Source organism: Bacillus sp. PAMC28748, from assembly GCF_014250415.1.
In the GTDB taxonomy this organism is placed as follows: Bacteria; Bacillota; Bacilli; order Bacillales; family Bacillaceae; genus Bacillus; species Bacillus licheniformis.
The window spans coordinates 57,672-114,512 of the sequence record NZ_CP060192.1 but is presented as its reverse complement, the minus strand read 5'-3'; the positions used below and the strand labels follow the sequence as shown (position 1 = coordinate 114,512).

Sequence of the window (56,841 nt, the reverse complement as noted above, 5' to 3'; positions counted from 1 at the left end):
ATGCCCTCCCCGGCTTTGACGATTTTGACGTCGCTGTTTTTAAGTGTGCTTACAGCTTTGTCTGCGAATCCTTCAACACCGACTCCAGAGTATATAAAGGCATCCGAGTCGGAAATTTCCGCCATCGTTTTTGAGCTTGGCTCGTAAGTGTGCGCTTCAACGTTTGGCGGGTAAACACTTTTAACGTTCACATATTCTCCGCCGATCTTTTTGGTGAAGTCTTCAAGCGGATAAATGGTTGTATAGATGTCCAGCGTGTCTTTATTTTCTTTTTGTTCACTGGAAGCTCCATTGCTTGAGCAACCCGCTGTTAATCCGGCAGCAAGAATGAATGCAGATGCTATTCCGAATGTTTTTTTCATGGTATTTCTCCTCTCAATGTAAAACTGAAATGGTTCCGATTTAATGGTCCTGTATCATTGTATCGTAATAATTACGATTTGAAAAGAGGAAATGATAGTTAAATATACTCAGGCAGTGAATCAAGTAAGGCCGACCAGTCTGAATTCATTTCTTTATCTGTAAGAAGGGTCTGATCCAGGGAGCGGATAATGTCTTCCTGATTCATGTCAATGCCGATAAAAACGATTTCCGTTTTCCGGTCTCCGTATGTTTCATCCCAGTCCGCTTTCAAATTAGGGTCCTCTTCAAACGCGAGCTTTTGTTCTTCCTCGGTAGACGCTGCAATCCAGGGGCCCGCGCTTTGGATCATCAGGGAAGAGCCTGCCTGGGACAGAAGGCCTGCTGTGTCATTTCGAGAAGCAAGCCAGAAGAAGCCTTTTGCTCTGATAATTTGCGGCGGCCAGTTTTCAAGCCAGCGCTTCAGTCTTTCAGGATGGAAAGGCCTTTGCTTTTGATAGACGAAAGAAGAGATTCCGAATTCCTCTGTTTCAGGTGTGTGCTCTTCATTCAGCTCTTTGATCCATCCCGCTGATTGACTTGCTTTTTCAAAATCGAACGATTTCGTATTCATGATGGCCGAAAGCGGCACTTTTGCGAATGCCGCAGAAATGATTCCGCAGTCCGGATTCAGTTTTCTCAGGGACCAGAACAGCTTTTCCTGCTCTTCTTCATTGAGTAAATCAGTTTTATTCAAAATGAGGACATCGGCAAATTCAATTTGCTCAATTAAAAGGTCGGCCACTTCCCGGCTGTCCGTTTCATCTGCCGCCTGCTTCCGTTCCAATAGGCTCTCGCCCGAAGCGAAGTCCTCAAAAAAACGGCTGCCGTCGACGACGGTGACCATTGTATCAAGCCTGCAATATTTGCCTAAATCAATATTCAGCTCCTCATCTTTGTACGTAAAGGTTTGGGCGACGGGAATCGGCTCGCTGATACCGGAAGATTCAATGAGAATATAATCGATTCCGCCGTTCTCCGCCAGCTTTTTGACTTCGATGAGCAGATCGTCTCTCAGCGTACAGCAAATGCAGCCGTTCTGCATTTCGACAAGCTTTTCATCCGTGCGGATGAGGTCACCTTTTTTCACGAGGGAGCCGTCGATATTAATCTCGCTCATATCATTGACGATCACGGCGATTTTCAAGCCGTGCGCTTCATGCAGGACATGCTGCAGCAGCGTCGTTTTCCCGGACCCAAGATAACCGCTTAAAACAGTGACCGGAATCAGGTTTTCCTTCATGTTTTTCACCTTCCTTAAAACGTAATTGTTTCGATTTGCACAAAGGAAATCTTACTGGACTTGTGAAAAAAATACAAGAAATATGTTATATTTAGATATAAAAAGCGTTTAGAAAGGAAATGAGCCATGAAACTTTTGGATAATATTCTACAGTTCAATCAACAGTTTGTTGAACGGCAGGACTATCAAAAATATCAAACAAGCAAGTTTCCCGATAAAAGAATGGTGATTCTGTCTTGCATGGACACAAGGCTTGTCGAGCTGCTTCCTCATGCCATGAATATGCGGAACGGAGACGTGAAGATCGTTAAGAGCGCGGGCGCACTCGTGGCTCATCCTTTCGGAAGTATTATGCGGAGCATTCTCGTTGCGGTATACGAACTGAACGCTGATGAAGTATGCGTGATCGGCCATTATGACTGCGGCATGAGCAAGCTGAGCTGTGACAGCTTTTTGGACAAAGTCGTCAAGCGCGGCATTCCAAAAGAACGGATTGAAACGCTTGAGTACTCCGGCGTCGATTTTGAACAATGGCTGAAAAGCTTTGATTCTGTAGAGGACAGCGTCAGGGACAGTGTAAGCGTTATTCGGAACCATCCGCTGATGCCGGAGGAAGTACCTGTTCACGGACTTGTCATTGATCCGGAAACAGGCAGACTGGATCTCATTGTCAACGGATATCCGGAAGAGCGCTAATCCTTTTGCTTTTTTTCCGGAACGGGATCTATTCCGCCGGGATGAAACGGATGGCATTTTAGAATCCGCTTGATGGTGAGCCATCCGCCTTTAAATGCGCCGTGCTTTTCGATCGCTTCAAGACCGTAATTGGAGCATGTCGGATAAAAACGGCAGGTCGGCGGAAGAGCCGGTGATATCCATTTTTGATAAAAGCGGATGAGCAGCAGGAATACGGTTTTCATGTTTTTCGCACCTTTTTTGTTTTGATCTTATTATAATATAAGCAAAAAACGCATAAAAAGGAAAAGCATTCACCTGAAAACTTATCGGTAAAGTATGATATAATACAAAAAGACCGATTAGAGGGGAGAGAGGAACCATGCCTTCAGTTGAAAGTTTTGAGCTTGACCATAATGCGGTAAAAGCGCCTTATGTCAGACACTGCGGCGTCCACAAAGTGGGAACGGACGGCGTCGTCAACAAGTTTGACATCCGTTTTTGCCAGCCGAATAAACAGGCAATGAAACCTGATACGATTCATACTTTGGAGCACCTTCTTGCATTTACAATCCGCACATATGCGGAAAAATATGACCACTTTGATATTATCGACATTTCGCCGATGGGCTGCCAAACGGGCTATTACCTGGTGGTAAGCGGTGAGCCGAAAGTGGAAGAAATCGTTGATTTGCTTGAGGATACGTTCAAAGAAGCCGTTGAAGTGACTGAAATTCCTGCGGCTAACGAAAAACAGTGCGGCCAGGCAAAGCTTCACGATCTTGAAGGCGCAAAGCGCATGATGCGTTTTTGGCTTTCGCAAAATAAAGAAGACCTGCTCAAGGTGTTTGGGTAAAATGATTGAAAAAAACCGGCTCATAAGAGAGCCGGTTTTCATTTTTTGTTCACAAAGAAAATAATGCCATTTATCCCTGAACTTTGCTACACTTTATATTGTAATACATATCATAGAAGAAGGGTGATAGGATGCGTTTTGGAAAATGGTTCATTCTCTTATGTTTAGCGGTCGGTCTTTCCGCCTGCAGCCAGGGGGACAAGCAGGCGGCATCGGATGAGGAGCCCAAAGTGCTGACGGCAAAACTGGCGGCGCCTGAATCGGCGGCCAAAAATGAAAAGGCTGTCATAAAAGCGACCGTCCTCTACGGGGAAGAGCCGGTTGCAGATGCCGATGAGGTGGAGTTTGAATGCTGGAAGGCCGGGAGCAAGGAAGATAGCGAGCTAATCAAAGCGAAGAATGAGGGAAAAGGCGTATACAGCATGGAAAAAGCGTTTCCTGAAGACGGCCACTACAAAGTCCAAGTCCATGTCACGGCGAAAAAACAGCATACAATGCCTGTTGCAGACATTAAAGTAGGGAAAGCGACGGATGAGACCGATGAAGATGAAAAAGAAGAAGCCCACCATCATTGATGGGGCTGTTCTTCTTCCCGCGACGGGAGGGGATCGACTTCATGCTTGAAGTCATAAGCTTTTGATGTTGTGACAAGCGATATGGATAGAACGGCGCCGGTGATCAGAATTCCTACAATAATCCAAAAGAGGATCATCACTTACCTCCGAATAGCTTTTTCCAACAGTTTACCATATCAGGCAAAGAAAATCATGATAAAGAGTAAAAGAAATGTTTCCTGCACAAGCTAAACGGGTAAATCAAAAGTAAACGAAAAGGAGGACGATCTAATGTCTGAAAAATTGAAAGCAACCGTCAACAAACAAGTCGCGAACTGGACCGTTCTATATGTGAAGCTACATAATTATCATTGGTATGTGAAAGGGAAAGATTTCTTTACGCTGCATGAAAAATTCGAAGAGCTTTACACAGAAGCGGCAGAGCATATCGATGATTTGGCTGAACGCCTATTGGCCATACAGGGCTCTCCGGTCGGAACGATGAAGGAATGCCTGGAAATGTCCGCGATTAAAGAAGCGGACGGAAGCGAGTCTGCTGAACAAATGGTGCAAAATATTTATAATGACTTTTTAACGGTGGCTGAGGAGCTGAAAAGCGGAATGGAGCTTGCCGATGAAGTCAACGATGAAACGACGGGAGACATGCTGCTCGCGATTCATCAATCGATCGAAAAACACAACTGGATGCTGAAAGCCTACTTAGGGTAAGGAAAAGCTCGGGCAATGCCTGAGCTTTTTTGTGTTTTCGTTCTTTTTAAAGCCTTTTTTAGAAATTGTCAAACAATTCATCCAAGCCTTTCAAAGTCTTTTTTCATAGGATAAGCTATGAAAAGTCTTTTTTGAAAGGATGTTGAAGCATATGTTTAAGGACTTAAGCATCTTTTCGCTCTTTACAATTGGTTTATCGGCCATCGGATTTTTGTTTGGCCGAATCGAATATTTATTTATGATCTTAATTACGCTGATGGGCATTGAATTTGTCAGCAAAAGCTTGAACGAATGTGTGGAAGATCGATTTACAATTAAGAGGCTGTTTACAAGGCTGGCGAAAAAATTGGTTACGCTCTTTCTGATATCCGTTGCCCACCTTTTTGATCAAATGCTGCAAACAGGCAGTTCGATCCGCGATTTTTCTATTATGTTTTATATTTTATATGAAGCGTTTCAAATCGTGAGCACGGCTCATTCGTTAGGAATCCCCGTGCCGCAGATGTTATTGGACATTTTAAATACCATAAAGGAAAAACTCCGGGGAAAGCCGTAACATTTTAAAACAACTGGTCATACTAACACGAAAAAGGATGATTGGCTTTGGAAAAAAAGACATACTATGTTTCGGTGCAAGATGGAATGATTTCGCAGAGCTCTGACGCTTCCCCGTGGGAATTTCAAATTTCGGCGACAGATGATGACATCATCATTTTAAGGGAATATTTTGATCAGCTGTATTCAGAAGACTGGGTCAACTTTTTCAGAGCTCACGTGCCTGCGGTCGAATATCACAATGACAGTGCAAATGATAAAATGGACGAACTGCGCAAAGACATTTACTCGATGCTTTACCGTCTGGGCAATGAAGAAACCAAGTCATTTATCAGTGAAAACGGCCTTGCCGAACTCAATTCAGCAGATTAAAAAATGCCGCTTTTGAAAAGCGCCCGCAGGCGCGGAGTCATCCAGCCTTGCCGCCTTCTCACTCAGGAATGGACAATGAAGTTCTTTAGGGAACGATAAAATTACTGAACTGAACTGGACAAAAACTCTACCGAAAGAACCAATATATGATATGATGAGTGGAAGAAGCAAGGAAACGGATAAGAGGGATTAGGATGTACGAATTTAAAGATTTTTACCGTAATACGGTTCAGCTTTCTTTTGAGAAGGAACCTTTTTCAAAAGAACCAAAGCATGTATGGGTGATCTGCCGTTACGAGGATCAATGGCTGCTGACAAATCATAAGGACAGGGGCCGTGAATTCCCCGGCGGCAAAGTCGAACCGAGCGAAAACGCTGAGGAAGCGGCTTTGCGGGAAGTGAAGGAAGAAACGGGCGCTGTCGTAAGAAAGCTGACCTATCTCGGACAATATAAAGTTCTTGGCAGGGAGAAAGTGATCGTCAAAAATATTTATTTTGCCGATATCGAAAAGATAGAAAAACAGCAGACGTACTATGAGACGAATGGTCCTGTTTTGCTGAAGAGCCTCCCGAAGGATATCGCAAAAAACAAAAATTACAGTTTTATTATGAAAGATTCCGTCCTGACGATCAGTCTTGAAAAGCTGAAAAAGGCCGGCATCATCAAATAAAAAGCCCTGCATTTGCAGGGTTTTTTCATGTTATACTCTGCCTTTCATCCACTTTCTTTCCAACAGCTCGACACCTTGATACATCAATGTTGCGAAGACGGCGATGATCAGGAGGCTCAGCATGACGAGGTTGAAATTAAAGACTTGAAAGCCGTAGATGATCATATAGCCGAGGCCTTGAGCCGATACTAAAAATTCTCCTACGATGACACCGACCCAGCTCAAGCCGACATTGACCTTCAGTGTAGATATGATCGTCGGAATGGAAGCGGGCAAAATGACTTCTTTGAAAATCTCGCGTTTCGTAGCGCCGAATGTTTTCATCACTTTTAAATAGTTTTCATCAATTTCTTGAAAGGACGTATAGACGACGATAGTCGTAATGATAACGCTGATGATGGCGCCCATTGCAATAATGCTCGTCAAGCTGGGGCCGATCGCAACGATGAGAATGGGACCCAGCGCCACTTTCGGCATCGCATTTAAGACGACAAGATACGGATCTAATATTTTGGAGAGCCTCGGGAACCACCATAAGAGGGCGGCTAGAAAAGTTCCAAGCAATGTTCCGGCCAGAAAGCCGAGGATGGTTTCAAATACGGTTACACCGATATGTCCCGGCAATGATCCGTCTCCCATTTTTTCGAGGAAAAGCGCCCAGACGGCTGAAGGAGAGCTGAAGATCAGCGGATCGATCCATGCCAGACGGCTTGCGGTTTCCCACAGCGAAAAGAAAACGATGAAAATCACAATTTGAAAAAAGCGGACCCGCCTTTTTTCGGCCTGCTGCTCCTTTAAAAAAGCCTCATGAAGGAAGTCAACTTTTGGTTTCGGATGTTTGTTGTTCAAGGTCATTGAGCTCCTTCCATATGTTCTGAAAGAGGGGCTGAAATTCCGGTTCCTGCCTCGCTTCAAACGGTGTCAGCTTCCTGATCGGTTCAGGAACGGCAAATGTTTTATGGATAGTGCCCGGCTGCTTTGAAAATAGCAGAATCCGGTCGCTCATCGCTATCGCTTCACCGATATCATGGGTCACGAGCACCGCTGTTTTTTGATACGTCTTTAACGTGTTGAACACTAAATCTTCGAGGTTCAATTTTGTCTGATAGTCAAGGGCTGAAAAAGGTTCATCAAGCAGAAGGATATCGGGGTCGACAGCGAGAGTGCGGGCAAGCGCCGCCCTTTGCCTCATGCCGCCCGAGAGCTCTTTTGGATACTTTTTTTCAACCTCGTAAAGCCCGAATTTTTTCAGCAGGCCGAGAGCGGTTTCCTTCGTTTCCGGGCCTAGTTTTTTGGAAATGTGCAAACCGATTAAGACGTTTTCCTCAATGGTTTTCCAGGGAAATAAATAATCCTGCTGGAGCATATAACCGATGTGCCGATCCTTTCCATCAGGTGTGCGCCCTTCAACCAAGACGCGTCCTTCCGTGGGGGAAACGATGCCGGCGATGATCGATAAAAGCGTTGTTTTGCCGCATCCGCTTGGGCCGAGAAACGAAACAAATTCGCCTTTTTCGACTTCAATGCTGACGTTTTCCAGCGCCGCTGTTTTTTCCTTCAATGAAAAGTAAGTATGTGTGACATCCTGAACTTGCAGAAAAGACACTGCGGCCACCTCCTAGTGATTTTTTGTGACCTTTTCGGCGATCTTTGTATTGACCAGCTTTTGATGAGGGGTGCGCTTCGGCAGCTCGCCGGCTTCATCCATGATGGTTTGAAGCTGGTTCCATTCTTTTTCATCCAAAACAGGATCAAGAGCAAAAGACTGTTGTTGTTTATACCGTTCGATTGAAGATGCAATGATTGAAAGCTCGGTATCTTTAAAATAATCTTGAATGCTTTCGGCTGCTTCTTTTGCAGAGTGCGTCTCAACCCACTGCTGCGCTTTGTAAACCGCGCGGGTGAACTTTTCGACCGCTTCTTTGTTTTTCGTTAAATAGCTTTGTTTGGCCATAAAAGTTGTATATGGGATTCGGCCCGATTCTTTTCCGAAGGAGGCGACAATGCGGCCGATGCCTTCTCTTTCAAAAATGGATGCCTGGGGTTCAAATAATTGAACATAATCACCTGTACCAGATGCAAAGCTGTTTGCGATATTCGCGAAATCAATCGTTTGGATCAGATCCACATCCTTTTTAGGATCGATGCCTTTCTGTTTGAGGACAAATTCGCCTGCCATCTGCGGCATTCCGCCTTTGCGCTGGCCAAGGAACGTTTTGTCTTTCAAATCATCCCAGCTGAAATGCCCCGAATCGTTCCTGGAGACGAGGAAGGTTCCGTCCGTCTGGGTAAGCTGTGCAAAATTAATCACCGGATCGCTTGCGCCCTGGGCATTTACGTATATTGACGTTTCCGAGCCGACAAGCGCAATATCGGCGCCGTTTGACAGAAGGGCAGTCATCGTTTTATCTCCGCCCCAGGTCGTTTTCAGTTCAACATCAAGGCCTTCTTCTTTAAAAAAACCTTCAGATAAGGCGATATATAAAGGCGTATAGAAAACGGAACGGGTCACTTCCGCCAGACGGATCTTTTCGGTCTTTTGTCCGCCGCATGAAGCGAGGATAAACAGCATCATGATGAAGGATAATATGGTAAAAAAGAAACGCTTCAAACCGATTTCCCTCCTTTGATTTCGGTTATTTTCGGCATAAAATAGTTTATGTTATATACTAAACAGGTGTGAGGGACAGCTGCGGATTAAAAGAGGTGACGTGACGAATGTGGATAGAAAAAAGAAGGTTTCCATCGCCGAACAAAGAGGTGCGCCTGTTTTCCGTCATATACCTTTCACAAGGACTCAAGGTTAAGGGGCTTTTGGCCGAACCGGCCGCTCCCGGAAATTATGACGGGTTTTTGTATTTGCGCGGCGGAATTAAAAACGTCGGGATGGTCAGACCGGGCCGAATCGTCCAGTTCGCTTCACAGGGCTTTGTCGTTCTTGCTCCGTTTTACAGGGGCAATCAAGGAGGAGAAGGCGATGAGGATTTTGCAGGTAATGACCGGGAAGATGCTTTTGCCGCTTTTCGTCTTCTTCAGAAGCACGAACTGGTAAAGGACGGACGCGTTCACATTTTTGGCTTTTCCCGCGGCGGAATTATGGGCATCTTAACGGCAATCGAAATGAAAGCAGCGGCCGCTTCGTTTGTGTCTTGGGGCGGTGTCAGCGACATGGTCATGACCTATCGCGAACGAAAAGATTTGCGGCGGATGATGAAGCGGGTCATCGGCGGGACGCCTGAAAAGGTTCCCGAAGCGTATGAATGGAGGACGCCTTTTGACGAGCTGGAGAAGATTGAAGCGCCCGTGCTTTTGATCCACGGAGCAAACGATGAAAATGTCTCCATCGAGCATGCGCGGCGTCTTGAGCGTGAACTTCTGCGAAGGAACAAGTCTGTGGATACGTGGTATTTCAGCCAATATACCCACTATTTTCCTCCGCGCGAAAACAGGCGGATTGTTAGAGAATTATCCCAATGGATGAAAAGCCGTCCTTGGACAAGTTATGGTAAACTAAAGTAAAAGAGAAAAGGAGGGGGACTTTAGGTGGGAATGCCAGTTGAATTTAACACGATGATTGTGACAAAAGGAAAAGAAACGCGGGTTGAGGAAAATGTGTTTACACTCGAGAAAGAAGGTTATCGGGTTTACCCTCTTCATGTGCCGCTTGAAGTCAGAAAGACCAAGCGGGGCGACATTACCGGCACCGCGCAGGCGGAGCGCCTTGAATGGTCAGACGGACGGACTCATTTAACATACAGGCTCGTATCATTAAATTCCACGAATTAAAAAAAGCCAAGGCGCGGATAGCGTCCTTGGCTTTTCTGTATTATGCAGGCACATTTTCCTCTTTTCCGATTCCTTTTTTGGAAGTCAGCCTGTGAATCAGCATGGTGAGAGCGCCGTCTCCTGTTACGTTCGTTGCTGTGCCCAAGCTGTCCTGGGCAAGGTAAAGAGCGATCATCAACGATACGCTAGTTTCATTAAAGCCGAGCATCGACTGCAACAATCCGGCAGCGGCCATGACGGCACCGCCTGGTGCACCGGGCGCTGCGACCATTGTGACGCCAAGCATTAAAATGAACGGCATCATGACCGAAAAAGTCGGCGTTTGACCGTTTAGAATCATCACGCCCATTGCACAGCTTGTCAGTGTAATTGTGCTTCCTGACAAATGAATGTTGGCCAGGAGCGGAACGGCGAAGTCAGCCACTTTTTGGCTTGCCCCCGTTTTTCTGACTTGTCTCAGCGTAACGGGAATCGTTGCCGCTGACGATTGTGTGCCGAGCGCGGTGAAGTATGCCGGTGCTACGATTTTCAACAGCGACAGCGGATTTCTGCCGTTTGCAGCACCCGCAACGGAGTACTGAATCAAGAGTATGACAAGGTGAAGCACGATAATCATCACGAAAACTTTCGCAAATACGGATAGAATCGTCTGCACCTGACCGCCGAACGTCATATTGGTGAAAATACCGAAAATATGAACAGGCAGTAACGGAATAATAATATATGATATCAGCTTTTCAACGATCGTTTGAAATTCATCAAACGCGTTTTTTAATGTTTTTCCGGGCAGATAAGCGATGCCGATCCCCATGATGAAAGCAAAAATCAGTGCGCTCATCACGCTCATAAACGGCGTCATTTCAATGGTGAAAAATCCTGCTTGCAGTACTTCTTCCGGATTTTTAAACTCCTGCAGCTGATGGCCGGAAATGATCGCGGGAAGAAGGTTTGAACCGACAAGGTACGCCAGGAGGCCTGCAAAAATGGTTGACGTGTAGGCGATACCTGCCGTAATGCCGAGGATTTTTCCGGCGCCGCTGCCGATTTGTCCGATGCCGGGAATAATAAAAGCGATAATAATAAAAGGAATGACAAATTTAATGAAGCTTCCAAAAATATCATTGAAAGTAGCTGCCGTTTTGACGAACCAAAGCGGAGCAAAGCTTCCGACGATAACACCAAGAACAATTGCCGTAATGATCCTTGGCAGTAATCCAAATTTCATAGATGTGTCCTCCTGAAATATACAAATGTTTTTATAATATTAACATATGAAAGATTTCTTTTGTTAAAAATAAAAAAAGTCTGTATTTTCAAATAATAATACTTGCAAATTGGAATCGTTTTATCTGAGGCGGTGCTTGACTGTCATCTTGATCATTGCCCAGGAAATGGCATCGGCCGCTGATAGGCGAAGAGGTTTTCGATAAACTGGATCAGCGCAGAAGATCTGCGCTGATGCAAGCGGGCTGAGTTAAACGAGCGGTCCTCCGGCTTTTTCGATGTTTTCCGTATTGGAGAACTTTTTGAAATTCTGTTTGAATGCATTCGCCAGGTGGATCGCTTTTTCCTCGTATTCGTTTTCATCTGTCCAAGTTTTGGCCGGGTCAAGCACTTGATCAGGCACACCCGGAACGTGGACAGGTGAATGAAGTCCGAAAATGCGGTCAGTCCTCATTTCGGCTTTATCCAGTTCTCCTTCTATTGCGGCCTGAACCATCGCTCTCGTATATGCGAGGCTCATTCTTTCCCCGGTTCCGTATCCGCCGCCGGTCCAGCCTGTATTGACGAGAAAGACGCCGACCCCGTGCTCATCGATTTTTCTTCCGAGCATTTCAGCGTACACATGTGCCGGAAGCGGGAGGAACGGTGAACCGAAGCAGGTCGAGAATGTGGCTTCAGGAGTGGTGATCCCGCGTTCGGTGCCGGCGAGCTTGCTTGTATATCCGCTCAGGAAATGATACATGGCTTGTTCTTTCGTTAACTTGCTGATCGGAGGAAGCACGCCGAAAGCATCTGCGGTCAAAAATACGATGGTCTGCGGGTGCGCTGCGATGCTCGGCTTGACGATGTTGTCAATCGCGTCAATCGGGTAAGCCGCTCTCGTGTTTTCCGTGTAGAATGAGTCGGAATAGTCCGGCTCTCCGGTTTTGCTGTCAACCACGACATTTTCGAGAACGGAACCGAAGCGGATCGCATTGTAAATCTGCGGTTCTTTTTCTTCGCTTAAGTTAATGCATTTGGCGTAGCAGCCTCCTTCAATGTTGAAAACGCCTGTGCTGGACCAGCCGTGTTCGTCGTCGCCGATCAGCTTCCGCTTCGGATCGGCGGAAAGCGTCGTTTTGCCTGTACCTGACAATCCGAAGAAGAGAGCAGTTCCGCCTTCCTCGCCAATGTTTGCCGAACAGTGCATCGGTAGAATGTTTTGTTCAGGCAGAAGAAAATTCATAATAGAAAAAATCGATTTTTTCATCTCTCCGGCATATTCGGTGCCTCCGATTAAGATCGTCCGCTTCTCAAACGACACGATGATAAACGTTTCAGATCTGGTTCCGTCAACGAGCGGATCGGCTTTGAAATGCGGAGCTGAAAGAATCGTAAACGGCTGTTCTTCAGGTTTTTTATCATGTTCTTCAGGTCTGATGAACAACTGTCTTGCAAACAGGTTGTGCCAGGCGAACTCGTTGACAACAGTAATCGGAAGCCGGTATTTTTCGTCTGCTCCTGCAAACCCTTCAAATACATACAATTCATCGCGTTCCTTTAAATAGCCGAGCACTTTTGCGTACAGCCGGTCAAAGGCGGCTTCTGAAATCGGCTGGTTTACTGCGCCCCAATCGATTTTGTCCTTTGTGCTCGCTTCTTCCACAATGAATTTGTCTTTTGGCGAGCGGCCGGTGTATGTACCGGTTGTTGCCCGCACGGCTCCGGAAGATGTCAAGACTCCTTCTTTGCGCTCAAGGATCTTTTCAACCAAATGGGGAACGGATAAGTTCATCTGAACGTTTTCGCCCGTTAATAGCGTTTGTAAGTCAGTTGTTAAATCTACAGAATTCATAAAAAACCTTCCTTTGCGTGTTTTTTAATGTGTATAACATTAATGTAGAATTAGTATAACACATTTACTCTTATAGTCTATACCGTTTCTTCATTTTTCGTTCGGGTTTTTTCTCGTAGGACAAGTTCAAATTTATTTCGGCCGATATTGACATAACAAGCCATTTTAAGATAAGATATTTCATTGAGCGGATACTCTTATCCCGAGCTGGTGGAGGGACAGGCCCAATGAAACCCAGCAACCGGTTTCTCTTATTAATGGAAAAAAACAGTTTCTGAGACAACTACGGTGCTAACCTGATGCAAGGTGTTCAATACCTTGAGCGATAAGAGTGAAAGGCACGCAATACCAGACCCTTTCCTCACCGAATAGGAAAAGGTTTTTTTATTGCATAAATCGAGATCCAAAAATTGCTAAAAAAACTGCCTTCAGGAGGAAGGTACTGGGCGTTTTTCACAGGACGTGAAAGGTTTTAGCCGAGTATCAAGCAGGAGGAAGGTACTGGGCGTTTTTCACAGGACGTGAAAGGTCTAGCCGGGCAACCAGTCAGGAAAAATTCTGCTAAGGGGAATTTCGACTCAGAATCTCGTCAAGAATAGCATAATGGAAATTGTTTCAAAACGAGAGCGTATGAAGCCCGAGTATCGTCATATAATCAAGAGGGACGAGTTCCGTATCATACTTAAGATCACGGCTGATCTTCATATACAGGAGGAAACATAAATGAGCAAAAACCGTCGGTTATTTACATCAGAGTCAGTTACGGAGGGACATCCGGACAAAATTTGCGACCAGATTTCGGATAGTATATTAGACGAAATTTTAAAGAAAGATCCGAATGCCCGCGTTGCCTGTGAAACATCTGTGACAACCGGATTGGTGCTGGTAAGCGGTGAAATCACGACGTCCACATACGTCGATATTCCGAAAACAGTCCGCGAAACGATTAAAGAAATTGGCTACACACGTGCAAAATACGGTTTTGATGCCGAAACTTGCGCGGTCTTAACGTCTATAGATGAACAGTCTCCAGACATTGCAATGGGAGTCGACCAGGCGCTTGAAGCGCGTGAAGGAGCAATGAGCGACGCTGAAATTGAAGCGATCGGAGCCGGAGACCAAGGTTTAATGTTCGGTTTTGCCTGCAACGAAACAAAGGAACTTATGCCGCTGCCGATTTCGCTTGCCCATAAATTGTCTCGCCGTTTGACAGAAGTCCGCAAAGAGGAAATTCTGCCGTATCTGCGTCCGGACGGAAAGACACAGGTAACCGTTGAGTATGATGAGAACAACAAGCCGATTCGCATCGATACAATCGTCATTTCGACTCAGCATCATCCTGAGATTTCGCTTGAACAAATCCAGCGCAATCTGAAAGAGCACGTCATCAATCCGGTAGTTCCAAAAGAGCTGATCGATGAAAACACGAAATACTTCATTAATCCTACGGGCCGTTTTGTTATCGGCGGACCGCAGGGGGATGCCGGTTTAACAGGGCGCAAAATCATCGTTGACACCTATGGCGGCTATGCCCGTCACGGAGGCGGAGCGTTTTCCGGCAAGGATGCGACAAAGGTTGACAGATCTGCAGCTTATGCAGCGAGATATGTAGCGAAAAATATCGTCGCCGCAGGCCTTGCTGATTCCTGTGAAGTACAGCTTGCCTACGCGATCGGTGTCGCTCAGCCGGTGTCCATTTCAATCGATACATTCGGTACAGGCAAAGCGAGTGAAGAAACATTGATCGAAGTGGTTCGCAAAAACTTTGATCTAAGACCTGCCGGCATTATTAAAATGCTCGATCTTCGCCGTCCGATTTACAAACAAACGGCAGCTTACGGACATTTCGGCCGCCTCGATCTCGATCTGCCTTGGGAGCGCACAGACAAAGCAGATCAGCTGAAGAAAGATGCATTAGGAGAATAACAACCGCATAGCCGCTTTAATAAGCGGCTTTGTTTTTCGATGGCAAAATGCGGGCGGATGTTGAAACTTGAAAAATATCCAGATTTAATATTGATGTGATATTGCCAGATACAAATATTTTAATATGAACATTTTTCAAGTTTCTTGAAACGTTTTTCTTTAAACACTTGTCTAATCAAGAAGCAGACTTTGATTTCTGCACGAAATTTAAAAAATCGGAGGCAATACTATGTGTGGATTTGTAGGGGTATTCAATCATCGCCCATCATCCGAGACAGCAGCACAGGAAGAACTGATTAAACAAATGAATGAAATGATTGTACACCGCGGTCCGGACGATGATGGGTACTATCATGATGAGCATGTAGGCTTCGGATTTAGAAGGCTCAGCATCATCGATGTGGAAAATGGAGGACAGCCTCTGTCTTATGAAGACGACTCCTATTGGATTATTTTTAATGGAGAAATCTATAACTATATAGAACTGAAAGACGAACTTCTTTCTAAAGGATACGAGTTCAAAACCGATTCAGATACGGAAGTTTTGCTTGCGACTTACCGCCACTACAAACAGGAAGCCGCTTCAAAGCTGCGCGGTATGTTTGCTTTTTTAATCTGGGATAAAAAAGAGCAGCTTCTATACGGAGCGCGCGATCCGTTCGGCATTAAGCCGCTCTATTTTACGAAAACGGACGGCCACGTTTATTTTGCGTCAGAAAGAAAGAGCCTGATGGCTGTCGATGCTGACTTGGAATTGAATGAAAAAGCGCTTCAGCAGTATACATCGTTCCAATTCGTTCCGGAGCCTGAGACGCTGGACAAAAAGGTGCAAAAAGTAGAGTCGGGCCATCAGTTTACCGTCCGCCCGGGTGAGGATATTCAATTTAAAACATACTGGAAAGTTCAATTCAAGCCGGTTCAGACAGAAGAAGACAAGCTTGTTCAGGAAGTAAGAGACGCGATCTTTGATTCTGTAAAAGTTCATATGCGAAGCGATGTGCCTGTAGGTTCCTTCCTTTCCGGGGGCATTGACTCGTCCTTTATCGTGTCAGTGGCGAAGCAATTCCATCCCAACTTAAAGACGTTCTCTGTCGGCTTTGAACATGAAGGCTTCAGCGAAGTTGACGTTGCGAAAGAAACCGCTGATAAGGTCGGCGTGGAAAACTTCAGCGCGATCATTTCCCCTGAGGAATATATGAACGAGCTTCCAAAGATCGTCTGGCATCTGGATGATCCTCTGGCAGACCCTGCTGCGATTCCTTTGTATTTTGTCGCGAAGGAAGCGAAGAAGCAAGTTACGGTTGTTTTGTCAGGAGAAGGGGCAGATGAGCTGTTCGGCGGTTACAATATTTACCGAGAGCCGCTTTCATTAAAGCCGTTTGAGCGGATCCCGTCCCCGCTGAAAAAGATGCTTCTGCGCGTAGCTTCAGCGATGCCGGAAGGAATGAAAGGGAAAAGCTTTTTAATGAGGGGCTGTACTCCTCTTGAAGATAGATATATCGGCAATGCAAAGATTTTTGAAGAAGGCATGAAATCAAAACTTCTTCGCCAATATGACAGCAACCTGTCTTACTGTGACGTGACAAAGCCATATTTTGAAGAAAGCAGGTCCTACAGCGAAATCAATAAAATGCAGTATGTCGATATCCACACATGGCTGCGCGGCGATATTTTGCTGAAGGCCGACAAAATGACGATGGCCAATTCGCTGGAGCTTCGCGTTCCGTTTTTGGACAAAGTCGTATTTGAAGCGGCTTCCAAAATTCCCGAAGAGCTGAAAACGAAAAACGGCACGACAAAATATCTTCTTAGAAAAGCGGCGGAAGGCATCGTTCCAGAACACGTGCTAAACCGCAAAAAACTAGGGTTCCCTGTGCCGATCCGCCACTGGCTGAAAAACGAAATGCATGACTGGGCCGTGAACATCATTAAAGAGAGCGAGACAGATGCATATATCCATAAAGATTACGTGCTTCAGCTTCTTGAAGACCACTGCGCCAACAAAGCGGATAACAGCCGCAAAATCTGGACGGTTCTCATCTTTATGATCTGGCACAGCATTTTCGTTGAAAAACGCTTTGTACCGGAAGAGCTGAACCATCAGCCAAAAGAGGTCATTATTGTTTAAGCCAAAAAAAGAAGGTTTTCGATTAACCGAAAACCTTCTTTTTTTATGCCGTTTTTTCTGCTGATAAATCTGCAAGCACGCTTTCACATTCGGAGAGGAGATTGTCAAAGATCACGTCCCACGACTGGGTAAGGGCATAGCTTCTCGCTTCGTATGCCATCCGTTTTTTTAACGATGGGTTGGAGAGGACGCGCAATATATTTGCGGTGAATGCTTCCGGATTTCTAGGTTCGGAAAGAAAACCGTTTCTTCCGTTCTGTATAAAATCTTTCAGGCCGCCGGAGTCTGCCCCGATAACAGGCGTCCCACAGGCGAGCGCTTCAAGGGCGGAATTTCCGAAGGTTTCCGTCGGAGAAGGAAAGACGAACAAATCTGAGCTCGCATAGATGCTTGCCAGCTCTTCTCCTTTGACATAGCCGGCAAAAGTCATGTTGAGGGGAGCTCGCTTCTCAAGCTCTTTTTTTAACGGGCCGTCTCCGGCGATCAGCCAGTGGACGTCATCTTTCAAAGCGGGGTGACTTGCGATCTTGAGCAGCGTCTCCAAGTCTTTTTCAGGTGCAAGCCTTCCGACATAGCTGAGGATATAGGTTTCCTTTATGCCGTATCGCTTGCGGATGTGTTCGGTTTGATGCGCCGGACTGAACTGCGAGCAGTCCACGCCGCGCTTCCAGATGGAGAGGTTCCTGAATTGTTTGGCTTTAAGCTGCATAAATGTTTCGCGCGAAGGCACAAAAACTTTTCGAAAATCTTTATGAAACCAGAGCATATATTTCCATAAGAGTTTGGAAAACATTTGAAGATCATAATATGAAAGGTACTGGTCAAAATCGGTATGGTAAGAGCCTACGACGGGGATGTTCCATTTCTTCGCAAGCTTGAGCCCCGCCAGGCCGATATTAAAAGGAGTCGCGATGTGAATGAGATCGGGATGGAATTCGCGGAGTTCTGATTTCATTTTGATGAGATTAGGAAGAGCGATTCTGCACTCGGGGTATAAGAAGAACGGCATGCTCGTAAAACGGCGGATGCGGCTCGAAAATTGTGTTTCATGCGTGCTTTCCGGCGCAAATACTTTATAGGGCATCCCGTTTTTTTCAAGATAATCCGTATACCTTTTCAGCGTTCTGGCGCAGCCGTTCACATCTGGTGTGAACGTGTCCGTAAATATCGCAATTTTCATCGTTTCCCCTCCTGTTTGTGTGTGAAAAATCAGTGACGCTTTGGAAGAAACGGCCGGCTTAGAAGATCATCGCCGACAAGGTTCCGACTGAAATCCCGAGGGCTGTGCCTGCCAGAACATCCGATGGATAATGAAGACCGAGATAAATCCTGGAGAGCCCCACACTGACGCCAACCGGTATTAATAAAAGCGCGAGTATCGGAAAGAATATCATTAACGGTGTAATAACAGAAAATACAGCTGTCGTATGTCCGGATGGAAAAGAATGATCCTTGAGCGGATTTTGCAAAACCTGAGTTTCCTTTAGCGTTAAATACGGCCGCTTTCTCGGATACAGCTTTTTGATCAGCATGACTTGAAGGTGGCTGACCAAAAGTGCAAGGGCGCTGGCCATCCCCGCTGTACGAACACTTCCCGAGCCGAACAGCAAGAGAGACAGGCAGAAATCGTGCACATAGCCCCTCCCAAATGAGTTGAGGAACGAAAATAACGGTTGAGTGTTTTTTGATGAAATAATCTGTTCATACCGAGGAAAATCCGGCATTCAAAGTTGTAAATGCCAACCATCAGTTTATTCAAATGTCCTAACCCCCTTTACATGTATGGCTGCTTCATTTTTTATTGTAAAAAATGAATGTTTAGCAAATGATAAGTATTTGTAAAGATTTCGGAAAAAGAAAAAAGCCGCAGACGCGTGCGGCCGAAAAGGTTTTTGCTTAAATTATCGGTGGAAAAATGGTAAAGTTGTAGCAAAGCTAATCTTTTTTTTGCAAGGATTTGTAGTATTGTCCTTTTTCAATATATTCTTTGCGTATTCTTTCCATTTCCTGTTTATCTTTGTCGGTTAACGGACGGATGACTTTGGCGGGCCTGCCGAATGCGAGGTGCCCGGACGGGATCTTTTTGCCAGGCGGGACAAGGCTGCCCGCCCCGATAAAAGCGCCTTCCCCGATCTCCGCTTCGTCAAGAATAATCGACCCCATTCCGATAAGGGCATGCTTTCGAATCACGGAGCTGTGCAATGTAACCTGATGGCCTACCGTCACACCGTCTTCAATCACGAGAGGGCGTTCAGGGCTTTGGTGCAGACAGGAAAGGTCTTGAATGTTCACACCTTTTCCAATTCTGACCGGGGCGACATCGCCGCGGATAACAGAAGAGAACCAAATGCTTGATCGCTCTCCGATTGTTACATCACCGGTGATGACCGCGTTGTCGGCGATAAACGCCGTTTCATGAATAACGGGTTCCGTTTTTTTATAAGGGTAGATCATAGGTTTCATCCTTTCATTTATAAAATTGTGTGAGGTGGTCAGCATGTGGTGCATGGAAGCGGAAAGACCTGTTGCTACAATCGTCATCATTCACGGTGCATGTGAGCATCACGGGCGGTATAAATGGCTGTCCGAAATGTGGCGTTCATCCGGCTTTAATGTCGTAATGGGGGATTTGCCCGGCCAGGGAACTTCGACAAGAGAAAGAGGACATATACGCTCTTTTCAAGAATATATTGATGAAGTGGACAAATGGGTCGCCAGGGCGAAAGCATTTGAACTGCCTGTGTTTATGCTCGGGCACAGCATGGGCGGCCTGATTGCGATCGAATGGTTTAAGCAGCAGCAAAGCGGCATTGCCGGTCTCATTTTATCATCCCCTTGTCTCGGGCTGCAATTAAAGCCGAACAAATTTCTGGACTTGATTTCCAAGGGGCTCAACGTTTTGGCGCCGTCTATGCGGTTTGAATCCGGGATCACGCCTGATAAAGCGACGAGAAACAAAGAAGTCATCGAAATGGACATCAACGATTCATTATATATCACAAAAGTTTCTGTCAGATGGTATCAAGAAATGTTAAAAGCGTTGAAAAGCGCGATGGAGCCGACGGACGCCTTTCTCAACATCCCGCTCTTTGTCATGCAGGCGGGCACCGACTGGCTTGTCGACAAAAAAATGGTCGTCAAGTGGTTTAACCAGCTTGCTTCCCACAATAAGACGTACAGGGAATGGGATGGCTTGTACCACGAAATTTTCAATGAGCCTGAACGGGAAGACGTTTTTAAAGCGGCCAGAGCGTTTGCGGAGCAGTATATAACATAATGGAGGTGCATTCTTTGGCAGTACCGGAGCATCCTTTTGGATTAATGGCTAAAGTATACAGAGAGGTTTTTCCCCTTGTTCATCAGGAATTGGACAAGTGGAAACGAAAAGCTGAAACGATTCAAAATCCCGAACTGAAAACGCAGGCGAAAGCCAGCATCAGGGATAAAACCTTTCACTGTGAAGGCGGCGGCATTATGGCCCTTCTTTCAGGAGACAAAATCGAGCAGTCGATCCGGTTTATTACGGCGTATCAGACGATAAGCGACTACCTCGACAATCTATGCGACCGGAGCACCTCGCTTGATCCGGATGATTTCACCATGCTTCACCAGTCGATGAAAGACGCGCTGACAGTCGGGGCTGAATTGAAAAACTATTACCGGTTCAGGGAAGATCAGGATGATCAAGGCTATTTGCACGACTTAGTGAAAACATGTCAAGGCGTGCTTGCGGAAATTGAGAACTATGATCTGATCAAGGAGCATCTGATTGAGCTTTGCAGCTACTATTGCGACCTGCAAGTTCATAAACACGTAGTGGAGCATGAGCGTGTTCCCCGGCTCGAAGCGTGGTTTGAGAATTATAAATCGGCTCTGCCGAAAATGGAATGGTATGAGTTCTCGGCCTGTGCGGGTTCAACGCTCGGCATCTTCTGCCTCGTATCGTATTCCGTCCGTCCCGATTTTACTGAATCGATGGCCGGAAAGATCCGCGACAGCTATTTTCCGTACATACAGGGACTGCACATCCTGCTCGATTATTTAATTGACCAGGAGGAAGATTTAATCGGCGGGGATTTGAATTTCTGCACTTATTACCCATCACATTCAGATATGATGGAAAGGCTCGAATATTTCATCGAAATGGCGGATGAACATTTGCGCGGGATTCCGCACGAAAACTTTCACCGTTTGATCAACAGAGGACTGTTAGGCGTTTATTTGTCGGATGACAAAGTAGCGGGCCAGAAGGAAATCGGCCGGCTTGCGAAAAAGCTGATTAAAGCGAGCGGCAAAACATCTTTCTTTTTCTATATTAACGGCAGGGCATACCGCAAAATTCAAAAAATGCCGTGGATGAAAAGCTCGTAAAGAAAAGCTCAAACCGTTTATCGGCTTGAGCTTTTGCCGTTTATAAGCTTTCCGTCCGGTATTGTTTTTCAAGCACAAAGCGCTTATTATACCGGAAGCTTTTTTCCCATTTAGAAACAACGATGCAGGCGACAGCATGACCCGGCACGTTCACGCCTGTTCGCGCCATGTCCATCACGCGGTCCACTCCCGCGATAATCGCGACTCCTTCAGCGGGAAGGCCGACTGCGTTGGCGGTAGCCAGAAGGACGACGAGCGAGCCAGATGGCACGGCGGCGATCCCTTTGCTTGTCATCACTAGCACGAGCATCATGAGCAATTGCTGGGAAATGCTCATGTCTATATTGAAAGCCTGCGCCAAAAAGATACAGGCGACCGATAAATATAGGCTGGAGCCGTCGCAATTCAGAGATAAGCCTGAAGGAACCACGAAGGAAACGACCCGTTTTGGGCAGCCGTATTTCTCCATGCGGTCCATCAGCTGCGGCAAGACTGTTTCTGTGCTCGTCGTGGAGAACGCGATCAGAAACAAATCCCAAATCATTTTCAGGACTTCGAAGTATTTAATTTTAAAAACAAGACCGACGATCGGAAATAAAACAAAAAGAACGAGAAACAGTCCGAGAAAAACAGTGCCGACTAATTTTAACATAGGAAGCAGGAGCTCGATGCCGTATTGCCCGACGGATGCGGCCATAAGAGCAAGCACGCCGATAGGCGCTGTGACCATCACCATCTGCGTCAGCTTGAACATGATGTTGGCAACAGATTCAAAAAACTTCATGACAGGTTCCGAGGCTTTGCCGATCCCGGCAGCTGCAACGCCGAACAATATCGCAAAGAAGATCACGGCGAGCAAATCATTTCTGGCCATGACGTCAACGATGTTGGTAGGAATGATATCGAGGATCATTTGTTTAATATCGACCACTTTTTCCGTGTAGCCCGAGAGTTCGTCGATATCCTTTTTGGCCAAATGGGAAAGGTCAAGGCCGACGCCGGGCTTTAACACATTAGCCAAAAGCAGCCCGAGTCCGAGCACGAACGTCGTAATCACTTCAAACCAAATAATCGTCTTGATGCCGAGGCTGCCCATTTTTTTCATGCTTCCGCTTCCGGCCGCTCCGATGACAATTGTAGAAAAAACGATTGGAACGACGATCATTTTAATCAGACGGATAAATCCGTCTCCGACGGGGCGCAGCGCCATTCCGAAATCAGGGAAGAAATGTCCGATAACTGCTCCAATGGCGAGTGCGATCAAAATTTGATAAGCGATAAATTTTTTCAAAGCGAAATCCCTCCGTATTTTCCATGAGTTTTCAATAATTTCGCGACAAAGAGTGAAACCACCTCCATTATTTGGTGTTTTTTAGAAAATTCCGAAATCTAAAGTGTTCATATTTTATTTTGATATCGCTTACATTATGTTTGAATGAAAAAAATCCTCCAAACGGAGGATTTCAGGCTGTCACTTTTGGACCGCTTCTTTCTTTTCGATCGCAATGATAAACGGCGGATCGTTTCGCTGGTTTAAATATTGGTAACAGAGGACACGGGCCGTATCCTGGTCGAGCGATGCACAAAATTCGAGCAGGGCGTCTTTTTCCCGCTTTCCTTCGGGATGGCCATGGTAGACGACAAGCACGATCAGCCCCTCATTTTTCAGGATTTTGAGAAGCTGCTTGATGCTGGCGATGGTCGAATCGCTTTTTGTCGTCACCGATTTGTCGCCTCCCGGAAGATATCCGAGGTTAAACACGGCTGCTGCCACCTTGCCTGAGATGTCGTCAGGAAGCGAAGTGGTGAGCTCATCATGGCTTTTTTGAATCAATGTCACCCGGTCTTTATACTCGTTTCCAAGTCTTTCGGCAGTATTCATAAGAGCTGCTTCTTGAATGTCAAAGGCATAGACATGCCCGCTTTCACCGACAAGTTCAGCTAAAAAGTGAGTATCATGTCCGTTTCCCATTGTCGCATCAATGACGATGTCTCCTTCGCCTGCGGCTGTTTTCAGCAGTTCTTTCGCATACGGGAGGATTTTCTTGAGCTTCATGTGGCCATGCCTTCTTTCGCCTTGTTGAACCATTTCCCCTGATGGCTGCCGCGCCTTTCCAATTCCCCGTTGATGGCGTTTAAGACTTCCCATTTATTGACGCTCCACATCGGTCCGACCATCAATTCGATCGGTCCGTCACCCGTAATCCGGTGAATGATCATTTCCGGCGGAAGAATTTCAAGCTGATCGCAAACAAGCTGGACATATTCATCTTGAGAAAGGAACGTTAATTTTCCTTTTTCATACTGCTTCACCATTGGTGTCCCTTTTAACAGGTGGAGCAGATGGATTTTAATCCCCTGCACGTCCAAATCGGCGACGGCTTTTGCGGTTTCCATCATCATGCCGCGGTCTTCGAGAGGCAGTCCGTTAATGATGTGGGAGCAGACCCGGATGCCGTGTTTCCTCAGCTTGTTCACGCCTTCCACGTAGCAGTCGAAATCATGGGCGCGGTTGATCAAATCAGCCGTCCGTTCATGAACGGTCTGAAGGCCGAGCTCCACCCAGAGGTATGTGCGTTCATTAAGCTCGGCAAGATATTCGACAACATCGTCAGGTAGACAATCCGGCCGGGTAGCGATTGAAAGGCCGACTACGCCGTCAAGGCCGAGGACGGTCTCGTATTTTTCGCGAAGAACGCTGACGGGAGCGTGCGTATTCGTAAATGCTTGAAAGTACGCCATGTATTTGCCGTCTTTCCATTTTTCATGCATTCTGTCGCGCACTTCATTAAATTGGGTAATCAGATCGTCGGCGCGGTTTCCCGCAAAGTCTCCGCTCCCTGCGGCGCTGCAAAATGTGCATCCGCCGTGTGCGACCGTACCGTCGCGGTTCGGGCAGTCAAAGCCTCCGTCAAGGGCGACTTTAAACACTTTATGACCGAAATGATTTCTTAAATGATAATTCCATGTATGATATCGTTTTTCACTGTTCGTATATGGAAAAGGGTTGTTCTGATGCAAACAAAAGGACCTCCTTTTAGTATCACGCATCCTAAAATTGTAGCAAATAAACACGATAAGAACAAACCGATTCCCAATTATTTTCTTCAATGATCACAGCTGTGATGGCCAAACTAATCACGATGGATTTTTCCATTAAGGAGGGGTTTTCTTTGGCTACAAGACAATCCGTCGGAGAGCACATCCAAAGAAGCGAAGATGCTTATGATTATGCTTTATCTCAATTTGAAACTGCAAGCAGGCAGGAACATTACAATGAGACAGAGTACAGCGATGCGCAGCTGATGCTTGAAAACGCGGTCAATGAATTAAACAAGCTTTCGCTGTTTGCCAATGAGCAGCAAAGGGAGGAAATTCACCGCAAAAGGCTCCAGCTGCAAACCCTTCAAAACAATATGATTCTGCAGAGATCGTATGAAAGATGAACCCTTTTTGAAAGGGTTCATTTTTTTGAAAAAAGCGATTGACAAAAAAGGACGATGTCTATATTGTATTAAGTGTACTACATCGAGTAATACAGTTAACACACACATGTAAAGGAGCAATACTCATGAGTGATAAACATAAAAAAGTAACGCCAATGGTTGTCGTGGCGTTTATCATTGCCTGTTCGTTCTTGTTTGTACTTGCGAAGCTGGGCTTTATGATTCAAGAAAATTTGGGATATGTGTTTTTTTAAAAGTGAATAACGCTGAGATTGAACGAGAAAGAAGGGAGATAGATGATTCAAATCGATCCGAGAAGCTCAACCCCAATCTATGAGCAGATCATCCAGCAGATGAAAGAGCTGTGCTTAAAAGGGATAATCAAGCCTGGAGATAAACTTCCTTCTGTCAGAGAGCTTGCAACCATTATCATTGCAAACCCGAATACGGTCAGCAAAGCCTATAAAGAACTTGAACGGGAAGGGATTATTGAAACGTTGAGGGGAAGAGGAACGTATATTTCAGAAAACGCGAAAGTTACGCTTGATGAAGGGAAGATTGCGATGATTAAAGAGCAGTTAAAGCAGCTGATCATCGATGCGCATTACGCGGGGATCGACACCAAAAAGCTGCAGGAGTGGATGGCGGAAATCGACGAAGAAGTGAGAGGAGGCGAAGTGAATGATTGAGCTCAAATCTGTTTCAAAAACGATTGACGGAAAACAAATACTTAAAGACATCTCCTTTAAGCTGGAGGAAGGAGAGATTTTCGGACTTCTCGGAAGAAACGGCTCAGGAAAAACGACGCTTCTTCGCCTGATTCAGCAAATCCTGCTGCCTGATGAGGGAGATATCTTTTTCGGCAGCGTCAAGGTGAAGGATCATCCGCTCGTCAAGCGCAACATCGTCTATATGCCCGTTCAAAACACCTATTTCGAAAAATACAATTACAAACAGCTCGTCAATATTTTGCGTAACATTTATCCGGACTTTGATGTTACATATGCAAATGAATTAATGAACCGATACGATATTCCCGAAACAAAAAAGTACAGGGAATTGTCTACAGGATTGAAAAAGCAAATGTCGCTGATCCTGTCATTTGCGATCCGGCCGGCGGTCATCCTGCTTGATGAGCCGACAGACGGCATTGATGCCGTCACAAGACAAGACGTTCTTCAGCTGATGGTCGATGAAGTGGCTGAAAACAACACGACGATTCTCATCACATCTCACCGGCTTGAGGACATTGAAAGAATGTGCAACCGAATCGGTTTTCTCGAAGACAATACATTGTCGAACATCATGGATCTTGATGAACTGAAAGGCGATTTTATTAAAATTCAAATGGCATTTGAAGAAGATGTCAATTTAAAAATCAGGGAAAGGGAAATCCCTGTTTTGGACCACACCGGCGTCTTTTATACGGTATTGGTTCCGAAAGAAGACAATGTGAGCAAACAATTTCTTAAAAGTTTGTCTCCGAAAGTTTGGAACGAGCTTCCGGTCAGTCTTGAGGAAGTATTCATCGCGAAGTATGGAGGTAAGCGAAGATGGTAGACCGCGGACTTTTATATAAAGAATGGAAACAGCATTTCTGGATTTTTTTAGTTGTTTTTGCAGCGGTGTTGCTGAGTGAACCGCTTGCGATTTTGAATGATTATTTCCAGTACCAGGGATGCCTTGCAGAACAGAAAAAATTTCCCGATATAGAGTGCGTTTTATATAAAGATTATGGGGTAAGCGGGGCCATGAGAATGTTCTGGGTTGGCGGAGTCGCGCTTGCGATCAGCCAGATCGGGTTTGAACGGAGCAGAGGAACGCTTGACTTTACACTCGGCCTCCCTTACAAGCGCGGCGTCATTTTCAATACTAAATATTTCTTCGGCATTTCAATTCTTATAACAGCCCAGCTATTATCTTACTTGTTATCTTACGCTTTGATTATTTTGTATAACGTTGACGTTGTCTTTTTCCATGAGTATTTTATCGGGGCGGTTATCTTCTGCTTTATGGTCTACTCGCTTGTCATGGCGGCGGGCGCGATGACCGGCAATCCGCTGGCCCAGATGATCGTTGCTTTTTCAGCGTCGATTCTGCCGTATTTGCTGATCGGCCTTCCGCTGGCCAACTTACGAATCATCCTGGGTTTCTTTGGGCATGACCCTGCTTTCTTTTATGGTGAAACAGAACTACTAGATTATATAACGCCGATCATATACCTCAACAGTTTCGGCATTCAAGACGGCAGCCTGGCCTTTACGCTTATTCCGCTCGCCATGGGGATCTTGTTTTATATAATCGGCTATTTCTGCTTTATCAAACAGCAGCTTGAACGGAACGGACATTTTTTCCTTTGGAGAAAAATGGATCGTCCGATCCAGATTCTCGTGATTTTATTCGGCATCTGGGGATTCGGCACAGCCGCTGCTTCGAGTCTGTTCAGCTATATATTCGGTATGTTGATCGGTTCGGCAGTCGGATTTTTAATCAGTTACTTCTTGATTTTCAAAAAAATAAAACAGCTGTAATCATTAATGGAGAGGAGATTTACAAATGATCAGTGTAAAGCATATTCACCACTCGTTTAAAGTCGGCAAAAAGGGAAGGGAAAATGAAATTAAGGTGTTAAAGGACGTCTCGCTTACCGTTGAAAAAGGAGAAATCGCCTGTATTGTCGGACGGAGCGGCTCCGGAAAGTCGACACTGCTGAACTTGATTTCCGGCTACATCGCCCCGACAAAAGGGAAGATCATGATTGACGGCACGGATGTCACGAAGTACAGCGAGAAAGAATGGGCCGCATTCAGGCTTGAACATTTCGGCTTCATCTTTCAAAGTTTTCAGCTGATTCCGAGCTTGACGACTTTCGAAAATATCGAACTTCCCCTGACTTTAAAAGGTGTTCATCCGTCGGAGCGGAAGCAGCGCGTCAACGAGATGCTCCACCGCGTCGGCCTTGAAAACCACGCCGGCCACTATCCGAATGAGCTTTCAGGCGGACAGCAGCAGCGCGTCAGCATCGCCCGCGCTTTGATTTTGAATCCTTCAATCATTTTAGCCGACGAGCCGACCGGAAGCCTGGATTCCGAAACAGAGCAGGAAATCCTTGAATTCATTCGGCAGCTGAACAGGGAACGCGGCATTACATTTGTCATCATCACGCACGATGACGAGGTGGCATCGATCGCCAATACGAAATTTCATTTATCTGACGGCGTGTTAGAGAAAGGGGAAGAGACTGTTGAAGTTTAAGGACCAGTTGAAGTTCATTAGAAGAAATATGAGGAAAAACCGCCTGCGTGTATTCATGACCATTCTCGCAACAACGGTGGCCTGCGCGTTTTTAATCGTGCTCGCATCGGTCGGATTCGGACTGCAAAAATCAATGACTGAACAGCTGATGAAAGAGCAGATCGTAACCGAGATAAATGTTGTCGGAAAAGAAGGGCAAAGCGATCAAAAGGTTCAAAAGAAAGACCTGAAAGAATTTGAAAACCGCAAAGATGTGTCCGCGATTATCGAGCGCACAAACGTGTTCGCACCTGCTGAAGCAAAATTGGGCAACAGGACCAATAATCAAATGTCGAATATTACAATTACCGACATGGCCGCTGAGCAAAAAGCCAATATCAAACTCGATCGCGGCCGCGTAGCGAAAACACCGAATGAAATTGTCGTCGGCTACCATTTCGGGAAGAACCTCTGGACGAAAAAGGAAGCCGCAGATTATGAAAAGCAGATGGAAAATAATGCTGAGGAAGCAAAAGAGCCGAAAGGATACGAAGAAGATATTCTCGGCAAAACGATTGAATTAAAGATCTCAAAAATGGATGAAAAAACAGGAGAAGAAGGGGAAGCGAAAACATATGATCTGAAAGTTGTCGGAGTGACAAAAAAACCTTCGTATGAATGGGCGAGCGATTCAACAGTCTATGTCAGCAACGGCATGCAAAAAGACATCACCGGCTTTCTGAAGTCGGAAAAAGACAGCGGCATGATCGAAAAAACGCTTTCGGTTTACGCGGATAACTTTGAACATGTCGGACAGCTGACAACAGATTTGGAGGATGAAGGCTACTACGTCGATTCAATAACGAAAAAGCTCGATAGCATCAATCTTTTTTTCATGGCTTTTAAAATCGGTCTGATCTTTGTCGGAGTCATTGCCGTCTTGATTTCAGCGATCGGGATTTTCAACACGATGACAATGGCGGTTACAGAGCGGACGCAGGAAATCGGCATTATGAAAGCGATCGGTGCAAGCCCGAATGTGATCCGAAAAATGTTCCTGCTGGAAAGCGCCTATATCGGCATCTTAGGATCTGTTTTAGGTATTATCATTTCATACGGTGTCAGCTTTTTAGTGAACAAGATTATACCTGTCATTTTATCATCGGTTTCAGAAGGAGAAGCGAGTGCGGCAGAGCTCAGTATCACCTTCTCGCATATTCCGGTCAGTCTTGTCCTCATCGCGACATTGATCAGTGCGGGTGTCGCCATTCTTTCCGGCCTGAATCCGGCCATTAAAGCGACAAGAACGAACGTGCTGACAGCATTAAGAAGAGAGCTTTAGGAAAAAAGCCGGCGGTATGCCGGCTTTTTAACGTTTTGGCGGTCTGTACCCCGCATCACGCGCCTCCTGTTCTGTGCAGAACCAGCGAGCGACGTTTTTCGTGCGGTCATAATATGTACTGCCCGGTGTATGATAAATATGGTTGACGCTTCCTTTGATTTTGCACTCCTGTTTGCTTTCAGCGCTGCTTTTCTTGGCGGCGGGCGTGCTGTGTGACGCTTCGGCCTGAGCGGCGGCGCTCTTTTCTTTTACAGAGGTTTCGGCACTGCCGCTTTTTTCTTCAGCCTTGGCCAGTTTTTCTGTCAGCGATTTTGTTTTTTTCGTAAGCGAATCTTTTTCTTTTGTCAGTTTTTCGTTTTCTTTTTTTAATGTGTCATTCTCCGCTTTGACTGCCTTCAGTTTTTTGTTTGCCTGTTTGACCTGCTGCTTTAATGCGGTTTGCTCCTTTTGCAAAGCGCTGTGTTCAGTTTTCAGTTCCTGAAGCTCGGTTGTCAGATCCTCCGTTTTTTTCTCATCGGCGGCATATGTTTCCTCATCGTAATAAGGTGCAGAGATGATCAGGAGGAGAAGTCCGCCGGCAAAACAAGGATAAAAGAGTTTCCTGGAAAACCTTTTGCCTGGAGAAAAAATCCTTCTGATCAAATGAAATACAAGATAGCAGATGGAAAAAAGGAAGGATAAAAACCCGATCAGCATGATAGATTCCATGATTCGTCTCCTTTCTTAATTGATAACTATATTTTAGCTTAAAAAGAAAAAAATGTTTATACCGAAAAAACTTCTTGCAAATCTAAATATTCAAACGTAAAATAAAGAAATCATTTAAAAACCGAATATGCAGCTTATAAAGAGAGATGGAGGGACTGGCCCGGTGAAATCTCAGCAACCTGCAGCAGTGCAAGGTGCTAAATCCAGCAGAATGTCAGGCGCATTCTGAAAGATAAGTTGAACAACTCTTTCAGGCGGCTGAAAGAGTTTTTTTATTTTGAAGGAGGAGATCAACATGAACAAGTTATTAAAATGGACTTCTGCGCTGGGACTGGCCTTGAGCCTGGCGCTTCTGGCCGCGTGCGGAAACAATGCCGCAAGCGACGGCAAAACGATCAAAATAGGCGCCACTGCAGGACCGTATTACGATATGGTCAAAAAAGCGATTCAACCTGAGCTTGAGAAAAAAGGCTACAAAGTGGAGGTGATCGAATTCACCGATTATGTACAGCCGAATACTGCGTTAAGTGAAGGCGAGCTCGACGCGAATTTGTTTCAGCATGAGGTTTTTATGAAATCATACAATCAAGAAAACAATAAAAATCTTGCGGCTCTCATTTCTGTGCCGACTGCTCCGATGGGGCTCTATTCTGCCAAATATAACGACTTGAACGATGTCAAAAGCGGAGCGGAAGTGGCTGTTCCAAACGATCCGGCCAATGCTGCCAGGGCATTTTTAACCCTTCAGGATCAGGGGCTGATTCGGCTGAAAAGCGATGTCGACACATTGAAAGCCTCTGTGCAGGACATTGCGGAAAATCCGAAAAAGCTGACATTTAAACAGCTTGAATCCGCCAATCTTCCAAGAGCTGTCGATGACCTGGATATCGCGGCCGTCCCGGGAAATTTCGCTCTCTCCGCCAATATGAAGCTGCAGGACGCCCTAGCGCTTGAGAACATGCCCGACCGCTACCGCAACCAAGTGGTAGTGGATGAAAAAAACAAAGACAAGCCATTCGCCAAAGATCTCAAAGAAGCGGTAAAATCCAAAGCTTTCGAGGAGACGATCGATCGGGAATTCGCCGGTTTCGGAAAGCCGAAATGGATGACGCAATCATAAAAAAATTCCCCCTTTAAAAAGGGGGTTTTTATGTTGAAAATCGAAAACGTGTCAATTGAAAAAAATGGGCAAAACGAATAGAATCTAGAGGGAATGATAAAGAGAAAGAAGGAAACGCTATGCCGCGCACATTATGGCTTTTGGTCATCGGAATGTTTATCAATGTCACGGGGGCATCTTTTTTATGGCCGCTGAATACCATCTATATCCATCAGCATTTGGGAAAGTCGCTGACAGCGGCCGGATTTGTGCTGATGCTGAACTCAGGGGCAAATGTGCTGGGCAACCTGTTCGGGGGATATCTATTCGATAAAATCGGCGGATTTAAAACGGTTGTTCTTGGAATTGTGATCACGTTTGCGAGCCTTTCTGGCCTCGTCTTTTTTCACGATTGGTTCCAGTACATTCTTTTCTTAACGTTGGCCGGTTTTGGATCAGGGATCGTTTTTCCGGCATGCTATGCAATGGCCGGATCAGTTTGGCCGGAAGGCGGCAGAAAGCCGTTCAACGCTGTATACGTGGCCCAAAATGCAGGTGTGGCAGTTGGCTCAGCGCTCGGCGGAATTGTCGCTTCTTTTTCATTTACGTATGTTTTTCTCGCGAATGCGATGCTGTACGCCGTCTTCTTCATGATTGCGTTTTTCGGATTTAAACGCATCCGGTCTGAAAAAGCCATGCAGTCATCTGTTTTGGATCATGCCGATTCAGTCAGCGGGAAATCGAAATTTTCTGCGCTTTTGGTCATATGTACGGGCTACCTGCTCGGCTGGATCGCTTATTCGCAATGGTCCTCGACCATCGCTTCACATACCCAGGAGCTGGGGATATCTCTTGGGCAGTACAGCGTGCTTTGGACAGTGAACGGGGCGCTCATCGTTTTCGGTCAGCCGCTGATCGGTTTTTTTGTGAAACGGTTTGCCGAATCGCTGAAAAACCAAATCGTGATCGGATTTGTCATTTTTATGATGGCATACGGAATTTTGTTTGGCGCTGAACGGTTTCCGGCTTTTCTTGCTGCGATGGTTGTGCTGACCATTGGCGAAATGCTTGTATGGCCGGCTGTGCCGACGATTGCAAACCGTCTCGCACCGAGAGGGAAAGAAGGGTTTTATCAAGGGTTTGTCAACAGTATGGCGACCGGCGGAAGAATGATCGGACCGCTTTTTGGCGGAATGCTGGTTGATTATTTTAGTATGCAGCTTTTGCTCGCGGTTCTGCTCGCATTGCTGCTGATTGCAATAGGAACGGCGCTTTTATACGACAGGAAGGAAAAGCAGCTCTCCGCTCAGTCAGATGCATGAGTAATATAGAAAAAATAGGTAATTGTAATTATTCGAAAATGAATCGAAGGAATCAAGATTATCAACCAAATCTTCACATATAATGGAAGAAACAAGCTTTTTTTCTTCTCAGACAGAACACATTTTCTGTATGGTAGTATCGAATATCATCGCAAGGGGTCTAGGGGGGCTGCTCGATGGCCTGAAGTCGCTTGACTAAACTAAGGGCTTTAGGAAGGTGATGAAGATGCTGCATCAAGTTTTGGTTGCTTGTTTGATTGGAGGGATTATGGGGGTTCTCGGGCACGTTAAAAAAAGAGGACGACTCGAGAAACCGAGAACAACGAAACGATTCATTTACCTTGGATTTTTTGAAGATATTCTTGTCGGAATGGTTGCTTCTATTTTGCTTGTTTTATCTGCGGAACCTGATTCGGGAATTCAGCTTGTCGTGTTATCGATCATTGCCGGCTACGGCGGTGAAGCTGTATTGAGAAGCTTTGACTTTGTCAGAGAACAGCAGGCAAATGTACAGAACTCCGAACGGCAAAACAAATCTCCACACGATTAAGATCCTCACTCTTACCCTTTTTTCAGCACATTCCCATTGTATACAAACCTGCTTGCACTTATGAACAGAATTCTATAAAATACAGATAAGATTACGGTTACGGCAAGAACAGTGAAGAGGAGCAGTAAGAAGCCCATTTTGTTTCAGAGAGTTGACGGCTGGTGAAAGTCAATCAAATGAGCTTCCGAACTCGCCTCAGAGTTGCAGCAGTGATAAGCTGCTGCCGCGTATCTGCGTTACAGATATCAAGTGAGTGTGCCGCGTGCACACTAACAAGGGTGGTACCGCGGGAAATCTCTCGTCCCTTCTTAGGGATGGGAGAGTTTTTTTGATTTTAGAATAATCTGAATATAACGCTGCCAGTCCCGTCCATACTTGAAGACAAAGAAGCCGTACACATATTCAAAGGAGGTTTTTACAATTGAGCTTTGACCATCAAACAATCGAGAAAAAGTGGCAGGACTATTGGCTGAAAAATAAAACGTTTGCCACTCGTGAAGATAAATCCAAACCTAAATTTTATGCATTGGACATGTTTCCGTATCCGTCGGGCGCAGGCCTTCACGTCGGACACCCTGAAGGCTATACAGCAACTGACATTTTGTCCCGCATGAAACGGATGCAAGGGTACAATGTCCTCCATCCGATGGGCTGGGATGCATTCGGGCTTCCTGCCGAGCAATATGCGCTAGATACGGGAAACGATCCTGCCGTCTTCACCGAGCAGAACATTGACAACTTCCGCCGCCAGATCAGAGCGCTCGGCTTTTCGTATGATTGGGACAGAGAAGTCAACACAACAGATCCGGACTACTATAAATGGACGCAGTGGATTTTCTTAAAGCTTTACGAAAAAGGTCTCGCTTATGTAGATGAGGTCCCTGTAAACTGGTGTCCTGCGCTTGGAACCGTTCTTGCCAATGAAGAAGTCATCGACGGCAAAAGCGAACGCGGCGGACATCCTGTAGAACGCCGTCCAATGAAGCAGTGGATGCTGAAAATTACCGCTTATGCCGACCGCCTGCTTGAAGACCTGGAAGAACTCGACTGGCCGGAAAGCATTAAAGAAATGCAGCGCAACTGGATCGGCCGTTCTGAAGGGGCGCATGTTCATTTTGCGGTCGACGGCACCAATGAAACGTTTACGGTTTTCACCACGCGGCCTGACACATTATTCGGTGCGACATATGCCGTGCTGGCTCCGGAGCATGATTTGGTTCAAAAAATCACAACGCCTGAACAGAAAGACGCAGTCAACGCCTATATTGAAGAAGTTCAATCAAAGAGCGACTTGGAGCGGACAGACCTTGCCAAAACAAAGACAGGCGTCTTCACAGGTGCATATGCGGTTAATCCGGCAAACGGAGAAAAAATTCCGGTCTGGATTGCGGACTATGTCTTGGCTACATACGGGACCGGGGCGGTCATGGCCGTTCCTGCCCATGATGAGCGGGACCATGAATTTGCATCAGCATTCGGGCTGCCGATCAAAGAAGTCGTCAAAGGCGGGGATGTTGAGAAAGAAGCATATACAGGCGACGGCGAACATATCCATTCAGATTTTCTGAACGGTCTTGATAAAGCGGCTGCGATCGAAAAAATGATCCAGTGGCTTGAGGAAAACGGGAAGGGCGAGAAAAAAGTAACATACCGCCTCCGCGACTGGCTGTTCAGCCGTCAGCGCTACTGGGGCGAGCCGATCCCGATCATCCATTGGGAAGACGGCACATCGACTCCGGTTCCTGAAGAAGAGCTGCCGCTGATCTTGCCGAAAACGTCGGAAATCAAACCGAGCGGAACGGGTGAGTCCCCTCTTGCGAATATTAAAGAATGGGTGGAAGTGACAGATCCTGAAACAGGCAAAAAGGGAAGACGCGAAACGAATACGATGCCGCAATGGGCGGGAAGCTGCTGGTACTTCCTGCGCTACATTGATCCGAAGAACCCGAACGAGCTGGCTTCCCCTGAAAAATTAAAGGAATGGCTTCCTGTCGATATGTATATCGGAGGGGCGGAGCACGCCGTTCTTCACTTATTGTATGCGCGCTTCTGGCATAAATTCCTTTATGACATCGGGGTCGTTCCGACGAAAGAGCCGTTCAAACAGCTTTATAACCAAGGGATGATTCTTGGCGAAAACAATGAAAAAATGAGCAAATCCAAAGGCAATGTCGTCAATCCGGACGAAATTGTGGAGACGCATGGCGCGGACACGCTCCGGCTGTACGAAATGTTCATGGGACCTTTGGATGCATCGATCGCCTGGTCAACGACAGGGCTTGACGGAGCCCGCCGCTTCCTTGACCGCGTATGGCGTTTGTTTATCGATGACAATGGCGGGTTAAACGAGAAGATCGTTGAAGGAGCCGGCGAAACGCTTGAGCGCGTCTACCATGAAACGGTCATGAAAGTAACGGACCATTTCGAAGGTCTGCGCTTTAATACAGGCATTTCACAGCTGATGGTCTTCATCAATGAAGCATATAAAGCTGATCAGCTTCCGAAAGAATACATGGAAGGCTTCGTGAAATTGCTTTCTCCTGTCGCGCCTCATTTGGCTGAAGAGCTCTGGAACCGCCTCGGTCATGAGGAAACGATCGCGTATGAAGCATGGCCTGTCTATGATGAAGCGAAGCTCGTGGATGATGAAATTGAAATCGTCGTTCAGCTGAACGGAAAGGTGAAAGCGAAGCTGAACGTTCCAGCCGACGCGGACAAAGAACAGCTTGAAGAGCTGGCGAAAAACAATGAAAAAGTAAAAGAACAGCTAGAAGGAAAAACGATCAGAAAAGTGATCGCTGTGCCTGGAAAGCTTGTAAATATTGTTGCAAATTAATGGCGAAAGCCCCTTCAATCCGAAGGGGCTTTTTCTGTCATTCCGCCGAAAGGATGATAATATTTCAGACGATCGCTTCGTTTCAAATGATCCATGACCGCTTAAAATGGGAAAAAAGGAGATGATCATGATGCATTTTTCCGATTTTTCCGCCGTACAGGTCAGAATCGCCCGGCCTACAGACCGTTTTGACGAAATCGTTGCATTTTACGAAAAGGGGCTGGGGCTGAAAAAGCTTGGCGGTTTTTCCGGCCACCACGGGTATAATGGCGTCATGTTCGGCCTGCCGAATGTCCAATACCACCTTGAATTCACCTCACATATCGAAGGAAGCCCTTGTCCGGCACCGACTAAAGACAATCTGCTCGTTTTTTATATTCCTGATCCGGAGGAAATCAGGAGCATATTAAATAGGCTCGCTGACATGGGCTATGACGAAGTGCCGCCTGAAAATCCGTATTGGAAGGAAAAAGGGGCAACGGTGGAAGATCCGGACGGCTGGCGGATCGTGCTGATGAATACCGAAGGCATATAGGGATGTTATGTCTGTTCCCATTCTCTTGCCTTCCTGCGGACGATATCCGTAAAAGCCGCCATAGCAGGAGAAAGCCATTTGTTTTTATGATAAACCATTTGAGTGGAAAACAGGGCGTCGCGGACCAGCGTGCCCTGAAGCTTTCCTTCTTCGATATCAGTGCGCGTTGTGATCAAAGGAAGAAGGGAGACGCCCAAACCGCACATTACGCATTGTTTAATCGCTTCGACACTCCAAAACTCCATCGTATGGCCGGCAATGACTCCCCTTTGACGTAAATATTCCTCAAAAAAATCACGGTAGCTGCAGCCGTGCTCGGTATATAAAAACGTTTCATTTGCGTTAAAAGTCAAATCATCAAGAGCTTTTTGTCCTGCCGGGTGTTCTTTGGGAAAGATGAACACCATCGGCTCATTGACCAGCTTTTCAACATGAAGGTCGTTTTCTTTCCGGTCGTTGTCCAAAAGAAAAGCGACATCGATTTTTCCCTGTTTCAATTCGTCTCTCAGCTGCCAGCACGTGGAAGACTTTAAAGTGACCGTGACCTGCGGATATTTGCTTGTAAATTCGTGAAGAATGGCGGGCAGCCTGTATACCGTTAAAGATTCCGAGGCGCCGATGATCAAGTTTCCCGACGGCTCCTGGTCGTTTTCCGGAATGTGCCTCGCTTTTTCATACAGCTCGACCATTTCTGCGGCATAAGGGAGAAGGTGCTTTCCCGCTTCTGTCAGCATCATTTTTTTCCCGAGCCGGTAGAACAGCGGCTTTCTTAATTCTTGTTCGATTGCTTGAACGTGCGAAGTCACAGTGGACTGTGCATATCCTAAATAATCGGCAGCACGGGTAAAACCGCCGATATCCACGATTGTTTTAAATGTTTTCAAGTGTCGGATCTCCATCTCGTCCATCTCCCTTTTTTATCTTATATCGAAAAATTCGAAGTTGCAGATCGATAATATCTATTTTACTGATGAATCGAACATGATTACAATCATTTTAAACGACTTTGTGAAAGGATTGTATTCGTATGAGAGAAAAAAAGCTTGGTCCTTTATTGTTAAGCGGGCTGATGACGGGGCCCATTTTAGGATCCGGAATCATTCTGCTGCCTCCGATGATTCATCAGACAGCTGGAGACTACGCGATTTTTGCGTGGCTGTTGATGCTGGGAATCGGTTTTTTATTTGCCTGGGTTTTTGCCAGATTAAGCGTCGAGTATCCGAATGATGCCGGGATTGCTTATGCGGCTGAAAAAGCGTTCGGGTCGCGTGTTAAAAAGTTGGCAGTCTTTTATTTTATCATGGCTGCGAGCTTCGGCCCCGCCGCCGTATTAATGACGGCCGGCGAATATATTCATTCTCTTGCGGCAGGCACGGCATTCCCTGCTGAACTGTACGGCTTTGTTTTTTTCATCTTTTGTATGGTTATCCTTTGCTTTAATCTTTCATTTGTCGGCATGGTTGCACTCATTTTTTCCACTGCCGCGGCGCTTATCCTGTTTGGAAGCAGCGCGGCTTCCGTGCCTTACTTCCGTGAGGGGCCTCTCGTAGACGGAACATTTCAGTTTACCGATTTTGGCCGCGGATTGCTGCTCCTGTTCTGGGCATTGGTCGGATGGGAAATCGTCGGCAACTACAGCATGGAAGTGAAAAACCGCGGGAAAACGATTCCACGGGCTGTCGTGATCAGCAGCCTGACGGTAACGGTCATATATTTGGCGACCGCGGCAGCTGTTCAGTGGATTGATCCTGGATTCTTCGCAAACGGACAATTGAAGCTGGCGATGATGCTGACGCCGTTGTTCGGATCTTTTGCATTGCCGGTGATCGCAGTGCTCACCGCTGTCCTCTGTATGTGTGCTTATTTTCAGGTGACAGGCGGAGCAGCCAGGCTGGTGGCCTCGCAGGCCGGCGGGCTGTTTGCCTACAGATCAAGGGGAAATCAGCCGACTGCAGCGCTGGGGCTTATATTTCTCATCCATACGATCGTTTTCGTCTGCCTTATGTTTCACTTTCTTAATGTTGAGACGCTGGTTCTGATCGCAAACGCCTTTTTCATCTGCAACTCGCTGTGCGGTCTTGCCGCAGCTTACAAGCTGTTATCAGGCCGCATTTACAAAAAAGTATGCCTCTTTCTCATGGGGGGCTTCATGCTGCTTATTTTGTTTTCATCATCGTGGGTATTACTGTTTATCATGCTTGCCAGCGCATTGTTTGTTGTGAACTTCCGCCAACTTAACATCTGGAAAAAGGTAAAACGCCCTTTCAAATCGTATTAATGAATCAAACGAAAAAAGAAAGGGGAATACGATGCGCAGTCAACTTTTCAAACTGCTCGGCGATTTGCCGGGGAAAAAAAGCATTGATGCGAGCACTCTTAAAATCGAAGAAAAGTCATCTTTTATTCTCGAAACGCTTTTGCTTGATTTAAACGGAATTGAAGCGGTGCCGGCCTATTTTGCAAAACCGAAACAGATGAACGGCAAGCGGCCGGCCGTGCTTTACTGTCATTCACACGGAGGGCGCTACGAAAGGGGAAAGGAGGAGCTGGTTGAAGGAGCGGAGTACTTGCAAGCGCCGCCGTTCGCCGAGGAATTGACGGCTTTGGGATTCTCCGTGCTTGCGATTGATCATTGGGCTTTCGGAGACAGGCGTGGCAAAACGGAGAGTGAGATATTTAAAGAAATGCTTTGGACAGGGCGGGTGATGTGGGGAATGATGGTTTTCGACAGCATCAGAGCCATCGATTATCTGAAAATGAGGGAGGACATAGACGAAAGCCGCATCGCTTCACTCGGCATGTCGATGGGAGGTCTGATGGCCTGGTGGACTGCTGCATTGGATGAGCGGGTCAGCGTATGCGTTGATATATGCGCTCAGGTGGACAGCGAAGCATTAATCAAGACGCAGAATTTGGACCGCCACAATCTCTATTCTTATGTTCCAGGGCTGGTCAAACACTTTTCAACCGCTCAAATCGAAAGCTTGATCGCTCCAAGGCCTCATTTAAGCCTGGTCGGAACCGCAGATAAACTGACGCCGGTTCAAGGGATTGACATTATTGAAGAAAAGCTGTCCGATGTGTATATAGAAAAAGGCGCAGGTGAACGCTATGAAGTGTTTCGTTCTCATTCAGGGCACCTCGAGACAGCCGGAATGAGGCATAAAGCGGTCGGTTTCTTAAAAACATGGCTGTAAAACAGGAGGCGATAACCGTGAAAAAGGTGACGATCGTCGGAGGGAACGGCACGGTCGGCCGCGTATTAGCGGGCGGATTGGCAGGCGAAGGGTATGAGGTGACAGTGCTGGATTTAAAAGAACCGGATGACAAACAGGCTGTCCGTTTTATCCGGGTGGATGCGACAGATTACAACGAAGTCGTCAAAAGCATTCCTGCACAGACGAATGCGCTGATCAATCTTTTGGCTGTAAAGCCGTCGGGCGATTTGCTTGACCGGCAGGAGTTTGCGAAAATGACGGATATCTTTTTTAAAGCGACATATACGATTTTGCGGGCGGCGGCGGAGCTCGGCGTGCCGAAAGTGGTATTTGCCAGCAGCAACCATGTGACAGATGTATATGAAAAGGGCGGCGATTCTCTGTTGGGGAGGCAGATCAACACAAATGACTACCCGCAGTCCAAAAGCTTGTACGGCTTGCTAAAATTGGCGTCCGAAAATCTCGGCTACCTTTTCTCGCACCAATTAGACGCCAAGGTTTCCGTCATCAATCTGCGGATCGGGACAGCTGCTGAAAATGAGCTAGAAACGCTGCACGCAAAACCGAGAAGCAAAAAAACGCTTTTATCCCACCCCGACCTCATCGGAATCTTTAAAGCCGCGATCGAATCCGGCAAAACATATGGTACATATTATGCTGTCAGCGACAATAAGGGGCGGCCGTGGTCGATCGATTCCGCCATTCGGGAACTGGGGTACAGGCCGCAAGTCAGCGCCTCTGACATCCTTGATGAAGACTGACGTATCATCTTCTAAGGTGATGATCTTTTTCTCCGCTTTCCTGCTCCTGCTTAAAAAATGATTATAGACGCTCTCCTTTCTGTCTGCTACATTTTAGACACGATATCGTAATATTTTGACAGCGCTTACAAGGAGGGGGAATAACGATCAGGCATTCTGCTGGAAGCCGCGTGTTTGACATATTGAATTATTCATTTTTAACAGGGTTCGGATTGGTTTGTGTGCTGCCGTTCATCCACGTTATTGCAGCCTCTTTTGCGACAGTCGAGGAGGTTATTTCGAAAAAGTTTATTTTAATACCGACGACTTTTTCGCTGGATGCGTACAGGTATATTTTTTCAACTGACATTGTGTACAGGAGCTTAATCGTTTCTATTCTTGTCACAGCCGTAGGGACGGCGGTCAGCATGTTTCTTTCCTCTTTAATGGCATACGGGCTGTCGAGAAAGGAGCTGATGGGAAGGCGCGTCCTGATGTTCTTGGTCGTGTTCACGATGCTGTTCAGCGGAGGGATGATCCCGACCTTTCTCGTCGTAAAATCGCTCGGATTGCTCGATACCTATTGGTCTCTGATTCTTCCGACCGCCATCAATGCGTTTAACTTGATTATTTTAAAGAACTTTTTTCAAAACATACCGTCAAGCCTCGAGGAATCCGCCAAAATCGACGGCTGCAATGACATCGGCATCTTCTTCCGCATCATTCTTCCGTTGTCTTTGCCGGCGATCGCGACGATTTCGCTGTTTTACGCCGTCACCTATTGGAATACGTACATGCAGGCGATTCTGTACTTGAGCGATGCGACAAAATGGCCGATACAAGTTTTGCTTCGACAGATTGTCATCGTATCAAGCGGTATGCAAGGGGATATGACGGAAATGGGAGCAGCCGCGGCGCCGCCGGAACAAACGATCAAAATGGCGGTCATTGTCGTTGCAACCATACCTGTGCTGCTCGTGTATCCGTTTATTCAAAAACACTTTGCAAAAGGCGCTCTTTTAGGGTCAATTAAAGGATAAAAACGGAGGGGACAATATGGGGAAAAAATGGCTGATCCCGATTTTTGCGTTCGTGCTTTTGGCCGGCGGACTGCTTGGCTGTTCGAACAGTGGAGCAGACCAGGCTTCTTCGAAGGAGGAGAAAGTCGATTTGAACTCGCCTTTGGACTTGAGCTGGATGGTGATCCTTTACCATCAGCAGCCGCCGAAGGACACGGCGATTAAAAAAATCGAGGAACTCACCAATACTAAGCTCGATTTAATGTGGGTGCCTGATGCGGTAAAAGAGGACCGTTTAAACTCAGCGCTCGCCGCCGGAAACCTGCCGAAAGTCGTCACCATTCAGGACATTAAAAATTCATCTGTCATGAATGCATTCAGATCGGGGATGTTTTGGGAAGTCGGACCTTATTTAAAGGATTATCCGAATTTAAGCAAGATGAACAAGCTGATCAATAAAAACGCTTCAATCGACGGAAAGCTTTATGGCATCTACAGGGAGCGCCCATTATCAAGACAGGGGATCGTCATCCGTAAAGACTGGCTTGACAACCTTGGACTCGATATGCCGAAGACAGTTGATGAACTTTACGAAACAGCGAAGGCATTTACAGAAAAAGATCCTGATCAAAACGGGAAAAACGATACGATCGGCTTTGCCGACAGAAACGATTTGATCTACGGCGCCTTTAAAACATTGGGGTCCTATATGGGCATGCCGACTGATTGGGAGGAAAAAGACGGCAAGTTCACGCCTGACTTCATGACAAAAGAGTACATGGATACGATGAAATATATGAAAAAGCTGTATGATGAAGGGCTGATCAACAAAGACTTTCCGGTGACGAGCAAAACGCAGCAGCAAGAAATGTTTTCACAAGGGAAGGCCGGCATTTATGTCGGAAATATGGTTGATGCCGTCAATCTAAGAGACCAGTCTGTCGATGATAAAATGGAACTTGAGATCATCAATCGGATCAAAGGGCCGGACGGAAAGGAACGCGTCTGGGCATCAGGCGGGCATAACGGAATCTTTGCCTTCCCGAAAACTAGCGTCAAAACAGAAAAAGAGCTGAAGAGGATTCTGGCCTTTTTCGACCGGATCGCCGAAGAGGATGTTTACAGTCTGATGACATACGGGATCGAAGGCGTTCACTATAAAAAAGAAGGGAATAAACAATTCAAACGGATCGACGAGAAACTGAAAGACTGGCAGGCGGAAATTCAGCCGCTCGTTTCTCTCGTCGGCATTGATAAGCAATATTTGAAAAATACGGGCGATCCGCTCCGCACAAAATATGAAGAGCTGACAGAGGACAATAACGAAATCATCGTCTCAAACCCGGCCGAAAGCCTGTACTCACCGGCCGCATCTGAAAGAGGCGATGAACTGCAAAAGATCATTGATGATGCCACATACCAATTCATTCTCGGCAAAATCAATGAAAGCCAGTTCGAGAAAGCGGTTGAAAAATGGCGCACGAACGGCGGAAATCAAGTCATAGAAGAATATGAGGAGTCATTTAAAAAAGCAGAAAAATAGAAGACAATCCCGGGGAGCCGGGATTGTCAGCGTGTCGACAAACCTTCGCATTCGTTGTCAGGCCTGCGCGTCGGTGCTCACGAATTCCAACATTCGCTGCGCTCCGATGCTCGGCCTTCCTAGACTGCAAGGGTTTTCAATCACGCTGAAAGGATGACAAAATCCCAAAACTAAAAGTCGTTTTGGGATTTTGTCAACAATGTAGACAATCCCGAGGAGCCGGGATTGTCTTTTTATGCCGAATGGTTTTTCAGCTCGCGGTATTTGCCGGGTGTGATTCCTTCCAGCTTTTTAAATGAACGGATGAAATTCTGCGGATTTTTGTATTTCAGTTTTTCGGAAATTTCTTTTACGGACATAGTCGTTTCCGTCAGCCAGTTTTTCGCGATATGATGCCTGTATGATGACAAGTATTCGCTGAACGATATTTTCATTTCCTTCCTGAAGATGCTGCTTAAATAATTGGGGTTGTAATGAAGCCTTCCTGCGATCGATTCGAGCGTCAAGTCCGTGTCGAATTCCTGCTGGATAATATGGACGATTTTTTCTGAGATGTTTTTGTATTGCGATTCTTCTCTGATGCTGAGTGTATCGATCATTTTAATGATAATCTGCGCGTTCAGCCAGCTTTCAATTTCCTCGATGGTCGTCAGCTCAAAGACGTCGTCGTACAGCATCGTATTTTCGTTCGGCTCAAAAATCTCGATTCCGAGCAAATGCATAAATTCAATCAAGTTGTTCAACAGCCTTGCAATCGCAATCTGGCAGTGATGCGGATTCATGTTTTCAGAACAAATCGACTCAAGAAGAAGGTGTAGCTGTTCGGCCGCTTGTTTACGGTTGCACGTTTTAATGGCTTCAAACAGTTCATTTTGAATCTGCTTCGGAAACTGGGTTAAAAACGCTTTGTTGCGGTCAAGGTGTTCATAGAAAATCACCGCGTGTTTTCCGGATTTCAGACGGTATGTCAGTGCTTCAAGCCCTTCCAAATAACCGCGCTTTGACATTGCAAGACTTGTAAATGGCTGGCTGATGCCGATGCTGACGAACAACCCAAGCTCTTCATGAATTTTATCCTTAATGGCTGATGCGGTATGCTCTAAGTCTTCCTGAAACCTTTCCAGCGGCTGTCCGCGATTCAGCATGATGATGGTCTGCGTTTTATCAATGACAACCGGCGGAAGGCGCTTATTCTTGGGCACAGATCGTTCGACAAGGCTGTTGATCGCAAACAGCAGGACATCAAGATCCTTTTTTTCGTATGATGTGTCTTTCAATGTATCAATTTGCAGTGTGAATACCGACAGATGGCTCCAATCTTCAGGGAAGCCGAGCCCAGTAAAGCGGTCTTTGATTTCTTCTTCGCTCAGCTTGCCGAGCAATAGCCTTGTTAAAAAATACTGCTTCAGCTGGGTGACCTGCTGTTCGACGCGCACCTTCAGATCATGGTTTTTATTTTTCATTTCTTTAATGTTCCGTTCAATCAGTTCAAATTCGTTTTTCGGTTTCTCTTGGACGGAATCGGCTCCTGCAGAAAAGCCGGAGACGGATTCGTATAAAACCTTGATCGGCCTGTAAAAATGGCGTGAACCAAACCAGGAGAATAAATATGAAAGCGCTAACAAAATGAGGCAGATCGTAAACGTGAACCAGCCGATTGATGCCGTCTGCTGATAGAGTTCCGGAATGGTCGTTAACGAAACGTATATCCAATTATTATAATCTGATTTCTGGTATGTAATGTTATAGGCGGTGTCGCTGACTGTTGTATCAAACTGGCCGTTTTTTTCTTGGTGCCGGCGGATCGTTTTGAAGTAATTTTCTTGTTTGATCGATTGCCCGATCATTGACGGGTCTGAGTGAAGGATGATCCGTCCGTTGTCATCAAGCACCATCATGCTGTTTGTTTTTGAATGATCCGGCATGCGCTTGACAAGCGAACAAGAAGGAATGCTCGCGATCGCAAGGCCTCTGTTTTCCATGCTGTTCAGGGGAAGCTGTTTGACCAGATTGACGTTGTACAGGCAGTTTCCCGAAGCCCCTTCTTTTGTGGCGACAAGGCCGTTGTTTTTTTCAAGCACCCAGCTGGAACGGCTTTTTAAAGCGTTGTAAAGCGAGAGCGTGATGGCTTGTTTTCCCTGATCTAAAGGGTATAAACCGGAGTTGTTGATATACCACTTTTTTTCTTGGCTGATCAGCGTGATATCCGACAGATCGGTATCGAATGTCTGGAGTTCGTTTAATTCCTTGTTGATTTGGTTATACAGCTGAAAGCGTTCTGGTGTAATGGTGCGGCTGAGCGTCTGAATTAAAGGATAGGAACGGACGTAATTGGTGAAGGAATGGTCAACCGTTTTTAAAATATGTTCAATATTTAGCTGTGTCTGGCTAACGGTTTGGAGCTTTTCGTTTGTAACGTTTTGTTCAATCGTTTCCGCTGATCTCTGATAGGAAAAAAAGCCGACGATGATGACCGGAATGGTGCTCAGAATGAGAAAGAAGGTCACCAGTTTATAGTAAAACTTATATTGTTTTCTCTTCATAAATTCCCCCCCAACAAATCTTCGTTTGAGTTGTTCATATATAATTAATCCGACTTTTGTGTGAATTTGTCAATAATCATTTTCTAACCATCGTTTCATTTTATTAGGTTTTGCCGGCTGCCGGGCGAGGTGCGGCCGATGTGATGATATGATTGTAGATTTATTTTTTCATGGTGGGATAAAGTGAAAGCAAACATCACGAAGGGAGGCCGTTTATGAAAGCAGCCGATGTCCAGACCGGAAAAAATCCGGCCCTTGTTGTTGGAAAAAAACGAAAGACGCGTTTTTGGGAAAAGCTTCTCCAGCAAAAATATTTATATTTGATGATTTTGCCGGGACTGATTTATTTTTTGCTTTTTAAGTATGTGCCGATGTGGGGGATTGTCATAGCGTTTCAGGATTACCAGCCGTTTCTCGGCATAACGGGGAGCGAATGGGTGGGCTTTAAGCATTTTGAAAGGCTGTTTACCGAACCGACGTTTTTTATGCTGTTGAAGAATACATTGATTTTGTTTTTTCTCAACCTTGTTGTATTCTTTCCGATACCGATTATTTTGGCGCTTTTATTGAATGAAGTCAGAGTCGCATTGTTCAAAAAGTTTGTCCAGACGCTGATCTATATTCCGCATTTTATGTCATGGGTCATTGTGGTATCGCTTTCATTCGTCCTGTTGACTGTTGACGGAGGATTGATCAATGAGATTATCGCCTACTTCGGCGGAGAAAAGATCAATTTTTTGCTGAATGAAAGCTGGTTCAGGCCGGTGTACATTCTTCAGGTCATCTGGAGGGAAGCCGGCTGGTCGACGATCATCTATTTGGCGGCGATTACAGCTGTCGATCCGCAGCTTTACGAAGCGGCGAAAATGGACGGGGCCAATCGCCTGAGGAGGATGTGGCATGTCACACTTCCCGCGATCAGAAGCGTCATCGTCGTTTTGCTGATCTTGAAAATCGGCGATACGCTCGAACTCGGCTTTGAGCATGTGTATCTGCTTTTGAATGCAACGAACCGCGAAGTGGCCGAAATCTTTGATACGTATGTATACACGGCCGGGTTAAAGCAGGGACAGTTCAGCTACAGTACAGCCGTCGGTTTATTTAAAGCAGCTGTCGGTCTCATTCTTGTCGTATTTGCAAACAGGATGGCGAAGAAATTTGGAGAAGAAGGGATATATTAATATTTTTTGATGAAAGGAATTGAATGACATGAATCAATCTCTCATCACAAAATCGCCTCTTTACATTGCTGAAGAAGCGGCCAATACAATAATGAAAGCGTATACACCGAAAGAGCTGCCACCGGCCGGGCGCTGGCACTACCATCAGGGCGTATTTCTGTGCGGCCTGATTCGCCTTTGGGAAGAAACGGGGAAAGAAGCATACTTCAAATATGTAAAAGAATATGCCGATGATCTCATCGATGACTGCGGCAATTTTTATTTCAGGAGGGATGAGCTGGACGCTATACAAGCCGGACTTCTCCTTTATCCTTTGTACGAGGAGACGGGCGATGAACGCTACCGCAAAGCTGCAAAAAAGCTGAGGGGCCTTTTTGAAACGCTGAATCAAACAGAAGAAGGCGGTTTTTGGCATAAAGATAAATACCCTTACCAAATGTGGCTTGACGGGTTGTACATGGGAGGGCCTTTCGCACTCAAGTATGCAAGGGCGTTCAATGAGCCTGAACTTTACGATAAGGTCATCCTCGAGGAAAAACTAATGAGAAAGCATACGAAAGACTGCAGGACGGGATTATATTATCACGCGTGGGATGAAAAGAGGCAGATGCCTTGGGCCGACCCCGTCTCAGGCTGTTCTCCAGAATTTTGGGGAAGGTCAATCGGCTGGTACGCGCTTGCACTGAGCGACATGATCGAACTGCTCCCGCAGGGGCATAGCACAAGACAGGAGTGGACCCGGACGCTTCAAGAGATGGTCAAAAGCATTGCTGATTTTCAAGATGAAAGCACAGGGCTATGGCACCAGGTTGTCGATAAAGGCGGACTTCCGGACAATTGGCTCGAAAGCTCCTGCTCGTGTTTGTATATGTACGCGATGGCCAAAGGGGCTCGCATGGGCTATATTGATTCATCATATATTGATAGAGCGGCAAAGGCTTTCAAAGGACTCGTCGAAGAAAAAATCGAGATGAGCGCAAAAGAAGGCTTGCTTTTAAAAGATATCTGCGTCGGAACTTCTGCAGGGACATACGATTATTATGTCGGACGGGAAAAAAGCACCAACGATCTTCACGGTGTCGGCGCCTTGGTTATGGCTCTTGTAGAACTTGAAAAGACCGGCCGTTTTTCCTGCGGGGAAGCGAAGTGAAAAACTTCGCTTTCTCCGTCCTTCTAATAGCAGCAGTGCTTCTTCTTACCTCATGCGGAAAGGATGGTAGCCGGGGAACAGACGTATTGATTTTTTCGGATGCACCGGCTGAAGTAAAGGAAAACGTGCAGCGCGCTGTCGGGAAAGAACAGCTCAACATCACCGTTTTCCCGGCAACCCCGGAAAAACTCCTTGTTGAAATTGCGGCGAAAGAAGGAGATCTGTTTATCGTTCCAGAAGACATGTTTAAACCTTTTTACGATCCTGAAGGACTTCAGCCATTGAATGCTGCTTCGGAAGAAAAAGAGCCGTACAGCGCTCCGGGCAAAAACGGGGAAGTACAGCTGTATGCGGCTGTCATCGAAAAAGGAGAAAAACGTTTGAACGGCTATACGGTTCAGTTGAATACAGATATGGCAGCTTTCATACCGGTTTATGCGAAGAAAACCCCTGAAGCGACGGAACTCATCGAAGCGCTTCAAGCAAAATGAATGAAAGGGGGAGGAGCCGATGAAAAAATATGCGATATGCGGTCTGAGCGGCCGCGCTTTTAACATGTTTATCGAGCCTCTGGTGGGAAAATACGGGAAAGAAAACCGCATCGCTGCGCTCTTGGACATCGATCCGCTGAGGGAGGAAGTCTGCAAAGAAAGGTTTCCGGCGCTTCGCCCCGTCCCGTTTTTCGAAGAGAAAGCGTTTACCGAAATGCTTGACAAAATCAAGCCGGACGCCATTATTGTAGCAGGCCGTGATGATACGCATGTCCGCTATATATTGGGCGCTTTACGGGCAGATATTGATGTGATCACTGAAAAGCCGATGGTGACAACGGCACGGGATGCGGCAGCCGTGTTAAAAGCCGAAGCCGAGAGCAAAGGAAAAGTGACCGTTACGTTTAACTATCGCTACAATCCGTACCACCGCAAGATCAAAGAGCTGATACTTGACGGAAAGCTTGGCACGATTACGTCGGTTGATTTGAACTGGTACATCGATACGTATCACGGCGCAAGCTATTTTAAACGCTGGAACAGGATGAGAGCATTCTCAGGCGGTCTTTCCGTCCATAAGTCAACCCATCATTTCGATCTTGTCAATTGGTGGCTTGATCAAACGCCCAGCGAGGTTTTTGCCTACGGCGGTCTGTACTACTACGGACCCCGCGGCGAAATGAATCCTGAAAAAGGGGAAAACCGCTATTGCGGAACATGCCATGTCAAGAAGAAATGCCGCTATTATATGAGGTGGCAGGCAGGCGACCCGCAGGACGACCATGTCAAGACCAATGAAAGCCAGCATCTGCTCTATACCGATTACAGGCCTGACGCGTGTATTTTCGATGAAGAAATCGACATCGAGGATACGTATGCAGCCGTTTTGAAATACGGCAAAGGGGCGCTGCTGAATTACTCCGTTCATTTTTCAGCCCCGTATGAAGGCTACCGGCTTGCAATCAACGGGACAAAGGGAAGGCTTGAAACACAGGAATATCATGCTCCGGCAAGAGTCCCATTTGAAGTTCCCGAACAGACCATCGATTATTATCCGCTGTTTGAATCGAAAGAAACGATTCGCGTCGTCAGGCAGCCCGGCGGGCATGGCGGAGGAGACCCGCTGCTTTTGGAGGAGCTGTTTGGCGGAGGAGACCCTTTGAGGAATTATGACATTCTGGCCGGTGCCGAAGCAGGCGCCTATTCAATTGCAGCCGGCGAGGCATTGTGGCGCTCCATCAAAGAAAAAAAGCCGATAGGAATCAGTGAACTTCTGCATACCCGGCAATATACATAAAGGGGGAGAGAAATTCATGGAACAAAACGTCTCCATGGGAAGGGTGCTGAGCTTTTGTGAATGGGTGCTGAAGTTTTTTTACGCCAATCTGCTGTGGTTTGTTTTTACTATGCTCGGCCTTGGCGTCTTCGGGTTTATGCCGGCGACGACTGCATTGTTTTCAGTGACGAGAAAATGGATCATGGGCAAAACCGATATTCCGATATTCAAAACGTTCTGGCAGGCGTACCGCGGCGAGTTTTTTCGTTCCAACGCCATCGGTCTCATTCTGGCGGCGGCCGGCATCATCATTTATGTAGATCTTGCTTTTATTTATCCGGATCATCTCCTATTGCACGTTCTCCGGTTCGTCATTATGGTTTTTGGATTTTTGTTTTTGATCATGCTGTTTTATATGTTCCCGCTGCTCGCCCATTTCGATTGGAAGAAGCGAATGTATTTCAAGTTTTCGCTGATTCTGGGCATATCGTATTTGCAGTATACATTAACGATGATGGCGGTCACTGCAATGCTTTATATCGCTTTTGCGTTTCTGCCCGGGATCGTTCCTTTTTTCAGTGTCAGTCTGCTTAGTTATGCGGTTATGTGGCTGGCATATCAAGTGTTGAAAAAAGCGGAAGCCGCAGAACAGAAGGAAACCGTCATAACGACAAGACACACTTAATCCTTTGTTTTAGGTGTGTGAAAGGAGCTGGCCCATATGGGTGAAGAATTTGAAAAACGATATCTTCACTGGATTGATGAAGCCGTGAAGGAGAGCGAAAAGAAAGACGATTTCAAGTCCCTCCCCGGTTATGGAAAACCGCTCAGCAAAGAGATGCTCGAGGGGGATGCGCTTTCGTCAACCCTTAAAAACGCCCGATATCTGCCGGAATGGCTGAAGCTGCAAAAGGAAATTAAACAAGAGATTGAAAAAGCGATCAAATCGAATCAGCGCGAAACGCTGATTGATGCCATCAACCAAAAAATTAAAAAATACAACCTCACCTGTCCGAACCAATTCCAAAAAGGCCTTGTTTCAGCCAAAAACCTCGAAAGTCAGCTCAAATATTGGAGCTGATGCCATTCCCTGCACTTATTCATAAAAATAATTGCCAATAACAATCATATTATGTAAAATAAAGGTAATATTTATGCTTTTAAAAAGGAGAAAGGATGAATGAAGAAGTGGAAGCGAAAGCGGCATACGAAAAAGCGGCCGGGCTCCTGAATCAGTGGTACACCATGATCAAGCGCCATGAAGCGCTCCAGGCTGTATCTTTGAGGTACGAGATCCAAAACCTGCTTTCTAAAATGGAGAAAAGCGGAGATCTGGAGCTTTATTTTCAGCTGTTGGACTATCGCTGCAAATTGATGATGGAGCAGTTTGCAGAATCAGCCGAGCTTTTCCGGAAAATTAAAAGGCAGAAGGAAACGGTTAAGAGCGCGGATGACATCATTCAGTACTATTTTTTCTTTTTTTCAGGCATGTATGAGTTTTATGAGAAAAACTATTTTGAGGCGATCAGCTGTTACAAGAAAGCGGAAGCGAAGCTGCATAAACTGACCGATGAAATTGAAAAAGCGGAATTTTATTATAAAATCGCGACCGCCTACTACCAAATAGACGATCATTTCAGATTGTTGAACTACTCCGAAAAAGCGCTCTCACTTTTCAGCAAGCATAAAGAATACATAGACAAAACGATCGGATGCGAAATGATACTCGGATCGGTGCAGTTTGAATTGTTCCGCATCAAACAAGCTGAGGAGCACTACGGGCGGGCGCTTGATCAGGCCGTTGCCCTTCAAAACCGGCGAATCATCGGGCTGATCTATCATAATATGGGACTGAACTATGCCAAATGCGGCATGCCGCTTTTGGCGGAGGAGCACTTTAGAAAAGCCCTTTCAATCGGTGTCCATGAGCAATCGGTTTTTGGCATTAACACCCTTTTCGAGCTGTCTCACCTCATGTACAAAAACGGTTCTCCCGAAGAAGCGAGACGTCTCTGCAAAGAGGGATTTACCAGATCGGCCGAATTAGGAGAGGATGAATACGCAGCGAAGTTCAGGCTGATTTTCGCCCTGTATGACGCTGGCCATCCGCTCGATATTGAATTTTCGCTTGAATATATGAGTGATAAACGGCTATGGCCGCATGTTGCTGAACTGACAAAAGATATTGCCGACTATTACATGAAGTCAGGCGACCATGAAAAAAGCGCGCTTTACCTGGAAAAATCGCAGCATGCGAAAAATCAAATATATAAAATGAAGGAGGGGATTATATGAAAAAAAACATTTGTTTTTTCGCCGTCATGCTTGTTTGCCTGATGGGGGGAAGCTTCACAGCTGATTCTGCAGCACAGGACGGATCGTTTCAGCCATTGGGAAAGTCGGTGTTTCCTGACAGCGGACGATAGAGAAAACATGCCGAAATAGAAATGGCCTCCCGACTTTTGCTATAATAGTCTCACCTAAAGGCAATTGAAGGGAGCAGTAATGATGACGATAAAAGAGATTTCGACTGATGAACTGAAAGACAGGCTTGCAAAAGGAGAAACGCTGAACATTATCGACGTCAGAGAAGATGAAGAGGTGGCTGAAGGAATGATCCCTGAAGCCGTCCACATTAAAATGGGGGATATCCCTGAAAAACTCGACGTCTTTCAAAAGGATCAGCCTTATATTTTTGTGTGCCGATCAGGCAAACGAAGCGAAAATGTCTGCCTCTATTTGCAGGATAAAGGCTTTGATGTCACCAACATGGTCGGCGGCATGCTCGAATGGACCGGAAACACGAAGCCGAAAACAAAATAAGCGGATTTGACTTCTTATCTGTACAGGTAAGAAGTTTTTTTATTTAAAATGGAGCACCAAATGCCAGGTAACGTTCGGAGCGTCTGCTGCCAATGTTGAAGGCTCTTTTGCTAAGGATTTTAAGCATAACTTCGGCTGTGTGCGAATACATTTCATTATAGAAAGGAGAGAGCGTATGCTGAAGGTGGCCGTATTTGATGAAGAACACGAAAAAGATTTGCAGCATGAAATCAATGAATTCTTAAAAAAGCTGTCGGAAGACCAGCTGGTCGATATAAAATATGACGTATCAGCCGCATGCGATCCTCAAGGCGAACAGCTTTACTGTTTTTCAGCGTTAATCTTATACAGGACATAAAAAAACAGCTCTTCAGAGAGAAGAGCTGTTTTCATTTATGCTTTTTTCACCCTCGGGCTTCTTGGCTTCTGGAATTTCTCGGCTTGTTTAATCTCTTTTCGTTCTTGTGACAGAGATTTATATAACGATACAATCATGAGAATCACGACGACTGAGAACGGCAGTGCGGCCAGGATGGCGGTGTTTTGCAGCGCCGATAGTCCGCCTGAATACAGGAGCGCCCCAGCCATTGCTGACTGGATGATGCCCCATGATATCTTGACCGAATTCTCAGGATTCAGTGAACCGTAAGTCGTTTGCATTCCGAGAACAAATGTTGCCGAGTCTGCAGAAGTGATAAAGAATACGGCAATGAGCAACAAGGCAACGATAGATGTAATCATAGCCAGCGGGTAGTGGTCAAACATTCCAAACAGCATCGTGTCTGTAGACAGTTTTGCAACGTTGAAAATCCCTTTTTGCTGAAGATCCATCGCTGAAACCCCGAAAATTGAAAACCATAGAAACGCCAGCACAGTAGGCGCAAACAAGACGGCAATCAAAAATTCCCTGATTGTGCGCCCCCTTGATACGCGGGCGATGAAAATACCGACAAACGGCGACCAGGAGATCCACCAAGCCCAGTAGAAAATCGTCCATGAATTGATCCATTCACGGCTGTCCGGATCATTAGGCGCAAGGCGGAAGCTCATTTGCACCACATTGGAGATATACGTTCCGATCGTGTCCGTAAACGAGTTCATAATTAACACCGTCGGTCCGACAAACAGCATAAAGATCATCAGGACGCCGGCCAGCACCATGTTCGTATTGCTCAAATACTTGATGCCTTTTCCGATTCCGCTCCAAGCGGAAATTAAAAACAGAACGGTGATGACTGCAATGATCGCCAGCTGCACCTGGAAGCTGTTCGGCACTCCGAATAGATAATGGAGTCCGCCGTTGATCTGCGTGGCGCCGATTCCGAGACTAGTCGCTACACCGACGACGGTTGCAAATACAGCGATGCAGTCAATCCCTTTTCCAAGCGGTCCGTTGACTCTGTCGCCGAAGACCGGAAACAGCGTCGCGCTGATCAAGCCAGGCGCGTCTTTTCTGAATTGAAAGTATGCGATGCAAAGGGCAACGATCGCATAGATCGCCCAAGCATGCAATCCCCAGTGGAAAAATGTATACCTCAGAGAATCTCTGAAGGCCTGGGCTGTTTCTGTTTCACCTGATGGAGAGCTAATGGCATAATGGCTGATCGGTTCAGCCGCGCCATAAAATACGAGACCAATGCCCATACCTGCGCTAAAAAGCATGGCAAACCAAGATAATCGAGAGAATTCAGGTTTTTCTTCAGGTTTCCCTAATCTGATCTTTCCAATCGGACTGAAGATCAAAAAGATGCTGAATGCGACAAACAGAGAAACCACCAATAAGTAATACCATCCGAGTGTGTTTGTAACATAACCTTGAATCGAAGTCGTTAACGCCTGAAGGTTATCCGGAGCAACGATTCCCCATAATACAGCTGCTGCTGTGATAACAATCACAATCCAAAAAACGCTTGAAATATTTTTCAAAATCATCCTCACCCTCTAATCATTTTTCGTCCTTACTCCCATCATTATGTTTAGTATGAGTTGCACATATAAAAATCATTCTCTCTCAGGAAGTTTGACCTAGCTTCCCCTATTACCCCACAATCAGGTGAAACAAAACTCTTTAACCGTAACATACTTTTCAAAAAAGGCACAAGTCTCAGCACTGGGCTGAAACTCTGCCATTCCACATTTGTCAAGGGTTTGGAGCAATTTTATTTTTTTCTCCGGCAAAGCGAAAATTCGCCTGCATTCAAGCCTGCAAGTCTGCCTGTGACAAGCGCGGATGTGATATTATACCCACCCGTATAGCCGTGAATATCGAGGATTTCCCCGCAGAAATAAAGCCCTTCCTTTTTTTTGGACGCCATTTTTTTAGGATCGATTTCTTTTACGGAAACCCCTCCGCCGGTCACAAAGGCTTTGTCAAGCGAAAGGGTGCCGTTCACGTTGACAGTAAACTCTTTACAGTCTTTGACGAAAGCTCTGAAACGGTCTTTGGAAAGGGAAGAGAAGGTTTCAGAAGGATCAATCTTGTTGCGCTCGAAAAGAAACAGCAGATACCTTTCCTGCATCCAAGGCTTCAGCACGTTTTTGAGTGATTTCTTCGGAGCGTCCTTCAATTCTTTATGCATGCGTTGAAAAAGCTGTTCCTCATGAATATCAGGGAACAAGTCGATTTTCAGCCTGAGTTTTTCCTGCTTTTTCAACTCTTTGACGACAAATTGGCTGCATCTGAGGACTGCGGGTCCGGACAGTCCAAAATGGGTAAAAATCATATCCATTTGGTGGGTGATGACCGGCTTTCCTTTTTTGTTCAATACGCTGAGGGCGACGTTTCTCAGTGATAGGCCCTGCAATGTTTTCTGCTTGATAAATGGCTCGTCAGACGTAACCGGAACCTCTGTAGGAAACAGTTCCGTAATCGTATGGCCGGCTTTTTCCGCCCATTCATAGCCGTCTCCGGTCGATCCCGTATGGGGGACGCTTTTCCCGCCGACAGCAATAACGACAGATCCCGCTGCAATTTCTTCACCGCTGCCCGTCACGATCCCGCACGCTTTTTCTTCATTGTATAGGACAGTTTTCACTTTTTCGTTTGTACGTACGCTTACATGAAGCTGTTCGAGCCTTGTTAAAAGTGCATCCACTACGCTTTGCGCCTTGTCGGAGACAGGAAACATTCTTCCGTGATCTTCCTCTTTCAGCTTGACGCCCAGACGCTCAAAAAACTTGATGATGTCCTCATTGTTAAATTCAGAAAAAGCGCTGTACAAAAAGCGTCCGTTTCCGGGAATATGCCGGATGATCTCATCAACCGGCAAGCGGTTCGTCACATTGCACCGTCCGCCTCCAGAAATGGCCAGCTTGCGTCCGAGTTTGTTTCCTTTGTCGATTAAGAGAACGTCCGCCCCCTGTTCACCGGCCGCGATTGCGGCCATCAATCCTGAGGGGCCTCCGCCGATGACGATGACATCAAAATACTTCATACCAATATCCTCAACTTTCCTGTCTTGTAAAGCCTGCATTCTGTGCAGGCGGGGCAGATTGCATCAGACAACAACCGCGCTCCATCTTCTTATTATAACGAAAGAACGGCATGATGAAAAAACGATAAAACAAAGCCATGTTAAAATTTAGCCATGTTATTATTACCTGAGTGGAGCGCCTGTATGTTAAAATAGAAAAGTTGAATCTATTGAAGAAAAATGGTGATTGGGAACATGTCAAGCAAACTGTTAAGAGGCACATTTGTATTAACGCTTGGTACCTATATTTCAAGGATCCTCGGAATGATTTATTTGATTCCGTTCGGAGCCATGGTCGGTGCCACCGGCGGTGCCCTGTTCCAGTACGGTTATAATCAATATACGATTTTTTTAAGCATTGCGACCATGGGGTTTCCGGCGGCCGTGTCCAAGTTTGTTTCGAAATATAACTCGATGGGTGATTATGAAACAACGAGAAGGATGCTGCGCGCCGGAATGTCGATGATGCTCGTCACAGGCATCATTGCTTTCTCCATTCTATATTTGTCCGCCCCGTTTTTTGCAGAGATGGCCCTTGGCGGAACAGAAAACAACGGGCTGACGCTTGAACATGTCGTGTATGTCATTCGCATGGTCAGTCTCGCGCTACTGGTTGTGCCGATCTTGGCGCTGATCAGAGGCTTTTTCCAAGGTCACCAGATGATGGGGCCGACAGCCGTTTCACAGGTAGTTGAACAAATTGCCAGAATCGTCTTTCTATTAACGGCCACTTACTTGGTGATCAAAGTATTAAACGGCGGGCTTGTCGTCGCTGTCGGCTATGCGACTTTTGCGGCTTTGATCGGAGCGTTCGCCGGACTGTTCACTCTTTACTTTTCCTGGCAGAAAAGAAAAGGGGCGCTCCTGGCGCTGAAGCCGAACCTTGTTCCTTCAGCCGATATTACGTACCGGCAAATGTTTAAAGAGCTGTTCAGCTATGCCGCCCCTTATGTCTTTGTCGGGCTGGCGATACCGCTTTACCAGTACAT

General features: G+C 46.2%; 60 protein-coding genes, 1 pseudogene, 2 riboswitches and 1 other annotated feature (2 of these 64 running past the window's edge). Of the genes and pseudogenes, 41 read left to right on the top strand and 20 right to left on the bottom strand.

From position 1 onward, the window contains the following. Both H7F26_RS00585 and H7F26_RS00580 read right to left on the bottom strand, forming a co-directional pair. On the bottom strand, nt 1-362 hold the start of the coding sequence (locus tag H7F26_RS00585; protein ID WP_061566004.1) for a metal ABC transporter solute-binding protein, Zn/Mn family. 634 nt of this gene lie to the left of the window's left edge; the window shows 362 of its 996 coding nt (coding positions 1-362); the start codon lies at nt 360-362; its stop codon lies off the left edge, out of view. 98 nt (nt 363-460) lie between these two features. Beyond that, nucleotides 461-1,642: a GTP-binding protein gene (locus H7F26_RS00580; RefSeq protein ID WP_003184620.1), complete on the bottom strand. Its 1,182-nt coding sequence runs from the start codon at nt 1,640-1,642 to the stop codon at nt 461-463. Between the two features lie 126 nt (nt 1,643-1,768). On the opposite strand from H7F26_RS00580, the gene H7F26_RS00575 reads away from it, so the two are divergent. Further along, nucleotides 1,769-2,338: a beta-class carbonic anhydrase gene (locus tag H7F26_RS00575; protein ID WP_003184618.1), complete on the top strand. Its 570-nt coding sequence runs from the start codon at nt 1,769-1,771 to the stop codon at nt 2,336-2,338. Here the strand turns inward: H7F26_RS00575 and yidD are convergent. Further along, complete coding sequence (gene yidD / locus H7F26_RS00570) at nt 2,335-2,562, bottom strand: membrane protein insertion efficiency factor YidD (RefSeq protein WP_003184617.1); 228 nt, start codon at nt 2,560-2,562, stop codon at nt 2,335-2,337. The two genes, H7F26_RS00575 and yidD, sit on opposite strands and share 4 nt — an antisense overlap. 137 nt (nt 2,563-2,699) lie before the next feature. Between yidD and H7F26_RS00565 the strand changes: the two genes are divergently transcribed. Together H7F26_RS00565 and H7F26_RS00560 are read left to right on the top strand one after the other, a co-directional pair. After that, a complete protein-coding gene (locus H7F26_RS00565; RefSeq protein WP_003184615.1) occupies nt 2,700-3,173 on the top strand; it encodes an S-ribosylhomocysteine lyase in 474 nt (157 codons plus the stop codon). Between the two features lie 131 nt (nt 3,174-3,304). Beyond that, nucleotides 3,305-3,748, top strand: a complete 444-nt coding sequence (locus H7F26_RS00560; RefSeq protein ID WP_003184613.1) for a FixH family protein — start codon at nt 3,305-3,307, stop codon at nt 3,746-3,748. Here the strand turns inward: H7F26_RS00560 and ytzI are convergent. Then, complete coding sequence (gene ytzI, locus H7F26_RS00555; protein WP_003184611.1) at nt 3,742-3,885, bottom strand: YtzI protein; 144 nt, start codon at nt 3,883-3,885, stop codon at nt 3,742-3,744. The genes H7F26_RS00560 and ytzI overlap by 7 nt on opposite strands. A 133-nt stretch (nt 3,886-4,018) precedes the next feature. On the opposite strand from ytzI, the gene H7F26_RS00550 reads away from it, so the two are divergent. The 4 genes from H7F26_RS00550 (at nt 4,019) to ytkD (ending at nt 6,054) form a co-directional block, all read left to right on the top strand. Then, a complete protein-coding gene (locus H7F26_RS00550; protein WP_003184609.1) occupies nt 4,019-4,456 on the top strand; it encodes a Dps family protein in 438 nt (145 codons plus the stop codon). 151 nt (nt 4,457-4,607) lie between these two features. Then, on the top strand, nt 4,608-5,012 hold the full coding sequence (locus H7F26_RS00545; protein ID WP_003184607.1) for a phage holin family protein: 405 nt from the start codon (nt 4,608-4,610) through the stop codon (nt 5,010-5,012). 47 nt (nt 5,013-5,059) lie between these two features. Continuing rightward, on the top strand, nt 5,060-5,383 hold the full coding sequence (locus H7F26_RS00540; protein WP_003184604.1) for a hypothetical protein: 324 nt from the start codon (nt 5,060-5,062) through the stop codon (nt 5,381-5,383). 194 nt (nt 5,384-5,577) lie between these two features. Further along, nucleotides 5,578-6,054, top strand: a complete 477-nt coding sequence (ytkD, locus tag H7F26_RS00535) for an RNA deprotection pyrophosphohydrolase (RefSeq protein WP_003184602.1) — start codon at nt 5,578-5,580, stop codon at nt 6,052-6,054. A gap of 30 nt (nt 6,055-6,084) precedes the next feature. Here the strand turns inward: ytkD and H7F26_RS00530 are convergent, their stop codons facing one another. The 3 genes from H7F26_RS00530 to H7F26_RS00520 are packed head-to-tail and all read right to left on the bottom strand — an operon-like array spanning nt 6,085 to nt 8,665. Further along, a complete protein-coding gene (locus H7F26_RS00530) occupies nt 6,085-6,909 on the bottom strand; it encodes an ABC transporter permease (protein ID WP_061566005.1) in 825 nt (274 codons plus the stop codon). Further along, a complete protein-coding gene (locus H7F26_RS00525) occupies nt 6,872-7,660 on the bottom strand; it encodes an ABC transporter ATP-binding protein (protein WP_003184598.1) in 789 nt (262 codons plus the stop codon). Before H7F26_RS00525 ends, H7F26_RS00530 begins: the two co-directional genes overlap by 38 nt. Nucleotides 7,661-7,672: 12 nt before the next feature. Continuing rightward, entirely contained in the window at nt 7,673-8,665 is a 993-nt protein-coding gene (locus tag H7F26_RS00520) for an ABC transporter substrate-binding protein (RefSeq protein WP_044789821.1), read from the bottom strand. A gap of 107 nt (nt 8,666-8,772) precedes the next feature. Here H7F26_RS00520 and H7F26_RS00515 point away from each other — a divergent pair, with 107 nt between their 5' ends. Then, nucleotides 8,773-9,573 carry an alpha/beta hydrolase family protein gene (locus H7F26_RS00515; RefSeq protein WP_061566006.1) on the top strand — a complete coding sequence of 267 codons (801 nt, stop codon included), beginning with the start codon at nt 8,773-8,775 and terminating at the stop codon, nt 9,571-9,573. 24 nt (nt 9,574-9,597) lie between these two features. Beyond that, the gene (locus H7F26_RS00510) at nt 9,598-9,840 is read left to right on the top strand and encodes a DUF2584 domain-containing protein (RefSeq protein WP_009329422.1); all 243 of its coding nucleotides are present in this window, start codon (nt 9,598-9,600) and stop codon (nt 9,838-9,840) included. A 40-nt stretch (nt 9,841-9,880) separates the two neighbouring features. Here H7F26_RS00510 and H7F26_RS00505 read toward each other — a convergent pair whose 3' ends face one another. Beyond that, complete coding sequence (locus tag H7F26_RS00505) at nt 9,881-11,065, bottom strand: dicarboxylate/amino acid:cation symporter (protein ID WP_003184590.1); 1,185 nt, start codon at nt 11,063-11,065, stop codon at nt 9,881-9,883. A gap of 249 nt (nt 11,066-11,314) precedes the next feature. Beyond that, a complete protein-coding gene (gene pckA, locus H7F26_RS00500) occupies nt 11,315-12,898 on the bottom strand; it encodes a phosphoenolpyruvate carboxykinase (ATP) (protein WP_061566007.1) in 1,584 nt (527 codons plus the stop codon). A 194-nt stretch (nt 12,899-13,092) separates the two neighbouring features. Next, nucleotides 13,093-13,230: riboswitch (SAM riboswitch) on the top strand. Nucleotides 13,231-13,621: 391 nt separating this feature from the next. Between pckA and metK the strand changes: the two genes are divergently transcribed. After that, nucleotides 13,622-14,824, top strand: a complete 1,203-nt coding sequence (metK, locus tag H7F26_RS00495) for a methionine adenosyltransferase (RefSeq protein ID WP_003184586.1) — start codon at nt 13,622-13,624, stop codon at nt 14,822-14,824. A gap of 229 nt (nt 14,825-15,053) precedes the next feature. Then, nucleotides 15,054-16,952: an asparagine synthase (glutamine-hydrolyzing) gene (gene asnB, locus H7F26_RS00490; RefSeq protein ID WP_003184584.1), complete on the top strand. Its 1,899-nt coding sequence runs from the start codon at nt 15,054-15,056 to the stop codon at nt 16,950-16,952. Nucleotides 16,953-16,995: 43 nt separating this feature from the next. On the opposite strand, the gene H7F26_RS00485 is transcribed toward asnB, so the two are convergent. The 3 genes and pseudogenes from H7F26_RS00485 to H7F26_RS00475 all read right to left on the bottom strand — a co-directional run bounded on the left by H7F26_RS00485 (nt 16,996) and on the right by H7F26_RS00475 (nt 19,406). Next, nucleotides 16,996-18,132, bottom strand: a complete 1,137-nt coding sequence (locus tag H7F26_RS00485; protein WP_025808465.1) for a glycosyltransferase family 4 protein — start codon at nt 18,130-18,132, stop codon at nt 16,996-16,998. A 58-nt stretch (nt 18,133-18,190) separates the two neighbouring features. Beyond that, a pseudogene (locus tag H7F26_RS00480) lies at nt 18,191-18,699 on the bottom strand (phosphatase PAP2 family protein). Nucleotides 18,700-18,887: 188 nt separating this feature from the next. Beyond that, complete coding sequence (locus H7F26_RS00475; protein WP_009329418.1) at nt 18,888-19,406, bottom strand: gamma carbonic anhydrase; 519 nt, start codon at nt 19,404-19,406, stop codon at nt 18,888-18,890. 43 nt (nt 19,407-19,449) lie between these two features. Here H7F26_RS00475 and H7F26_RS00470 point away from each other — a divergent pair, with 43 nt between their 5' ends. Further along, nucleotides 19,450-20,229, top strand: coding sequence for an alpha/beta hydrolase (locus H7F26_RS00470; protein WP_021837661.1), 780 nt, complete (start codon nt 19,450-19,452; stop codon nt 20,227-20,229). Nucleotides 20,230-20,243: 14 nt separating this feature from the next. Next, a complete protein-coding gene (locus H7F26_RS00465) occupies nt 20,244-21,323 on the top strand; it encodes a tetraprenyl-beta-curcumene synthase family protein (protein ID WP_003184575.1) in 1,080 nt (359 codons plus the stop codon). A gap of 40 nt (nt 21,324-21,363) precedes the next feature. Here H7F26_RS00465 and gltP read toward each other — a convergent pair whose 3' ends face one another. From gltP to H7F26_RS00450, 3 genes are all read right to left on the bottom strand, one after another. Then, nucleotides 21,364-22,614 (bottom strand): glutamate-aspartate/proton symporter GltP, encoded by a 1,251-nt coding sequence (gltP, locus tag H7F26_RS00460; protein WP_003184573.1) that lies wholly within the window; start codon nt 22,612-22,614, stop codon nt 21,364-21,366. Between the two features lie 180 nt (nt 22,615-22,794). Further along, nucleotides 22,795-23,379, bottom strand: coding sequence for a tRNA 5-(aminomethyl)-2-thiouridylate-methyltransferase MnmM (locus tag H7F26_RS00455; RefSeq protein ID WP_003184571.1), 585 nt, complete (start codon nt 23,377-23,379; stop codon nt 22,795-22,797). After that, on the bottom strand, nt 23,376-24,344 hold the full coding sequence (locus H7F26_RS00450) for a tRNA modification radical SAM protein MnmL/YtqA (RefSeq protein WP_003184569.1): 969 nt from the start codon (nt 24,342-24,344) through the stop codon (nt 23,376-23,378). Before H7F26_RS00450 ends, H7F26_RS00455 begins: the two co-directional genes overlap by 4 nt. A 152-nt stretch (nt 24,345-24,496) precedes the next feature. On the opposite strand from H7F26_RS00450, the gene H7F26_RS00445 reads away from it, so the two are divergent. The 7 genes from H7F26_RS00445 (at nt 24,497) to H7F26_RS00420 (ending at nt 29,345) form a co-directional block, all read left to right on the top strand. Further along, nucleotides 24,497-24,769, top strand: a complete 273-nt coding sequence (locus tag H7F26_RS00445; RefSeq protein ID WP_003184568.1) for a YtzC family protein — start codon at nt 24,497-24,499, stop codon at nt 24,767-24,769. Between the two features lie 125 nt (nt 24,770-24,894). Further along, the gene (locus H7F26_RS21800) at nt 24,895-25,023 is read left to right on the top strand and encodes a hypothetical protein (RefSeq protein WP_016885611.1); all 129 of its coding nucleotides are present in this window, start codon (nt 24,895-24,897) and stop codon (nt 25,021-25,023) included. A gap of 42 nt (nt 25,024-25,065) precedes the next feature. Next, nucleotides 25,066-25,458 carry a GntR family transcriptional regulator gene (locus tag H7F26_RS00440; protein ID WP_003184565.1) on the top strand — a complete coding sequence of 131 codons (393 nt, stop codon included), beginning with the start codon at nt 25,066-25,068 and terminating at the stop codon, nt 25,456-25,458. Then, entirely contained in the window at nt 25,451-26,329 is an 879-nt protein-coding gene (locus H7F26_RS00435; RefSeq protein WP_003184563.1) for an ATP-binding cassette domain-containing protein, read from the top strand. The genes H7F26_RS00440 and H7F26_RS00435 overlap by 8 nt, the downstream gene beginning before the upstream one ends. Further along, a complete protein-coding gene (locus tag H7F26_RS00430; protein WP_003184561.1) occupies nt 26,323-27,300 on the top strand; it encodes a permease in 978 nt (325 codons plus the stop codon). The genes H7F26_RS00435 and H7F26_RS00430 overlap by 7 nt, the downstream gene beginning before the upstream one ends. 25 nt (nt 27,301-27,325) lie before the next feature. After that, complete coding sequence (locus H7F26_RS00425; protein WP_003184560.1) at nt 27,326-28,024, top strand: ABC transporter ATP-binding protein; 699 nt, start codon at nt 27,326-27,328, stop codon at nt 28,022-28,024. Next, on the top strand, nt 28,014-29,345 hold the full coding sequence (locus H7F26_RS00420) for an ABC transporter permease (protein ID WP_003184558.1): 1,332 nt from the start codon (nt 28,014-28,016) through the stop codon (nt 29,343-29,345). The genes H7F26_RS00425 and H7F26_RS00420 overlap by 11 nt, the downstream gene beginning before the upstream one ends. 27 nt (nt 29,346-29,372) lie before the next feature. Here the strand turns inward: H7F26_RS00420 and H7F26_RS00415 are convergent, their stop codons facing one another. Beyond that, nucleotides 29,373-30,053, bottom strand: a complete 681-nt coding sequence (locus H7F26_RS00415) for a sunset domain-containing protein (protein ID WP_003184556.1) — start codon at nt 30,051-30,053, stop codon at nt 29,373-29,375. A 131-nt stretch (nt 30,054-30,184) separates the two neighbouring features. Continuing rightward, nucleotides 30,185-30,292, top strand: a riboswitch (SAM riboswitch). A gap of 56 nt (nt 30,293-30,348) precedes the next feature. On the opposite strand from H7F26_RS00415, the gene H7F26_RS00410 reads away from it, so the two are divergent. From H7F26_RS00410 to H7F26_RS00390, 5 genes are all read left to right on the top strand, one after another. Continuing rightward, on the top strand, nt 30,349-31,173 hold the full coding sequence (locus tag H7F26_RS00410; RefSeq protein WP_003184554.1) for a MetQ/NlpA family ABC transporter substrate-binding protein: 825 nt from the start codon (nt 30,349-30,351) through the stop codon (nt 31,171-31,173). Nucleotides 31,174-31,292: 119 nt separating this feature from the next. Continuing rightward, nucleotides 31,293-32,474, top strand: a complete 1,182-nt coding sequence (locus H7F26_RS00405; protein ID WP_017474671.1) for an MDR family MFS transporter — start codon at nt 31,293-31,295, stop codon at nt 32,472-32,474. Between the two features lie 220 nt (nt 32,475-32,694). Further along, nucleotides 32,695-33,024, top strand: coding sequence for a DUF4257 domain-containing protein (locus tag H7F26_RS00400; RefSeq protein WP_016885609.1), 330 nt, complete (start codon nt 32,695-32,697; stop codon nt 33,022-33,024). Nucleotides 33,025-33,126: 102 nt separating this feature from the next. After that, nucleotides 33,127-33,333, top strand: a binding site (T-box leader). 112 nt (nt 33,334-33,445) lie between these two features. Then, nucleotides 33,446-35,860, top strand: a complete 2,415-nt coding sequence (leuS, locus tag H7F26_RS00395; RefSeq protein WP_003184546.1) for a leucine--tRNA ligase — start codon at nt 33,446-33,448, stop codon at nt 35,858-35,860. Nucleotides 35,861-35,987: 127 nt separating this feature from the next. Beyond that, nucleotides 35,988-36,395: a VOC family protein gene (locus H7F26_RS00390; RefSeq protein WP_009329411.1), complete on the top strand. Its 408-nt coding sequence runs from the start codon at nt 35,988-35,990 to the stop codon at nt 36,393-36,395. Between the two features lie 5 nt (nt 36,396-36,400). On the opposite strand, the gene H7F26_RS00385 is transcribed toward H7F26_RS00390, so the two are convergent. After that, nucleotides 36,401-37,294: a LysR family transcriptional regulator gene (locus H7F26_RS00385; RefSeq protein ID WP_017474668.1), complete on the bottom strand. Its 894-nt coding sequence runs from the start codon at nt 37,292-37,294 to the stop codon at nt 36,401-36,403. 128 nt (nt 37,295-37,422) lie between these two features. Here H7F26_RS00385 and H7F26_RS00380 point away from each other — a divergent pair, with 128 nt between their 5' ends. From H7F26_RS00380 to H7F26_RS00360, 5 genes are all read left to right on the top strand, one after another. Further along, entirely contained in the window at nt 37,423-38,673 is a 1,251-nt protein-coding gene (locus H7F26_RS00380) for an APC family permease (protein WP_017474667.1), read from the top strand. Between the two features lie 31 nt (nt 38,674-38,704). Further along, nucleotides 38,705-39,592 (top strand): dienelactone hydrolase family protein, encoded by an 888-nt coding sequence (locus tag H7F26_RS00375; protein WP_017474666.1) that lies wholly within the window; start codon nt 38,705-38,707, stop codon nt 39,590-39,592. A 17-nt stretch (nt 39,593-39,609) separates the two neighbouring features. Further along, nucleotides 39,610-40,374, top strand: coding sequence for an NAD-dependent epimerase/dehydratase family protein (locus H7F26_RS00370; RefSeq protein ID WP_003184536.1), 765 nt, complete (start codon nt 39,610-39,612; stop codon nt 40,372-40,374). 146 nt (nt 40,375-40,520) lie between these two features. After that, nucleotides 40,521-41,393, top strand: coding sequence for a carbohydrate ABC transporter permease (locus H7F26_RS00365; protein WP_171003035.1), 873 nt, complete (start codon nt 40,521-40,523; stop codon nt 41,391-41,393). A 16-nt stretch (nt 41,394-41,409) separates the two neighbouring features. Further along, complete coding sequence (locus tag H7F26_RS00360; protein WP_003184532.1) at nt 41,410-42,915, top strand: extracellular solute-binding protein; 1,506 nt, start codon at nt 41,410-41,412, stop codon at nt 42,913-42,915. 233 nt (nt 42,916-43,148) lie between these two features. On the opposite strand, the gene H7F26_RS00355 is transcribed toward H7F26_RS00360, so the two are convergent. Then, nucleotides 43,149-45,458 (bottom strand): helix-turn-helix domain-containing protein, encoded by a 2,310-nt coding sequence (locus H7F26_RS00355; RefSeq protein WP_017474665.1) that lies wholly within the window; start codon nt 45,456-45,458, stop codon nt 43,149-43,151. Nucleotides 45,459-45,673: 215 nt separating this feature from the next. Between H7F26_RS00355 and H7F26_RS00350 the strand changes: the two genes are divergently transcribed. The 10 genes from H7F26_RS00350 to H7F26_RS00310 all read left to right on the top strand — a co-directional run bounded on the left by H7F26_RS00350 (nt 45,674) and on the right by H7F26_RS00310 (nt 52,737). Next, complete coding sequence (locus tag H7F26_RS00350; protein ID WP_061566008.1) at nt 45,674-46,639, top strand: ABC transporter permease; 966 nt, start codon at nt 45,674-45,676, stop codon at nt 46,637-46,639. Nucleotides 46,640-46,667: 28 nt separating this feature from the next. Next, nucleotides 46,668-47,789 carry a glycoside hydrolase family 88/105 protein gene (locus H7F26_RS00345; protein WP_009329407.1) on the top strand — a complete coding sequence of 374 codons (1,122 nt, stop codon included), beginning with the start codon at nt 46,668-46,670 and terminating at the stop codon, nt 47,787-47,789. Further along, on the top strand, nt 47,786-48,280 hold the full coding sequence (locus H7F26_RS00340) for a hypothetical protein (RefSeq protein ID WP_003184522.1): 495 nt from the start codon (nt 47,786-47,788) through the stop codon (nt 48,278-48,280). The genes H7F26_RS00345 and H7F26_RS00340 overlap by 4 nt, the downstream gene beginning before the upstream one ends. Before the next feature lie 19 nt (nt 48,281-48,299). Continuing rightward, on the top strand, nt 48,300-49,577 hold the full coding sequence (locus H7F26_RS00335) for a Gfo/Idh/MocA family protein (RefSeq protein WP_009329405.1): 1,278 nt from the start codon (nt 48,300-48,302) through the stop codon (nt 49,575-49,577). 16 nt (nt 49,578-49,593) lie between these two features. Further along, entirely contained in the window at nt 49,594-50,241 is a 648-nt protein-coding gene (locus H7F26_RS00330) for a YesL family protein (RefSeq protein WP_061566009.1), read from the top strand. 36 nt (nt 50,242-50,277) lie between these two features. After that, nucleotides 50,278-50,637 carry a DnaJ family domain-containing protein gene (locus tag H7F26_RS00325; RefSeq protein ID WP_026699132.1) on the top strand — a complete coding sequence of 120 codons (360 nt, stop codon included), beginning with the start codon at nt 50,278-50,280 and terminating at the stop codon, nt 50,635-50,637. Nucleotides 50,638-50,732: 95 nt separating this feature from the next. Beyond that, nucleotides 50,733-51,851, top strand: a complete 1,119-nt coding sequence (locus tag H7F26_RS00320; RefSeq protein WP_161968268.1) for a response regulator aspartate phosphatase — start codon at nt 50,733-50,735, stop codon at nt 51,849-51,851. Further along, complete coding sequence (locus H7F26_RS21795) at nt 51,848-51,982, top strand: hypothetical protein (protein ID WP_016885607.1); 135 nt, start codon at nt 51,848-51,850, stop codon at nt 51,980-51,982. Before H7F26_RS00320 ends, H7F26_RS21795 begins: the two co-directional genes overlap by 4 nt. Before the next feature lie 82 nt (nt 51,983-52,064). After that, nucleotides 52,065-52,379: a rhodanese-like domain-containing protein gene (locus H7F26_RS00315; RefSeq protein WP_172619986.1), complete on the top strand. Its 315-nt coding sequence runs from the start codon at nt 52,065-52,067 to the stop codon at nt 52,377-52,379. Nucleotides 52,380-52,554: 175 nt separating this feature from the next. Next, nucleotides 52,555-52,737 carry a sporulation protein Cse60 gene (locus H7F26_RS00310; protein WP_003184510.1) on the top strand — a complete coding sequence of 61 codons (183 nt, stop codon included), beginning with the start codon at nt 52,555-52,557 and terminating at the stop codon, nt 52,735-52,737. 35 nt (nt 52,738-52,772) lie between these two features. Here H7F26_RS00310 and H7F26_RS00305 read toward each other — a convergent pair whose 3' ends face one another. Both H7F26_RS00305 and H7F26_RS00300 read right to left on the bottom strand, forming a co-directional pair. Continuing rightward, nucleotides 52,773-54,308, bottom strand: coding sequence for a glycine betaine transporter OpuD (locus tag H7F26_RS00305; RefSeq protein WP_025806236.1), 1,536 nt, complete (start codon nt 54,306-54,308; stop codon nt 52,773-52,775). A 230-nt stretch (nt 54,309-54,538) separates the two neighbouring features. Next, nucleotides 54,539-55,813, bottom strand: a complete 1,275-nt coding sequence (locus H7F26_RS00300) for a BaiN/RdsA family NAD(P)/FAD-dependent oxidoreductase (RefSeq protein ID WP_061566011.1) — start codon at nt 55,811-55,813, stop codon at nt 54,539-54,541. Nucleotides 55,814-56,047: 234 nt separating this feature from the next. On the opposite strand from H7F26_RS00300, the gene H7F26_RS00295 reads away from it, so the two are divergent. Next, nucleotides 56,048-56,841, top strand: partial view of a putative polysaccharide biosynthesis protein gene (locus H7F26_RS00295; RefSeq protein WP_003184504.1) — the 5' end (the start) only. The gene runs 835 nt beyond the window's last position; the window shows 794 of its 1,629 coding nt (coding positions 1-794); it begins with the start codon at nt 56,048-56,050; the stop codon falls past the right edge of the window.

Bases quoted from the DNA above. Each gene is read 5' to 3' on its own strand.
- H7F26_RS00580 (WP_003184620.1), bottom strand. From the start codon at position 1,642: ATGAAGGAAAACCTGATTCCGGTCACTGTTTTAAGCGGTTATCTTGGG.
- H7F26_RS00575 (WP_003184618.1), top strand. From the start codon at position 1,769: ATGAAACTTTTGGATAATATTCTACAGTTCAATCAACAGTTTGTTGAA.
- yidD (WP_003184617.1), bottom strand. From the start codon at position 2,562: ATGAAAACCGTATTCCTGCTGCTCATCCGCTTTTATCAAAAATGGATA.
- H7F26_RS00565 (WP_003184615.1), top strand. From the start codon at position 2,700: ATGCCTTCAGTTGAAAGTTTTGAGCTTGACCATAATGCGGTAAAAGCG.
- H7F26_RS00560 (WP_003184613.1), top strand. From the start codon at position 3,305: ATGCGTTTTGGAAAATGGTTCATTCTCTTATGTTTAGCGGTCGGTCTT.
- ytzI (WP_003184611.1), bottom strand. From the start codon at position 3,885: ATGATCCTCTTTTGGATTATTGTAGGAATTCTGATCACCGGCGCCGTT.
- H7F26_RS00550 (WP_003184609.1), top strand. From the start codon at position 4,019: ATGTCTGAAAAATTGAAAGCAACCGTCAACAAACAAGTCGCGAACTGG.
- H7F26_RS00545 (WP_003184607.1), top strand. From the start codon at position 4,608: ATGTTTAAGGACTTAAGCATCTTTTCGCTCTTTACAATTGGTTTATCG.
- ytkD (WP_003184602.1), top strand. From the start codon at position 5,578: ATGTACGAATTTAAAGATTTTTACCGTAATACGGTTCAGCTTTCTTTT.
- H7F26_RS00530 (WP_061566005.1), bottom strand. From the start codon at position 6,909: ATGACCTTGAACAACAAACATCCGAAACCAAAAGTTGACTTCCTTCAT.
- H7F26_RS00515 (WP_061566006.1), top strand. From the start codon at position 8,773: ATGTGGATAGAAAAAAGAAGGTTTCCATCGCCGAACAAAGAGGTGCGC.
- H7F26_RS00505 (WP_003184590.1), bottom strand. From the start codon at position 11,065: ATGAAATTTGGATTACTGCCAAGGATCATTACGGCAATTGTTCTTGGT.
- pckA (WP_061566007.1), bottom strand. From the start codon at position 12,898: ATGAATTCTGTAGATTTAACAACTGACTTACAAACGCTATTAACGGGC.
- metK (WP_003184586.1), top strand. From the start codon at position 13,622: ATGAGCAAAAACCGTCGGTTATTTACATCAGAGTCAGTTACGGAGGGA.
- asnB (WP_003184584.1), top strand. From the start codon at position 15,054: ATGTGTGGATTTGTAGGGGTATTCAATCATCGCCCATCATCCGAGACA.
- H7F26_RS00485 (WP_025808465.1), bottom strand. From the start codon at position 18,132: ATGAAAATTGCGATATTTACGGACACGTTCACACCAGATGTGAACGGC.
- H7F26_RS00475 (WP_009329418.1), bottom strand. From the start codon at position 19,406: ATGATCTACCCTTATAAAAAAACGGAACCCGTTATTCATGAAACGGCG.
- H7F26_RS00470 (WP_021837661.1), top strand. From the start codon at position 19,450: ATGTGGTGCATGGAAGCGGAAAGACCTGTTGCTACAATCGTCATCATT.
- H7F26_RS00455 (WP_003184571.1), bottom strand. From the start codon at position 23,379: ATGAAGCTCAAGAAAATCCTCCCGTATGCGAAAGAACTGCTGAAAACA.
- H7F26_RS21800 (WP_016885611.1), top strand. From the start codon at position 24,895: ATGAGTGATAAACATAAAAAAGTAACGCCAATGGTTGTCGTGGCGTTT.
- H7F26_RS00440 (WP_003184565.1), top strand. From the start codon at position 25,066: ATGATTCAAATCGATCCGAGAAGCTCAACCCCAATCTATGAGCAGATC.
- H7F26_RS00435 (WP_003184563.1), top strand. From the start codon at position 25,451: ATGATTGAGCTCAAATCTGTTTCAAAAACGATTGACGGAAAACAAATA.
- H7F26_RS00430 (WP_003184561.1), top strand. From the start codon at position 26,323: ATGGTAGACCGCGGACTTTTATATAAAGAATGGAAACAGCATTTCTGG.
- H7F26_RS00425 (WP_003184560.1), top strand. From the start codon at position 27,326: ATGATCAGTGTAAAGCATATTCACCACTCGTTTAAAGTCGGCAAAAAG.
- H7F26_RS00415 (WP_003184556.1), bottom strand. From the start codon at position 30,053: ATGGAATCTATCATGCTGATCGGGTTTTTATCCTTCCTTTTTTCCATC.
- H7F26_RS00410 (WP_003184554.1), top strand. From the start codon at position 30,349: ATGAACAAGTTATTAAAATGGACTTCTGCGCTGGGACTGGCCTTGAGC.
- H7F26_RS00405 (WP_017474671.1), top strand. From the start codon at position 31,293: ATGCCGCGCACATTATGGCTTTTGGTCATCGGAATGTTTATCAATGTC.
- H7F26_RS00400 (WP_016885609.1), top strand. From the start codon at position 32,695: ATGAAGATGCTGCATCAAGTTTTGGTTGCTTGTTTGATTGGAGGGATT.
- H7F26_RS00390 (WP_009329411.1), top strand. From the start codon at position 35,988: ATGATGCATTTTTCCGATTTTTCCGCCGTACAGGTCAGAATCGCCCGG.
- H7F26_RS00385 (WP_017474668.1), bottom strand. From the start codon at position 37,294: ATGGAGATCCGACACTTGAAAACATTTAAAACAATCGTGGATATCGGC.
- H7F26_RS00380 (WP_017474667.1), top strand. From the start codon at position 37,423: ATGAGAGAAAAAAAGCTTGGTCCTTTATTGTTAAGCGGGCTGATGACG.
- H7F26_RS00375 (WP_017474666.1), top strand. From the start codon at position 38,705: ATGCGCAGTCAACTTTTCAAACTGCTCGGCGATTTGCCGGGGAAAAAA.
- H7F26_RS00360 (WP_003184532.1), top strand. From the start codon at position 41,410: ATGGGGAAAAAATGGCTGATCCCGATTTTTGCGTTCGTGCTTTTGGCC.
- H7F26_RS00355 (WP_017474665.1), bottom strand. From the start codon at position 45,458: ATGAAGAGAAAACAATATAAGTTTTACTATAAACTGGTGACCTTCTTT.
- H7F26_RS00350 (WP_061566008.1), top strand. From the start codon at position 45,674: ATGAAAGCAGCCGATGTCCAGACCGGAAAAAATCCGGCCCTTGTTGTT.
- H7F26_RS00345 (WP_009329407.1), top strand. From the start codon at position 46,668: ATGAATCAATCTCTCATCACAAAATCGCCTCTTTACATTGCTGAAGAA.
- H7F26_RS00335 (WP_009329405.1), top strand. From the start codon at position 48,300: ATGAAAAAATATGCGATATGCGGTCTGAGCGGCCGCGCTTTTAACATG.
- H7F26_RS00330 (WP_061566009.1), top strand. From the start codon at position 49,594: ATGGAACAAAACGTCTCCATGGGAAGGGTGCTGAGCTTTTGTGAATGG.
- H7F26_RS00325 (WP_026699132.1), top strand. From the start codon at position 50,278: ATGGGTGAAGAATTTGAAAAACGATATCTTCACTGGATTGATGAAGCC.
- H7F26_RS00320 (WP_161968268.1), top strand. From the start codon at position 50,733: ATGAATGAAGAAGTGGAAGCGAAAGCGGCATACGAAAAAGCGGCCGGG.
- H7F26_RS21795 (WP_016885607.1), top strand. From the start codon at position 51,848: ATGAAAAAAAACATTTGTTTTTTCGCCGTCATGCTTGTTTGCCTGATG.
- H7F26_RS00315 (WP_172619986.1), top strand. From the start codon at position 52,065: ATGACGATAAAAGAGATTTCGACTGATGAACTGAAAGACAGGCTTGCA.
- H7F26_RS00310 (WP_003184510.1), top strand. From the start codon at position 52,555: ATGCTGAAGGTGGCCGTATTTGATGAAGAACACGAAAAAGATTTGCAG.
- H7F26_RS00300 (WP_061566011.1), bottom strand. From the start codon at position 55,813: ATGAAGTATTTTGATGTCATCGTCATCGGCGGAGGCCCCTCAGGATTG.